The organism is Algoriphagus persicinus (assembly GCF_035156415.1).
GTDB classification, from domain to species: Bacteria; Bacteroidota; Bacteroidia; order Cytophagales; family Cyclobacteriaceae; genus Algoriphagus; species Algoriphagus persicinus.
In genome coordinates, this window is sequence record NZ_JAYEEY010000012.1 from 1 (window position 1) to 57,671 (window position 57,671).

The following is a 57,671-nucleotide window of genomic DNA, read 5'->3' on the forward strand; positions in this document are numbered from 1 at the left end:
AAGACTACATTTAAGTCTTGTTTTTCCACACCTCAAAGTACATATTTTGAGTAAAACAAGAAAGGCTAGCCGAGTAATCGACTAGCCTTTTAAACTATCTACTTTTGAGACAGCCTCATTTTTATAGATAAAGGGTTTGTTCTTAGTTTTACCTTCCTTACCTGATAGGCTCTATAGTCTGGATACTGCCATCTTCCAAATGTTTCAATGGGGCAACTTTGATATTTCTGAGATGTGTTTTCCCGGAAAGTTGTGTGTCGTGATAATAGATAAACCAACTTCCGTCCACTTCTACGATTGAATGATGATTGGTCCATCCTGCTACAGGATCCAGAACTACACCTTTATAAGTAAAAGGCCCATAGGGATTGTCAGCTGTTGCATACGCGATGAAATGCGTGTCGCCTGTAGAATAAGACAAGTAGTAGGTTCCCATATATTTGTGAATCCAGGCAGCTTCAAAAAATCTTCTATCATTATCTCCGTTCAGAAGTTCGTTGCCATTTTCGTCCAAAATCTTGATTTCTTGAGGAGTCTCAGCGAACTGTAACATATCCCCACTCATTTTAGCAATGATAGGGCCTAAAGCTGGTTCATCATCTACTGGAAGACCGTCTGTGGGTGCGCTTCCTTTATCATCGAACTGATTGTCTCTATACTTCTGCAATTGCCCTCCCCAAATGCCACCAAAATACATGTAATATGATCCGTCTGAATCTTCGAAAACTGAAGGGTCTATGCTGTAGCTTCCTTTGATAGGTTCAGGCTGAGCAGTGAATGGACCTGTAGGTGAATCGCCCACTGCCACACCGATTTTAAAGATATCCTTTCCATCCTTTGCGGGAAAATAGAGGTAGTATTTACCGTCTTTCTCTGCCGCATCTGGTGCCCACAGCTGCCTTTTTGCCCAAGGAATATCCTCCACGTCCAGTATTTTGCCATGATCTGTAATTGCTCCGCTAGGGGAATCCATGGAATAAACATGGTAATCCATCATATTGAAATGAGCTCCTAAATCATCTTCGGCAACATCAGATTCCACATCATGAGATGGGTATATGTAGATTTTGCCATCAAAAATATGAGCAGATGGATCTGCTGTATAATGATCCGTAATCAGGGGTTGAGAAAGAAAGGCAGAGGTACTGTCGGTAACATCGTCTTCGGTAGATTCATCAATCTGGCTTGATTTGCTGCACGATGCCATTGCAATAATGGCGAAATACGCCAGCAAATACGTTAGGTTTTTCATAAATAGGTTTGATTAGTTGACTGTTTTTGAATATAAGTATATAATGTATATCCGCTTTTCTACCAGAAGAGATTCAAAATCAACATAAGAGTTGGTGAACTCAATAATTGAGGCTACTTCGGTCACCCGTCTTCGGTCTTAAGTCCACCTAAGCAACGAAAATGACATCACTGGCAACAGTGCGGATAATCATTTAATTATAAAAGTGATTTTCAGTAAAAATGTACTTATGAATTGGGAATTACAATGAATTAATTTAGGAGAACTCCATTAGTGCTAGTGATATACCATTGGTGGATTTACCTGGTTGGATGTAATCTAAAACCTTATATTTAGGACATTAATAGTAACCCAATTAAACCTATGAATCGAAGAAAATCACTCAAAATCCTGGGCGGTTCAGCCGTGGGGATAGCCGGACTCGTGCTGGCAGACTGGAAGTGGCAGCTACTCGATGGTTTTAACCACGAAGGCTTTTTCACTGCAAAAGAAGAAAAACTCATCTCCAGCATAGCAGATACAATCATCCCATTAGGGATTCCAGCCAAAACTCCAACTCCTAATTCCAAGCCTATTGGTGCAATAAGCACAGGGACGGATGTTTATTTAATGAAGCTTTTTGAACATTGTTACGAAAAAGAAGATCAGGAGAAAATCAAACTACAACTAGCTGCCTTGAATGATAGAGGTTTTGTAAAAGCTTCTAAGGATGAGCGTGAAGCTATGCTCTTAGCACTGAATTCTTCAGAAAAAGAAGATGAGCGTGAGTTCTTTGACCTGATGAAATCGCAAACGATCACTGGATTTACGACTGTCAAAGAAGTTATGGTGGATTATAGAAATTATAAAGTAGCACCTGGCTATTACCACGGATGTGCCGATTTACCTGCCCAAACCTAAACTATTATGTTACAAGATTCAAAAGAGAAAAGAACCTATGACGCAATCGTAATAGGTTCAGGAGCTAGCGGAGGCTGGGCTGCTAAAGAACTTACCGAGAAAGGCCTAAAAACTCTCGTGCTAGAGCGGGGAAGAATGGTTAAACATATTGACGATTACCCAACCGCATCGAAAGCCCCTTGGGAATTTGAGTTTCGAGGAGCAGTGCCCTTGGATAAAAGATCAGGAGTGGGTGGAGGACGTTGGCTTAGAGAGGAGACTGCCCATTGGGCTTTGGCGGATGATGAGCAACCTATTATTCAGGAGAAGCCATTTAGGTGGTTCCGTGGATATCATGTAGGGGGAAAGTCGCTGCTGTGGGCAAGAGCTACACAGCGTTGGAGTGATTTTGATTACGAAGGTCCGGCACGTGATGGATTTGCAGTTGATTGGCCAATACGCTACAAGGACATGGAGCCTTGGTATGCACATGTGGAAAAATTTGCTGGGATCGCTGGGAATAAGGATGGACTCGCCGAGTTACCTGATTCGGATGTGATGCCGGGATTCGAGTTGAGTTGCATAGAGAACTATTACAAGGATCAGCTGGCTTCGAATTTTGACAATCGCTACTTGATCCAAGGTCGCTGTGCACATTTGACTGATCCACAGGAAATACATAAGCAACAAGGAAGAAATAAATGTCAGCATCAAGGGATGTGTAATCGAGGGTGCATGTATGGAGGTTATTTTTCCGCAAATGCTTCCACCTTGCCATGGGCAGAAAAGACAGGAAACCTGACCGTCCGACCAGATGCTGTGGTGGAGTCGATTATATATGATGATGCCAAAGGCAAAGCAACGGGTGTCAGAATCATCGATAGGAATACGAAAGAAGCGATAGAGTTTTACGCCAAAATAATCTTCGTCAATGCTTCTACTATAGCCTCTAATGCCATTTTGCTAAATTCAAAATCTTCTACTTTTTCCGGAGGAATAGGAAATGAAAATGGATTGATGGGGAAATTCCTGGCATGTCATAATTACCGGGGTAAAGGAAATGCAAGTTTTGAAGGCTTTGTGGATAAATTCAATGATGGAAGAAATCCAGGCCATGCCTATGTACCACGATTCAGAAATGTATTCAAACAAGACACCGATTTCCTACGGGGGTATTCCATTGGGATGTCCGGTGGAAGAGGGTTGGGTTCTGACACGAGCATGATTGGAGATCAGCTTCGTGATAACCTACTCAATCAGAAGTATGGAATTTGGCATATGGCAGCCTGGATGCAAGGCGAGACAGTTCCAGTAGAAGATAATCATATTCGACTAAGCACCGACCAAGTGGATAAATATGGTATTCCGCAAATCATCCTATCGGTGGAGTGGAAAGAAAACGATGATAGGATGGTGGCAGATTTTGTCGAACAACAAACGCTGATGTATGAAAAGGCAGGATTTACCAACATCAAAGTAGAGGATTCTCATTCTGATCCAGGTTCGGACATACACGAAATGGGAGGGGTACGAATGGGACGAGACCCGAAGACTTCGCTTCTGAATGAATGGAACCAACTCCATCACTGTAAGAATGTCTTTGTTACAGATGGCGCATGCATGACCAGCACAAGTACTCAAAACCCAACACTTACCTTTATGGCAATGACTGCGCGCGCTGCTAATTACGCAGTAGATGAGCTAAATCGACAGAACCTGTAAATAATCCGCTTTCGACAGTTGACAGTCCAAAGTGAAGTAGTAATTTTCCAATCTTAAAATTTTCTAATCCTTTCGAAATGAAAAAAATAAACATACTAATCCTTGCCGTTTTAATGATCGGCTTGTTTCCATCTTCAACTTTTGCACAGAAAAAAGGAGACCCACTAATGCAGGCACCACTAGGAGTGCAGGCCTACTCTTTCCGAAATCACTGGGGAAATGGCGTAGAATCTACACTGGATATCATTCAGAAAATGGGTTTTACCGAGCTGGAAGGTGGTGCGCCAAAAGGAATAACGACAGAAGAGTTTCTTAAACTTTGCGAAGCCAGAGGAATAAGTATCCCGTCCACCGGTACAGGATTTGAACAATTAGAATCCGATCCTCAGGCGGTCGCTGATCGGGTAAAAGAATTGGGAGCTAACTATGTGATGGTGGCTTGGCTGCCTCATAATGGAGACTTCACCAAGGAGAATGCAGATCGCGCTATCAAGGCTTTCAACGAGGGAGGGAAAGTGCTGGCGGAAAATGGGATCACATTTATGTACCATGTCCATGGCTATGAATTCCAGCCTTACGGTAATGGCACATTATTCGACTACATCGTCAAGAATACTGATCCAAAATATGTATCCTTTCAAATGGATGTCATGTGGACACACTTTGGTGGAGGAGATCCAGTGGCTTTGTTGAAGAAATATGGCAAAAGATGGGTTTCACTGCACCTGAAAGATTTCCGAAAGGGAGCTCCCAAAGATATGACTGGTTTGACTGGTCCTGAAAATGATGTGACCCTAGGAGCTGGCGAACTGGATATCCCAGGTATTCTTCGCGAATCTAACAAGCTTGGAATCAAGCATATGTTTATAGAAGATGAAAGCGATGAAGAGCTAGAGAATTTGCCCAAAAGTATCGCTTACCTTAAAAGCTTAACTTATTAAGAATCAGAACTATCCTATGCTTACACACTCCATTTTCTTCAAGTTGAAATTCCCGAAAGGGTCGGCTGAGGAACGTGAATTCTTACAAGGTGCAGCGAAATTGGCATCCATTCCGGGGGTTAAGAATTTTCGAGTCTTGCGTCAGCTCAGTGCTAAAAACAAGTTTGATTTTGGCTTGTCTATGGAGTTTGAAAATCAAGACCAGTATAATAATTACAATCAGCATCCTGACCATGTCCTTTTCGTAGAAACTTGCTGGGCAAAGTATGTAGTCGATTTTATGGAAATAGATTTCGAGGAGCTGGCTGGGGTTTAGAATACAGTGAGTTATTTCACAGTTTTTCTAGGAATGGCCGCAGGTAGTCGGCTGAGCATTTCATTATTGAGCAGCTGAGTCACTTGTGAAAATGAACTTATATTGATCGTATTGTTATTTTGCCGCCCCACCAGCACCACCTCATCACCTACTTTCACTCCAGAAAGGTGCGAGACATCTACCATGAAAAGATTCATATTGATCAGACCTACTATCTGTACTTTTTTTCCCTTAATAAGCACATGGCCAATGTTAGATTGTGCACGTGGATATCCATTAGAATAACCCAGCGGCATGACCGCTACCTTCATGTCCTGAGAAGCTTGATAGGATGTGCCATACCCGATAAATTCACCTGCATCTACATCCCGAACGTCCATCACATCAGTTTTCCAGGTAAATATCCTCTTGAGCGCCCCATCCGATTGCTTACCGATCTCTTGCAAATGCATGTAATAAATATCTGGGCTGGGCCAAAATCCATATTGTGCCACGCCAATTCTTACCATGTCATAAACGGTGTCTTTATAAGCCAAAGCAGCAGCAGAACTAGCAATGTGTCGAATCTCCGGCAGGATGTTCTTTTGCTTACATTGCTTTAGGAAATTTTTGTATCGCTCATGCTGCATGGTGATTTTAAACTGGTTCGAAAAGCTTTCCGCTCCACCAAAATGTGTGCAAAGACCTTTGAAAGCTATTTCTTCATCATTCTTCTTTAAAAAATTTAACGTTGCGGTGAATTCACTTTTGCTCAGTCCTGTCCGGTTTGCACCTGTTTCTACTTCAATGTGAACTTTAGCCTGCTTACCGAGCCTTTTAGCCGATTCAAGAACAAGCGGTAACCTTCCATAATTGAATACATAAAACTCAATATCGTGGCCAACAGCCCAATCAATATCTTCATCATAAAGAATACCCATGATCATGACATCACTACTGGCTGACTTTGCCTCCAGCACTTCCTCAGCTTCAAAGGCTGATGCTGTTGCAAAATGGTTCACGCCGGCTTTTTCTGCCATTTTCACAAATTCACGAATGCCATGACCATACGCATTGGCTTTTACAACAGAAGATATTTTCACCCCATCACCGATTTTTTTTTTAATGAAATTAATATTGTTCGTCAGCGAGGATTGACTCAGTTCTATTCTCGACGAATGTCTTACCATAGTTTAGTTTGTTGAATCCAGATATAAGATTTACCCCAGCTTTCTCTTGCCAACTTCTCTACTTTATTTAGCTCCTCAGCAGGGACTTCGTTAATCCTAGTTGTAACATCCAAGGGACTGTAATGAAAAGCATAAACTCTTGCCGCAAACTGGTAAAATGGTAGCGAGGATTCACCTTGTTTTTCACCATTTCCATGCACTGAGGGCATTATATCCTGACCCCAGTCCTGACGGCCTTCATTGTTGGGATTTAGAAAATAGGCACGCATTTCACCTGAAGGACTTTCTTCCACTCGCAGTAGCGAAACAGCATGAAAACCGATCATATCACCTTTGTTACTCGTGATGAAAATACCCACAGGATTAGGATACACCATGTGTTGGTTTCCGTTGAACTCCGGATGAAAAGCTGCATAAAAGATACGCTCATACCCCGCAAAGTCCAGAATGGAATTACTCAAATAATCATAGCATGAGGCAAAACCCACTTGAATCCAGTGGCCATACATGGCAGGATTGACCCACTTATGAGGATCATCCCATCGTCCGGAGGAAAGCCTCATCATCTCATTATAGATTTTGTCCAAATGAGGCACCAAAACCACTGATACCACATCTAGATTATAATCTAACTGATCGACTAGCCCCTTTATCAAATTATTGGAAGTAAGGTTTTGATTCTCAAAACGCATGATCAAATTATTCTGGGTTGATACAGTAATGATCATGTCGATTAATTTGGCAGGCGAATGCTGACTCCACATGCTTATTCCTCTTGCAGATTGGCAAGTTGGATTATTGCCCTGACCGACACCAAGTGGTTGACCCAAAACTTTGATTGTTCCCCCGATCAAATACTGCAAGGCGGTTATTTCAGCATCACGGCCAATCAAGGATTTTAAAATCCTTTTTTCCACCTGAGAATTAATCTTGATTTTGCGTAAGTTTTCTAAGCCCACACGTACCGGTCTTCTGGAAAACAAATTCTTGCCAAGCATACGAGCAAGCCCATAGATACATTGACAATTATCCCAGCTCACTGTATCCAAAATCAATAAGGAAATCAACTCATGAAATTTCTCCCATTCAGCAATCCCTCGATCATTAAGGTCAAGGCAGATGGGGACAAGATTTGGATTTTCGGTAACAATATGCTTCAATAGGATGGCATGATAACCACTGACTAAACCTGTCGCATTCATATACTCACCCATTTCATGCGACTCCGAAGCCAATGTGGTTTCATTAGCCTCCGCTACAAACTGACGATAAGGCTCCTTCCCTTCATTATCTTTCGCGCCTTTGGAAGGAGCATGTAATGCATTGATGTAAACACGAATAGCACGGTCTTTTTCCGAACCTCCAGTGGTATCAAATCTCCGCCTTACCAAACTAATCAGTTCTCTGGCCTTCTGCGTACGTATAGGGCGCTGTTCGCAGATCATCTGTACTTCTACTATAAGCTTTTCGTAAACCCCATCTAGGTCCATTTCAGACATGATAAAGCCAAAAAGGTTGAATGCCTTTTTTAACTCTCTTTCAGACATTTGAACTCTAGTTTCCTCATTTGGCTCTCGTAGGGCAAACTCCAAATTATGTACAATCACCTCTTCCATATAGCGCTGTGCATCCTCTGCAGAAAGTGCTGCATGAACATCCTCTCCTTTTGAATAGCGCAACATCCGGAGTTCTGAAAGTGTCTCAAAGCTGGAAGATGGGTGGCCATATTTTAGCGTTCCCTTGACCAAAAAGGGAATGAGCTTATCTGGTTCACTCCAAGAAGTGCCTTTGAAAAACTCGGCGCGATCAAGTTCTGCGCTTTTACTATAAAGATGAGCAAGACCACTTCTGGTCAAGCTCAAGATATCGATGTGACTTGCTAATTTATTCGCTTTTTCCTGCTTGGTAAGCGCTCCGGAGTCGATAAACTCCAGAAGATTTTGGTCAAAATTACTAAATACCTTATCGGTTGTTAACTCCATGTATTGCGTCTGCTATTTTTATACGTAAAACTCTTCCTCTTCATAATGCTTCAGCAACTCAGTCATACGATCCGGATCTTCTCCTCGAAAGTTGATAGTTCCAAAGTGATTTCCAAATCCATCTCGATCACCGCTGAGCTTCTGACCTTCGTATGGTGCAATAAGCGTATGCTCTACAAAGTAGGGCTCATTGTTAAGCGATTCGGGGATTTCAAGCTTTGAGAATTGACGCTTGCGAGGATAAATCATCACATTGCCATGATAATTTGTGGGCTTAAAGTCCTTTGCAGGAAAAATCTCATCAAGTTCCTCTTCTGTTACATTGGGATCATGGCAGATCACAAAAGCGGCCAGTGCATCGAATTCATAGGACTTAGAACAAAGTTCTAATATATGTCCACCGGGTATTCTGCATGCGGTTTCCCCGAAATTGAGCTCATCCTTTTCCGTAAGGAACCACTCAGGATGCACCATACCATACTCAATCCCAAAGATGTCCACCATCTTTTGTACTTCCTTGTGAATTAAATCACGTTTGCTTTCCAAGTATCTTCCCTCAGGAATAAAATTGGAATAGCCCAACTTGACATATTCTGTAATATTCAGGAATCGAATCTTGCCTTTATTGATAAATGCCTCGCAAGAAAACTCGCGTCCAGGCAAATGACTCTCTGCCAGACATGGGAAATCACTATCCTCACATTTTTCATCAACATCACTCGGAGAACGAAGCAATCTGTGGCCTACTGTACCGGCAGAAGCAAAAGGCTTGATATGCACCCAGCTATCTTCTTCTCCGTCCAATTGAAGGTTAGCTTGATTTAGTCTCTTCATAAAGGCTTTTACACCTTCCTTGTTGAAAACTTCCTCAAATAATCCGACACGTAAACCACCAATTAGCGCCTTACGCTTCATCATGGCTTTATTTCTGAACAAAAATGCTCTATTGAGCACACGTGGATCTCCACGATAGATAGAATTCAATGCGCCAGCCCACTCTACAGTTTCTTCATAAAGCGGTACAGCTACGTCTGCATCAAAGGACTTCAGCTTTTCGAATAAGTCAATCGAGTTTGATGTATCACTCCATTCGTCCAGTGGGTAGGAGATAAAAGGGATATTATTTTCAGTTGCGTAAGGTTCAAAATCTGCAAAGGAAACCACCACGAAAGGTCTTCCGGTTTTTTGCATACTTTCTATTACAGGCAGACTCCAGCCTATTAGTGCGAAACATTTAGCCATTATATTTTTATAGTTTAGGATTGAAAAAACTCATTAAACTTGCCTCCAGATCTACACAGGATGTGATGAAGAGAATTGGACAGATTTGTCGTTCAGACCAAGGCAGGTATCTAGACAATGCTTCTGGGCAGTGGATGGTTCCATAAAAAAAGAGTTCCTTAGGTGAGTGCAGCTGATTCTTAGAATAATGAAAAAAAGGATGGTGTATGGGCCAAGATTACTTTTTGGCTTGCCTAAATCCGGAAGTGGAGTTTATAAAAACAGCTTGCGATAGGGCTGAAACATCTCAATTTCGGAAAGTGGTGTATAGACTTAAGCGAACCTCCACTGAAGCAATTGGCTAGAATAGCTGATTAACTATGACGGTAAAAAAGACCTTCCGTACCAGATCATGCCTAGGCACCAAAGCTAGTTTTAGGCTGAAGGATGTCTTTGAAAGAATCCTGAGTCATAAGTAAAAACACGACTACCAATTTCTTCCCTCAAACAGGCAGCAGCACAGACTTAAACCGATTCTCAGAAAACCCTAAACTAAACCTTATGGGATGTTCGGATGGATTTGTATTTATCGTTCCTATACAAGCACAGATGCCATCAGATGAAGAGCCCCAAGTCAATATTAATTTCCCGAAATCCATTCAAAAATCTCCCAACGCCTCAGGAATGGGAAGCTATGGGAATTACGATGTGAACTTGTACCCCGAATGCATATCGAACATCTCAATTCCCCTTCACACAGTTGAGGAGGGCCGATCATACTTATATCACGCGTCAGATAATAAATATAGGGTTCAGGGAAGTTGGGCTGGTTTTGGGTGGACGGTGGCCTGTATTACGTGGCAGATCCAGAAAACAAGGGATGAGCAGTCTTTCTTTACAAGTGCAAATTTGCATATAGCGATCATATTGCCTCCCTTTCAGTGCGGAAAACTGCCCCTCAGAGTTAAGTGGTTTTTGTAACAAATCCAGTTAACTCTGCCTTAAAATTCTTTATTTTCGATTTATTCTCAGAGGTCACTTCTGTTTTTCAATGAATCGTGTGTTTGCATAATTTTGTTTAAATAATTTACGATAGAGCAAGACCTTGTTAGCGGAAAAGGGTCAGCATAAATCGTTAGCATGAGGTCAACATGATGTTGACCCCCTCTGTTTGTGCTACTCCCAATTCTGTTTCCATCTTGATCAGCAGGAGGCTGCAAAAGGAAAACCGTCCATTGTTCTTGACCACAAACCCGCAGAAAAGCTCTATATAGAATTTTGCGGGGAAGACCTTTATCTATATCGACAGGGAAACTGGAGAACACATGGTAGGCCAGCTTTTTGTTGGCTGACTGCCTTACTCAGATAATGCTTTTACCATGGCTGTGCCATCCCAGAGTACATCTGACTTTCTTTATGCTCTCATTCGGTGGCTGGAAGAATTGATCTGCGATCCATGCCCTTTGAAATAACGTTCTGCTTTGTTCTGCTCCATTTGATTTCAAAATACCGGCTAATTGGAATACGAAAAAGGACAAAAAATAATCCTGACGATAGGTGTCTGGTTTGTGAAAAAAAACTGTAATTGGTAATTTGTAGGTAGTTTTAGGTGGGAGGAAATCAATTGCAATTTGATATATGTAGAACGTTCTAATGATAGCATTACGTAACATCTGTATTTGTCGGGCTTGAGATTGCTTCAGGGCAAAATCGTCAGTGCATTGTTATTCATTTAGGGGGCCTTCTCAATGACGATGTTTACACATATTTTTTACATTGGACATGTTACTTTTTACAAATCCAATCAACATCTTCCCCGAAAAAATCAATAAATCCCCATAGATGTAAATAAAATTTTTAAGTAAGTCAATTAGCTGAAAATTGACATGAAAGGTTAAATTGCATTTCAATTTTAATTATTGGCTGCAATTAAGCAATTCTAAAAACTCCTATGTCCAAATCAAATTCTGTTTTCTTTCTGGCACTTTTTGCTTCTGCAATGACTTTAACTTCATGCACTTCGCAAAAAAGTAGCCCCGGTAATGGCTTCGTCAGACTATTCAATGGCGAAAACCTGGAGGGTTGGGTGGGGAATAAAAGTTCTTACCGAGCAGAAAATGGAATGATTGTGATTGATCCGAAGGGTACTGGTGGAGGAAATCTTTATACTGAGAAGGAGTATGGGGATTTTATCCTTCGATTTGAATTTCAACTCACTCCCGGAGCCAATAATGGACTTGGAATTCATGCACCATTAGACGGAGATGCGGCTTATGTGGGCAAGGAACTTCAGATCTTGGATAATACCGCAGAGAAGTATTCCGAACTTCAAGAATACCAATTTCATGGTTCTGTGTATGGGGTCATACCTGCCAAGCGCGGATTTCTTAATCCTGTAGGCGAATGGAATTCACAGGAAGTGATAGTAAATCATCCGCACATCAAAATCATTCTCAACGGGGAGACGATTTTAGAGGGGGATTATCTAGAAGCAAGTAAAAACGGTACATTGGATCACAAAGATCATCCGGGTTTGCAGCGAAATTCGGGGCATATCGGCTTTTTAGGTCATGGTGATGTAGTCCGTTTTAGAAATATCAGTATCAAAGAACAATAAAATAACCCAGTAATAAATTCACTGAAAACATGAGTAAGAACATTGAGAGTATTGACCGTAGAGATTTTGTCAAAAAGAGTGGTTTAGGGATCTTGGGAGCTGCATTAGCTCCTTCTCTTTTGGCCAGACTAAAAGCCGGCGAACGCCTAAGAACGGCACATATTGGCCTTGGCGGTATGGGTATGGCTGATTTGGACGCCATTTCATCGCATGATTTGGTGGATGTCACTGCGCTGTGTGACGTAGATAGTGTGAATCTTGCCAAAGCCAAAGCCCTTCATCCAAACGCTAAAATCTATACAGACTATCGAGAATTGCTGAAAGAGATGGGTGATCAAATCGATGCTGTGATAGTTTCTACACCAGATCATACGCATGCCCCTGCATCAATGATGGCAATGGACATGAACAAGCCCGTGTATTGTCAGAAGCCGTTGACCCACCATGTGAGTGAGGCTAGAGAAATGAGCAAAATGGCAGCTGAAAAGAATTTGGTGACTCAGATGGGTATCCAGGTTCATTCTTTCTATGATTATAAATTAGCAACCCTGCTTATACAGTCCGGAATCATCGGTAAAGTGCATACCGTCCGTGCTTGGTCACCAAAAGACTGGGGCTACGATGGACCTGAGCCAGAAGGATCTGATCCTGTTCCTGCTAGTCTAGACTGGAATCTGTGGCAAGGGACCGCACCAGAGCGTCCATACAAAGAAGGTTTTTACCATCCTGGAAACTGGAGAAAGATAATGGATTACGGTTGTGGTACACTTGGAGATATGGGAGTACATATTTTTGACACGCCATACAATGCGCTTGAGCTAGACGTTCCTCGTACGATTATCAATGAGTGTCGTGAACCTACCGGATTTGGCTTTCCTGCTAAAAATGTTGTGACCTATGAATTTCCTGGCACTAAGCACACTGCTGAGACATTGAAATGGGTTTGGTATGATGGAATCGGAGCTCCAGAGGCACATGAGGATTTGCTGCTTCCAAATGGAGATGAATTGCCTGATCAAGGAGCAATGTTTATGGGGGAAAAGGGCAGACTCCTATTGCCGCACTTCCAGCAGTTGCCTCGAAAAATCGTGGATGGAGAATATGTAGAAATGGATATAGAATCATTCAATTTGGGTAAGCCTGTAAAAGATTACGATTCTGAAAGCAAGAAGCACTACCACCAGTTTGTAGATGCCTGCCTGGGCAAAGGTGAAACTACTGCGCCATTCTCCTATGCATCTAGATTGACAGAAACTATTTTGCTGGGTGTGATTGCAGGCCGATTCCCTAACGAAACACTGCACTGGAATAGCAAAAAAGCGAAGTTTGCTGAGAGGAAAGCGAACAAATTCCTGAAAGGGAAGTACCGTAAGTTTTAAGAAAGTACTTAGTATTAAGTAGCATGTATCAAGATTACAGGGCCTAGTCTTAAGAGTCAAGAATCTGGAATTGACTATTGATTAATGAAAATTGGATAGTGTCTTTGTTCGCTGGCGAACAAAAACGTTCGAGATAGCAAACTTGATATATGTATAAAAATGCCTCTGGAGTTTATTCAGAGGCATTTTTTTGTGGCATAAAAGTGGAAATATACTTGATAAGAATGGAGAAAAGAGATTGAAAATAATTATGCTCAAATTTTCCACTTTTTCAACCCGCCTCGGCGGACTAGTAATTCAAATATTTCTATTAAAAATGATACAATTAAAGGACCTGGATAAATACATCGAATCTCGTTTCCAGCGGGTGTTTATTCTCAAAGGAATTAATCTTACTATCGACGAAGGGGAATTTATCACCCTGATGGGACCAAGTGGTGCAGGGAAATCCACTCTTCTTAATATCCTTGGCTTACTTGATGAAGAGTATGATGGAGATTACCTATTTGGTGATAGAAGCATCAAATCCATGAAGGATCGAGAGCGTGCCTCACTTCATAAAAGTGAGTTTGGATACATATTCCAAGCCTATCACTTGATTGATGAATTGACTGTGTATGAAAATATTGAGACGCCACTGTTGTATAGAAAAGTCTCTTCCAGTGAGCGCAAAAGTATTATTGCTAATCTGTTGGACAGATTTAATATGGTGGCCAAAAAGGATCTTTTTCCTGCCCAACTTTCGGGGGGGCAACAGCAGCTAGTGGGTATAGCAAGAGCAGTGGCTGGAAAACCCCGAGTACTTCTTGCAGATGAGCCTACGGGCAATCTACACTCCGGACAAGCCAAGGAAATCATGGAGGTGTTCCAGGAATTGCACCGAGAAGGAACTACAATTATTCAGGCTACTCACGCTAGAGAGAATGCGGATTACGGCTCGCGATTAATCGATATGCTGGATGGTAAAATAGAAAAAGATGAAGCGATTATCCATGTATAAAAAGTATATAACCCTTTTGATTGCAGTACTAATTGCGGGTACTATTCGGGCTCAGGATACGCTAAGGCTTAATTTTAGACAGGCTGTTGATTTGGCCCTGGCAGCAAATGTAGCCTACCAGACCCAGTCCAATAACATGGAAGTGCTAAAGCTGCAAAAGCAGTCGGCTCTTCTTTCCCATCTTCCCAATGCAAACATCAATAGCTCCTTTTCTCAGCAGTCAGGACAGCAGTTTCAGCAGATTGAGGGGGAGATAGTAGTGACCAATGTAAGAAATGAGGTAGTCAATGCGGGACTGAATGTGAACATGCCAATCTTCAATTCCGGAAGAAGGATACTGGATACACAATCCTCGAAGCTTGCTTATGAAGCTGGAGAAAAAGGTCTTGACAGAGCATCTCAACAAGTGATGTTCGAAGTGGCAAGACGGTATCTCCAAGTACTTCTAGATGAGGAATTGGTAAGGATTTCTATTCAAAATCTAGATAATCAAAAAGAGCAGTTAAGGCAAATTGAGGGATTTGTCGATGCAGGTTTACGCACCCTGTCAGATAAATACAATCAGCAGTCAGAAGTGGCTAGGCTGGAATCTGTAGCTGTAGATTCGGAATTGCAGCTACAAAATGATCTCTGGGACCTTTCGGAGTATCTGCAGCTTGAACCTGGCGTTATACCTGTATTGGAGTCAGTAGATCCGAGAATTGAAAGCTTGAGATTTGCAGAAATGGGTATGCCTGAGCTGTATGATATAGCTCAGATTAATAGAGCTGATCGTACACAGCAAGAGCTTTTGGTGATGTCTTTCAAAAAGGATATGCAGGCAATCAAGGCCATGTATTATCCAAGAATAGGTGCATTTTATAATTACAATACCTTCTTCACCTCTTTGGATGATCGGAATCTACAGGATCAACTTTGGAAAGTATATCCACAAAACACAGTTGGAATTAGTCTTTCTATACCGATTTTCAATAATTTCCAGACAAAGTTGGATGTAAGTAGGAGTAGGGTTGCCTATAAAAATCAGGTCTTGCAAAAGGAATCGGTTAACAGAAAAATATATCAAGATGTGAAGCTGGCACACCAAAATTATTTGGCAGCGGTAAAGAAAGAAGGGAATACTGAAATTCAGGTTTTGGCTGCTACAGAGGCTCAACTTGCGATTGGAGAGCGATTTCGGCTTGGTATTTCCAATTTCGTCGATTTGGCAACTGCTAATCAACAACTAGTAAGTGCACAAGCTGATCAGGCACAGGCAACATATACCTTGTATTTCCAAGAAGTATTGATGCAGCATGCGCTGGGTACCTTAGAGGTGCTGGAATGAGTGGTGTAAGATTGGCTACATAGCTACATAGATTTCATAGGAAATAAAAGCTATCTCATTTACCCAGAAATCGAGTATGACTCAAGCGTCACACACTGGGATGATTATAAGACTTGCGAGATTCTCCCGATCCGCCGCGGCGGACGGGACAGGGTATGACCTTTAAAAAACAATTATAAACAGATGAAATAAGTTATTAATTGGCTCAATGGAATATCAAGCTTACCAGCTTCCTCCTCCTCCGCCGCCAAATCCTCCTCCTGACGATCCACCACCACCTGAGCTTCCAGAGCTTGATGGAGAACTCACCATAGTTGATTGGGTTGATTTGATTGAATTAGTAAAGGATTTGGAGAAATGATTCATGGACAACATTCTGCCTGTTGAAGAATAATACCAAGTTGGTGGCTCTATATTCAGTGCATCAAATTTTTTCGCCCATTTGTCAAACATTCCAAATGCCAAGGCATAGCTCATCGTGGACTCGAAGTAAGTAGGATCTTCTTTCAAAAGCATTTTGAGCTTGTTTTCCTCAGCTACTTTAATGAATTGTTTGAAGCCTTTCAGTTCGGTTAAAATTGCAGTCCCCTCTTTGTTTTTTTTAATCAGAAATTGACTCATGATAATTAAGAAAATGACTGAAGCGCCAACGGCGATTGTGGCTATTATCCCCCAGTGGAGCAGAAAAGTTGGGACTAGAATGAATAAGGAAAGGATTAACCCAGCAATCGTGAAATTCTTAATTCTTCGTGATTTATTGACATAATAAATTTGTGATGAATCTTTGAGTGTACCTTTTGCCTTGCTCATTGTGGTATAAAACTTATCCTTTAAGCTGCTAACCAGAACTTCTGATCTATTGCCAAATAACCCATCGAAAAGTTGATGCTGATATAAAGGAGTATCTGAATCAAGTTCCTTTAGTTTGGCTAGTTTAGTATCATCCTTAGCAAACCATCCTTTTTTGTCAATTTCTTCTATAGTAATATGGCCTTGTGATGCCCAAAATGGAATTAATGAAATGAGATCATTGGTGTCTCCCGAATCGTCTATCAAGAAGCCCACCATCGCTGGATCCATTCCTTTGGGTGGGTAATAGCTGGTTGTGGTGGTGACATGATCGTCTTTGCCGTGCTTTTTCCAAATACCATAGAATCCAAAGAACACCAACGCTAGGATAATCGTCCAACCGTAATCAGTCCAAAATGGCCAAAACGGTTTGATTTCTTTGATACTTCCCAAAGGTAATTTCAACAGAACTGTTATCGCTTCTCCACCGGAAGAAACCACTTTGGGGTTGCTAGTCCCAGAAAAGACTCCGTTGGAATAGGTAGTTTGGAAATCTGATGTAGGGACATCTGAGCCAACAGTGCCTGAATAGAGAAAGTAATCTCCCTCATCTAGGGTGATTCCATCAGGCAAATGCACGTTGAAATCAATTTCATAAAATGGTGCATTCCAGTCACTAGGCTTGATATTCCAATAGAATTGTATCGCTTCCTTCTCATGCAGGAATGCATTCTCTACTCTATATCGGATTTCATACTCTTGAGGACCTTCAAGGGTCACATCTGCATCACCGATTTTGATTTGTAGGTTATCGGACATTTTTTGTCCCAAAGCTGACGGAGCATCAAACATATAACCGGGAACTTCAATGTCGCTTAGTTTGATTTTACGCGTTTCTTCCTCAGTATTTTCCGTGAGCAAATCGTAGGAAGTCTGAATATTCCTAAAAATCCCGTGCTTCGGTACTTCAAAATTGAGATTGTATTTCTCGACTACATCAAAGTAACCAGCTTCGTGAATCGTAATATCCACAGCATAGGAAGTGACGGTGAAATCTTGCGCAAAGAGTTCAAGCTGCGCAAAAAACAAGAAAAGAAGAAATGTGATTTTTTTCATAAAAGTGCTCATATCTGCAAAACACAGCTGATGTTTTGAGGCTTTTAGTCTGTAATCAGGAAAAACTCACTTTTACATTTTCTCTGCTTTCTGGCTCTGCCTCGAAATAGTCAAAATGCTGGTAATTGAACATTCCTGCGAAAAGTACTCCTGGAAAACTTTCACCATAGGTGTTATTTTCTCTGACAGTGCCATTGTAATAGCGTCTGGCTCGCTCTAGATTTTCTTCGATCTCGTTTAGTTTGTCCTGAAGTTGTAAGAAATTGGTGTTTGCCTTTAGATCAGGATAAGCCTCACTGAGTGCAAAAATGCTTCGGAGAGTTTTTTGAAGCTGATTTTCTGCTTGGATTTGCTTGTTGATATCGCCAGAAGGTACAGCCATCGCTGCGTTTCTGGCTTGGATTACGGCTTCCAATGTTTCTTTTTCATGGCTTGCATAGCCTTTTACAGTTTCTACCAAATTAGGAATGAGATCGTAACGCCTTTTGAGTGCGACATCTATATTGCTCCAACCATCTTTGACTGTGTTTTTATTTTTTACAAATCGATTGAAAATACCAACGAGAAAAGAGCCAATTATAAGACCTATAGCAAGAATAATGAGAAGTGTTACCATGTTGGGATAGTTTAGGTAGTATGTTGTAGGTAGGTAAGGAAAATACAGTTCATTGTTCCAAATAGCAATGATTTTTCACTATCAAAATACCACCTTTTATTGAAAACTCAAGAAAAGGAGCAACTTGTGGCTGAGGATAGTTCAGAAGGAAATCCTACACTGGACTGTTTCGGTATTATTTGATAAATTAAAAAATATCAAACCAAATTTATTGACAAACTCAATCGCAAGAGCAAAACAGTCATAGTTTTTATCAATGGGTTTTATAATTACATAAGAAGATCTTTTGGTAAATTAGCTTTTCGAAGGACTAAAATTAAAACACACCTAATATTATGGATAAACACAATAACCCTCATCATTCATCGAAAGACCCTGTTTGGGATGTGAATGATAGTGAAGCAAAATGCCCTTTCACCAGCGGTGCCGTACACAAGACGGCAGGCGGAGGAACTAAAAATAGTGATTGGTGGCCAAACCAATTGAACTTGAATATCCTGCGTCAGCATTCTTCGAAGTCTGATCCAATGGATAAGGATTTTAACTATGCTGAAGCATTCAAGTCTTTGGATTTAGCGGCTGTGAAGAAGGACCTAGCTGATCTGATGACAGATTCACAAGATTGGTGGCCTGCAGATTTTGGTCATTACGGCCCATTTTTTATCAGAATGGCTTGGCACAGTGCCGGTACTTACAGAATTGCCGATGGTCGTGGCGGTGGAGGATCAGGATCTCAGCGTTTTGCTCCGCTAAACAGCTGGCCTGATAATGCTAACCTAGACAAGGCTCGCCTGCTACTGTGGCCAATCAAACAAAAGTATGGAAGTAAGCTTTCTTGGGCAGATTTATTGATTCTTGCAGGTAATGTTTCTTTGGAAACTATGGGATTGGAAACTTTTGGTTTCGGTGGTGGACGTGAGGACATCTGGGAGCCGGAAGAGGATATTTACTGGGGTTCTGAAGGTGAATGGCTAGGAGATGAGGAAAGATACAGCGGGGATCGCGAATTGGAGAATCCATTGGGAGCATCTCATATGGGATTGATCTATGTGAACCCTGAAGGTCCAAAAGGACAGCCTGACCCGATCGGAGCAGCGCATGATATTCGTGAGACCTTTGGCCGAATGGCCATGAATGACGAGGAAACTGTAGCACTGATAGCTGGTGGTCACACCTTTGGTAAAACTCACGGAGCAGCAGATCCAGGCGAGTACGTAAGTCATGAACCTGCCGGTGCACCCATAGAAGAAATGAGCCTAGGCTGGAAGAATACCTATGGAACAGGGAATGCTGGACATACAATCACCAGTGGTATTGAGGTGACTTGGACTTCCACTCCTACAAAATGGAGCAATAGTTTTTTTGAGAATCTATTCAAATACGATTGGGAACTCACAAAAAGCCCAGCCGGAGCACATCAATGGACTCCAAAAGGCGGCGCAGGAGCGGGTACAGTACCTGATGCACATGATCCGTCCAAGAAGCATGCTCCATCCATGTTGACTACTGATTTGGCCTTGAAGGAAGATCCTGTCTATGCGAAGATTTCCAGACATTTCTTCGAAAATCCCGATGAGTTCGCAGATGCTTTCTCTAGAGCTTGGTTCAAATTGACTCATAGAGATATGGGGCCAGTCGATCGATATTTGGGTCCAGAAGTACCTACCGAAGAGCTGATCTGGCAAGATCCTATTCCTGCTGTCACACATGAATTGGTGAATGATACGGATATGGCTTCTTTGAAGGCTAAGGTCTTGGCATCAGGTCTATCTGTTTCTGAATTGGTATCTACTGCCTGGGCTTCTGCTTCTACTTTCCGTGGATCAGATATGCGCGGCGGTGCCAATGGAGCTAGAATTAAACTTTCTCCACAGAAATATTGGGAAGTCAACAACCCTTCTCAGCTTGGAAAAGTGATTGATAAACTGGAAGCTATTCAGAAGGAATTCAACGATAGTCAGGCTGGTGGAAAACAAATATCTTTAGCTGATCTAATTGTATTGGCGGGATGTACAGGAGTGGAGCAAGCTGCTAAAAATGCGGGTCATGAAATAAAGGTTCCTTTTACCCCTGGTCGAGCTGATGCTTCTCAAGCACAAACTGATGTGGCATCTTTCGCCGCTATGGAGCCAGCAGCTGACGGTTTCCGTAATTACTACCGACCTAAGCACAAAGCTTCAGCAGAAGAAATGTTAGTAGATCGAGCTCAGCTTCTCAAGCTCACTCCACCTGAAATGACGGTACTTGTTGGTGGGTTGAGAGTATTGGACACGAATTATGACAATTCTAAGCATGGAGTATTTACAGCAACTCCAGGAGCTTTAACCAATGACTTCTTTATTAATGTCTTGGATATGGGGACTACTTGGAAGGCTGCAGATAGTGGACAGCATGCTTTTATTGGTTCAGATCGCAAGACTGGTGCGGTGAAATGGACTGGAACGCGCGCTGATTTGATCTTCGGATCTAACTCAGAACTCCGTGCTTTATCAGAAGTTTATGGTTGCGCTGACTCTAAGGAGAAATTCCTGAAGGACTTTGTCGCAGCTTGGAATAAAGTAATGATGCTCGATCGCTTCGATCTGGCTTAATTATAATTTCTTGGATTATTAGGAAAGGTGATCTGGAAACGGATCACCTTTTTTTAATTGCTGAGCTTTCTAGAAAAATCGGGAATTATAGATTTTTTCGCGGCTTCCACATCAATATAATCTTCCAAATCTTTCATAGAAATGACTGTGAAATCATTTGCATCAAGGTACTGTAAGTATTCCTTGAAAAGCTGTGGAGGAGTATTGACCCAAGGATGTTCTATATCTGGAACGCCGTGAATAGTCAAGATGACAATCTTTCCGTCTTTGGCTTGACCAAAGGCTTTAATGATTTCCCTTTGATTAGTTTCTTCGGTGGCCCAACTTGGAATCAAATAGGGATGATCGCTGAAAGGATCGTAAGCTCTACTTCCGCCTGCACGTGCAAAGACGTATTCTTTTTCCTGTAAAAATTCTAAAGCTTGAGCATTCAATCCATAACCCGGATAGGCAAAATTGGTAGGTTTATCGATTCCTAAGGAGTCGCATTTTTCCTCTATATAGGATAGCTGTTTGTTAAATTCTTTCTGGGTTAATTTGCTTACGTTGGCATGGGTATGTGTATGGTTTGCAATTTCAAAGCCCATTCTGTCCAAGGCCTGGATTTGTCGCCAGTTCATATACAAACTACTGTCAGCGTAATTGGGCTGAAACTCACAGACAAAGAAAGTCCCTCCAAACCCGAATTCTTGAAGCAGTGGAGCTACTACAGCATACTGACTTGCCGGCGCATCATCGAAAGTCAAAACAACCAGTTTATCTGGGATTGGTTTTTTAAGGATTTGGGCTTGACTGGCGGAAATGGAAGAAAATATAAAAAGTAGGATTATGAGATTTTTCATGAAGGGTAAATTATTTAAATCAATCTCTTTACTCCGATACCATAGCTTTTCTTCTACTTCGATAGGTTAAAACAGAACCTATTATAATTAAAATAATAGAAGGATAGAAAGTTAACATTGCCAGAATTCCTGGCCCTACAGCGTTTCCAGCATCAATGGCTCCTAGCTCATCAAGCCCAATAATAATTAATAAAGGGCTGCTCCCTACAACTAATACGATTAGCCCAATTCTCAGGGTTTTGTGTAGCTTCCTCCATTTTGTTCTCATTACTTCGGTGTGGATTATTTTTGATAACACTCATACAACTGAAGAGTCAACCTATCGAATCATTGACCTTCAAGCTCTACCTTCCATTTTCTACCTCACCACCAGCGTAATTAAATATATCACACTAATCGCGGTCACGGACATAATCAGCGTACCCAGACTATGAGTTTGATTGCCTTGCTTGATGGATAAGCCAGAGAGCTGAGTTACAGCCCAGAAGAAACTGTCGTTGGCATGGGAAATAGCCATGGCTCCGGCGCCTGTAGCCAGGACAGCAAAGACACGCATGGTTTCAGAATCCAAGCCAAGACTGCCTAGTAAAGGAGCAATAATTGATGCCGTAGTAATCATCGCTACTGTTGACGAACCTTGTGCGGTTTTCAAAGCAAAAGCAATCAGGAAGGGAAGAAAAATTCCCCAGCTTGCGCCACTCATGCTGCTGCTGACAAGATCACCGATTCCAGAGTTTTGAAGCATTTTTCCAAACACTCCTCCGGCACCGGTAATCAAGATCACGGGTGCTGCGATCAAAATCGCCTCGCCGATCCAGCCAGAGGAAGAAAGTAATTTGGCATCAAATTTCTTTGGCAAGCTAAAGGCCAGGAAAGAGCCTAAAAGTAATGCGATTACAGGGCTTCCCGCAAATTGGATAAAGGTGTAAAAAACACCTTCGCCAAATGGTTTGGTGGGATATTTTGCGATAGATGCAATAATGATCAGAATCAAGGGAACGATAATCGGCAGAAAAGAGGCAAACGCCGATGGTCTTTGTTTCTTTTCAATCTCTACATTTTCAACAGCGAACTTTGGCTGAAGTGGGATTTTGTAGGCGACTTTTTTGACAAATATATAGCTGGGTATCAAGGCTATCAAACTCACGATAAGGCCATAGAAAATAATCATCCCAAGATCAGCTTCATAGATTCCAGCCGTAGCTATCGGCCCTGGAGTAGGAGGGACCAGCGAGTGCGAGGCGGTAGCTCCCAAAGCCAACGCGATAGTGGTGGCAGCATAGGGAACCTTACTTTTCAATGAAAGCGATTTACTGATCGGATTCATCATAATAAAGGTACTATCTCCAAAAACAGGAATAGAGAGGATATACCCCGAAATCATCATGGCGAGCGTTACCGACTTTTCTCCTATCCAAGACAGAATTTTCTCTGCGATCACGATGGCTCCACCTGTTTTTTCCAAAAAAGTACCCATCATCACACCGAGCAAAATAAGCAAACCTATACTACCCAGCACTCCACCAAACCCTTCGGAAATGGATTGTAAGATCAATTCTCCAGGCATACCTGATAATAGCCCATAGAGAATTGCACCGCAGAAAAGAGCAAGAAAGGGATGGATGTCAAATTTGACGATGGCCACAAGAATCAAGGCCAAGGCAAAAAGGATAATCAATAATGTGAGCATTTTGGGTTAGGTTGGGTTTTAAAAAAGAGGTAACAACAGATAGTATTACGAAACTTCAACCTAAAAATTAGGGAAAAAATGGGAATATTAAAGCCGGAAGCACTAATAGCTTTAGAATTGTTTGTTGAGTGGTTCTAACAGCTTTGAATATTTGGTATTTTAGCCAATTCATAATTATTTAAACTCTATAACCTCTTTACATGCGCTTGTTTTCAATCTTCAATCTGCTGCTAACCTTAGTGATACTTGCTTCTTGCAACTCCGCTCCCAAAAAGGAAGGAAGCTTCATGATTTTACCGAGTCCTTCATCAGTAGAGATTTCCGGTATTTCTGATTTGCTTGCTTCGGATATCGTGGATTTTGTGGAACAGGCTAAATCAGATTTTATCGATGGTATATCCCTTGCTGGTTCTAGTAAAGTTTCTCTCACTTTAGAAACTGCAACAGGTTTGAATCCTGAAGCCTACATTCTGGAGATTTCTAAGAAACATATTGATATCAAAGCTGCCAGCAAAGAAGGACTTTGGTATGGCTTGATTACACTGGGGCAATTGGTGCAGGATGCACTGGATCAGGATTCGGCTTTACCATTGATCTCTATAAAGGATGAACCAGCACTCAAGTATCGCGCAATTCAACTTGATGTCAAGCATCATCTGGAAAAGAAGGACTATTACTATCAGCTGATGGATCGCTTGGCTGAGATGAAAATCAATGGAATAATCTTGGAAATAGAAGATAAACTGGCTTTCGAAAAGCAACCAAAAGTTGGTTCTTCAGATGCTTGGACCATAGCAGAATGGAAAAAGCTGAGTGAATACGCTATGGCAAGAAATATTCGGATTTCGCCCTTGGTGCAAGGACTGGGGCATGCATCCTTTATTCTGAAGCATGAAGAATACAAGGATTTGCGTGATGATCCGGAAAGCGATTGGGCTTTCAATCCTCTTGATGAGCGTACCTACCAGGTTCAATTTGATCTTTATTCGGATGCGCTGGCCGCTTTTCCCCATGCTCAATACCTGCATGTGGGTGGTGATGAAGTGCATACTACAGGAAGAGGAAGTGGGAAATCCGCCTTGGAGTTGCAGTTGATTTGGCTGAACAGAGTGAGTAAATATGCCGAGGAGCATGGCGTTACACCTATTTTTTGGGATGATATGCCTTTGAAAAATGCAGGCGTTTATGGTTCTATTTTCAACAGAAATCTCTCTGAAGCGCAGGTAGATAGTATCTGGACAGTAAATGAACCCAATCTGAATAAGTATGTGGACATGTTCCCAAAGAATTGCGTTTATATGCGCTGGAACTACGAAATGCCAGAGACTATTGGGAATAATCGTGCGATGCAGTGGTTTACCGATCATGGGTTCAAAGTGATGGGTGCCACGGCGGGTCAGACGCGCTGGAACCTGATGCCACTCGAAGAGAGTAACACTGCAAATATTCGGGATTTCGCGTTGATCTCAATCGACAATAAGGCTGACGGATTGCTGTTGACGCTTTGGGATGATGATTCTCCGCATTTTGAATTGTATGGTAGAGGGATTTCGATTTTCGCGGAATATACATGGGCAGGCGAAAAACGAACTTCTGATGAGCTTCATGCAGCTTATAGACACCGTACTTTCGGCTCGGAATTGGCCTCAGAGGACTTTGCCTTTATCAATGATTTGGAAGCCCCTGTAGCGTTTTGGAAAAATGCCCTGTTGGAAAATAAAGACCGAAATCGATTGCGAAGAATGGATAATCCCATGCAGGATGCGGTTTTAACTTTGCCGGAGGCAAATGCTCCAGGAGATTGGACGGAACGAAATAAGGATAAACTGGCGAAAGCTAAGGAAAGTCAACTGATGGTTGATTCGGTATTATATAAAATCTCGGCGTCTAAAAAAGTGGCGAATAGAAATACTTATACACTTGAAGTCTATGAGCAAGTGGCCAAAGTCACTCAGTTCACCAATAAATCCCTGCTGCTTCTGGCAGACTGGGATCTGGCGAAAACGGCTGGGGAAAGAGAGATCGCCAAAGAGAAACTTCTGAATCTAGAAGGCGAATGGAAGACTCAGTTGGCGGAATTGGAAAAAGTCTATGGTAAAACCAGAGAGCTGAACAAGCCAAATGATTACTTTTTGGATCAGGATTATCATGTGCATTTGGCTAATCAGGCGATCAGGTTTTCAGATTGGCAATTCTATGTAGAGGATCTTTTTCTGCAAAAAATCAAGGAAGGAAATAACCTAGAGATGAAGAGAGATATTGATGCCAATTGAATCTGTTTTTAAGGGAAGGTAAAGTTAGATGCTTCTAAAGGAATAGCATTCATTTTATTCAGGCGAGGCTTGTTGCCAAAGCAACACTTAAAATTTTTTTCTCGCTACCTGTAGCGTATTGAGTAAGCTTTCCGTCAGGGTAGAAAAGCAGAATGAAGACTCTCCTACGAATCTATTTGGTTTTGATATTTGCGAGCAGCGCGCTTAATGCTGGCTCTGAGAATGACTCAGTCAATGCTGGATTTTTGATAGAAGCATCTAATTTTGCTGGTGATTCTGGCTATTCCCAGAATCTACTGGGAATCTCCGATTGTATGAACTCCTCAATACAGAAGGAGTATAAAACGATTAAAAGAGCTATAGAGGTGCATGACGCAAAGGAAAATCCCTATCATGGGACGAATGATAAAATAGCTAACGAGTAAAAATCCCGACTCCAACATGGATGTCGTAAAGCATAGATTAATAGGTTTGAATTGAAGTGGACTGATCAGGAGCTGATCGAAGGTTGCAAACGTAGATCGGCTAAGTACGAAGAGGTGTTTTATAAAAAATACTATGGCTATGTCATGGGGATCAGTCTGTCCTATTCTAAAGATAAAATGCTTGCCGATGAGATCACAAACGACTCATTTATCAAGTTTTTCGGAGCTATTAAGAAATTTGATGACTTCCAGTCTGTGAAAGCATTGCTTCGCCGTATCACCGTCAACACCGCGATAGACTATTTCCGCAAACAGAAGAAGTTTCAGAATCAAACAGATGTGTCTGAGGAAACTGCTGTGTTCCACGAGCTGAGTGCTCTTCAGGAGCTGGCATTTCAGGATATTATCAACCTGATCAATCTATTACAAGAGGATCATAAAATGGTGTTCAATCTCTATGAGATCGAAGGCTATAGTCATAAGGAAATTGGCGAAAAGCTGGGCTTGACCGAAAGCTCGTCAAGAGTCTATCTGGCCAGGGCAAAATCTCAGCTCCGCAAATTAGTCTCATTACACTTGAAAGAATATGAAGGAAGATAAGCTGGATAATGAAATCGCTGCTTCCCTTAAAAAGAAGTTAGTCGAAGCCTCCGTGCCCTACGAGTTGGGTGCTTGGGAAGGTTTTCAGAAAAAGCGCGCGCAGCACAAACGCAAAGCTATTGCCTATTGGGCAAGTGGCATTGCTGCGTCTTTACTATTGATAGCAATAGGACTGAATACGGTGGACCTTTCTGAAAATAGAAATGTATCTTCGCAAGAAGTTCAATTGGCAGAAAACACACAAAAAGCTCCTGAAAATCAGTTGGAGGAAATCCCTTTAACTGATTCTGAAGAGTTGGCAGAAAATTCACCTACTGTAGCACCGAAAGCTGTAGAGCCAAACACGAATCCTTCTGGTTCTAAGTCATTGCCAAAAGCACCAGAAAAACCAAAATCACCAATAATTTCTAATGATTCAAAAGCTTTGGCTTCAGTTTCTCAGCCGGTCCAAAAGACAGAAATACCAGAAACGATTGAGATCTCCCCTGAATTGCCACGAATCGTTAAGGAGAATCCAATTGCGCAAATAACCGAAAAGCCAAGGTCCGAACGGAAGCAGCCACTTATAACGAAATCAGAGGAAGATCAAGTAGCAGTGAAGTTACCTGAGGAGACACTGGTTTTGATAAAGCCTGAAGAACCTGTGAAACCTACGGAAAAGGAGGCCTTTGTCGCGGAAAATGATTTTCCAATTATAGAAAAAGATAAAACGACGGTAGGACTAGGCATGGGATTATCTCCGGGTTTTGGGGCAATCCAAAGCGATAATCAGGTAGCCACAGCTTCGACTATTGGGCTGGGTATGCTGGTGGATATTAAACTGCCTGGAAAGCTCACCTTGGGCTCTGGACTAGGCTTGAACTATCTAAACCAAAATGGTAAGCAGGAAAGTACCGTGATGTCTTTGGGCAATACTTACCCGCAGACCGAGAAACTGGAAGTTCGTCAGATGCAGGTAGAGGTGCCTGTGTTCGTGAAGTATCCAGTGACAAGAAACAATTCTATCTCAGTACAGGCCGGGTTTTCAAACTTCTATGCCTTAAATGAAACGGGCAGCCAAGAGAATACAGTAGCGCGACAGGTGGCGGTGTATAATAATGCATTTGGTTCTTCTTCATTATCTCTACGACAGCAGGATGTGACTGAGAGCATTCCGCTAGAATCAAAAAGCGGTAGATTTTATCCCTTTGCTACGCTGAATTTCGGGGTGAATCTTCGTGTCCTGGAGACTAAAGGAGCAAACTATGTGATCATGCCTTTCTACAATCATCAAGTAAGACAAGTTTCTGGGTACGGTGATACTTTTGGTTTGTTCGGAGCGAGTTTCAAAATGAATTTCGGAGGAGGAGAGAAGTAGGGGGAGTGATCAGTCTTCAGTCGCAGTGGCCAGTACCGATGCTGGGCTGCTGCTTCTCTCCTTAGCTACCGTACTTATCGTGTATTCCTACTCCGTTAAAAATCTGCTCTTTATATTTTTCAATTCTTCCGATTCGTGTCTGCGCCTGTTTGGGTTGCGAAAAAATAATGATGTAGCCCCTCTGTCTTCCAGGAGTCAAAGCGTAAAAAGCTTGTTTAAAAGCAGGATCATCTTCAAATACTTGCAACAGTTCCTCAGGTATGGGTTCAGGATTCTTTTTGAATTCTACTTTCTTTCCACTTTCCTCAATAGCAATGGCTTCCAATACATATGACTTCAACACATCTCCTGTTTTTTTGATTTCGTCTATATGAGTGAACCTGACTATCCGATCAGACTGTAAACTTTCTTGTTGTTGAAGAATATTATGCTTGTCTGTCAATAGCACTCCTTTGAAAAAACCAAGGGTAGCAGAATCTTTCAATGCACCAACCGAAACAATATTCTTCCCCTTATGGGTATAAACCGGTGCCCCCCATTTTAATTCCTCTATCAGTCCAGTTTCTAAAACAAGTTGCCTGAGCAATTCTAATTCTTCTCTCCAGTTATTGACTTTGCACAGTGGGGTGCCGCCATATTTACAGCGCATGCAGCCATCAACCAGGTATTTGTCAACTTGTGGATTCAGTTCTATTTTCACGTGTTTATTTTTTGTTTTTCAAAGGTCATCTGTCCCGTGAGGAAGGAAACGGGATAGCCTGTCCCGTCCGCCGCGGCGGATCGGGAGAATCTCGCATGATTTATAATCATACCTCTGTGTGTCGCTTCAGTCATGCTCGATTTCATAATCAGCTGCTTGTGATTTTACGGTTGGCTGGACTGAAAAACCAAGAAACGATTGTCAATACGAGCAATAGGGATGAGCCAAAATATTCAACAGCTTTATCTCCAACTGCAAGATGTGTGAAAATAGCTCCTGGCAGCAAAAAGAAAAAAACCGCATAATCCCATTCTTTATTCAAAGGGAATCTAGGAACTAGGGCTGTCATTTAAATTTGAAGTCGCTTAGCTTCAAATTTAAATGTAGTTATATGAATTTGGATAGATTTTTTATTCTATCTATACCAAAAATTACATTTTAGAGTTCCAGTCTGTTAGCATAGACCAAGGTGATGGAAATAGGAAGTTTCCTAAAATCTCTCGAAATTTTGATGAAATAATATTGATAAAAAACTTCTTAACTCTCTTTGCCATGCTTCAAAGCTCCCGTGCTTTCAGCGGCTTCTCAGTGGATAACCTCCCAAAAGCCAAATCTTTCTATCAGGATATTCTTGGTCTGTACGTGACAGAAGATGAAATGGGATTTCTCTCTCTACACTTTAGTAGTGGAGGTAATGTCATTATTTATCCCAAGCCCAATCATGCACCTGCTACCTTTACTGTGCTGAATTTTCCTGTGGATAATATTGATCAGGCAGTGGATGAATTGACTGCGAAAGGAGTTCAGTTTGAGCAGTACTCAGATCCGATCCAAACCGATGAAAAAGGAATTTGCCGTGAAGGAGGTGGCCCATTAGTTGCCTGGTTTAAGGATCCGGCTGGGAATATTTTGTCTGTGCTTGAGGAAGAGTAGTTAGTCAGTCCTCAGTGATCAGATGTAAATTCCTAAAAAACGTTGACCGGTTTACCTTACTGTTTAACATTTATTTTGGTCATATTCCATCGTGATATTTGATCAGGAGGATGTTTTCCTTAAATCAATATACTTCTATAGGAAAGTTAACGGGCTAACTCTTTTGTACCATTTATGTGGCTTTGCGGATAATCCTACCTTTAGATTGAGTTGTCCATTTCATTACGCAATGAGTCTCTACACTTTGGGTGTGAATATCGAGTGCAAAACGTTGCGAATTCCGCGATAAACTTGATAAGTGAGCTGGTCAAACTACTGTGCTTCCTGTTGTCGGAAAGCCTCACAAACCACGGTTGAATAAAAAAATCCCGACCTGATCAGACCGGGATTTTGCATTGTGATAGTAAGATTACTTAATCTACATAGTTGGTCAATAATTGCAAATCTAGCTTTTTGGAATTGTCCGTCGGAACAGCATAGCCTCTTACTACCAGTGTGTAAACCCTTTTTCCTTGGAGTTCCACATTTGTAGCAGTAGCAAGGGTTTCCCCTGTATTAGAAATTACTTTTAAGTCGTAAATTTTTGAGGCAAGACTTTCAAAGTTTGAATTGGACTTAAAAGCCACATCATCGAAAAATGGAGTCTCGCTATCATCCACTTTTAGTGATACAGCTCCAGCATCAGGAGAAAGGTTTACTATGCGTATTTGTGCTTTAGCAGCTGTTGGCTCCGACCAGTCATCATCTACCAAGACAGCATCCAATTCTCCTGCATCTTCCACTATAAACAGGGAGTACACCGAATCTATTTTGATCTCAAATTCCTTTTCCAAAAGAGAAGTCAGAGAACTCTGTTCAGTAAACTTGAAAAGTCTGTCTCCAGGGTAGAAGTTGCTATAAGGCAATACTTCAGCATACTTTAAAGAGAAATTATTCACCTGATTTTGGTCAGCATATACTATTACTCCAGTATTGCTAGGAGCTCCATTATAAATAGAAATATAGCCTGCAGGCGGGTAATCGTTCGGGATATTGTCGTTATCCAGACAACCAGTCATTCCCATAGTTCCGGCCAGTAATGCTACTGAAGCCAGAGATTTAAGATTCTTCATTGCAAATGAATTTACACTCATCATATGTACTTGTTGGGTTTAGTTTTTAATCAACATCAAGACGTATGATTAGTTTTGTTCGCTACAAAAAGAATAAAATTTCTTAACAGTGGAATGAAAGTGGTCTGTGCGGACACAGACCACGGCATAAGTCTGTGCTGACACAGACCACTGCTGTACAATTAAAATTGCTCCCAGAAATTTGGTGGAGTGATCCCCAACGCACGGAGATACACATATCCCTGACCACGGTGGTGAATTTCATTATCAATGATGTAAAACAGGGTACTGTAGCCGGTTCCTTCATACTGCCCGAAGGCAACTACCTGCTGCTGAAATCTCTCTAAAGGAATAGCTTTCCAATAGTGCTCGATCTTGTCGGTAGATTCATCCCAGCTAGCTAAAAGTGCGGATTTTGTAGTCAGTTCTGCTTTTTCCTCATCAAAAGCCTCCCATTCTTCTGTGGCCAATCCTTGGGCTGTAGGCGCAGCCATTGCCAGCATTTCTTTGATCAACTTCGCAAAAGTACGCATACCACCAATACTGAATTCAAAAAGTTCTTTCTCCGGAAAAGCTTCCAGTACTTTTCGGGTGAGTATGCGATGTCCTAGCCAGTGAGTCAAAAGCTGATCCTTATTAATGATTTGAGCTGTCGTCGCTGATGTTGTTGTTTCCATAGTGCTTGTGTTTTGTTTTAGAATACCCAAATAAACAACCGCCTAGTGTCAGCCCTATGTCAGTAGGATTTCGGAATTTGAAAGTTTTTCTGATTTTTTTCAAGTTTCTTTGCTTTTAGACTTTTTCCCCTAGTTGGATGAACAGAATAGACAGACTTACGGCGATTCTCACGCATTTACAATCCAAGCGAACCGTGCGAGCAGCTGAACTTGCGGAGCGCTTCAGTGTGAGTTTGCGTACCATATACCGTGATGTGAGATCTCTGGAAGAATCTGGAGTACCGATTATCGGTGAGGCAGGGCAGGGGTATTCCCTGGTGGAAGGGTACAGACTTCCGCCGATCATGTTTAGCAGGGAGGAGGCATTGGCACTTTTGGTTGCTGATAAGGTGGTGGAAAAGCTGTTGGATGAGCAAAGCAGTAAGTTTTTCAAAGAAGCGCTGATCAAAATCAAGGCTGTATTGAAATCTACCGAGAAAGATCTATTGGTGGAGGTGCAGGATACCATCCAGGTGTTGAAGTCAGGCTCTTCTCAGGCAATGAATAAATCCAGCACGGCTTTTCAGTTAATCCTTCAAGCAATTGCCGAGAGAAAAGTATTGGTGACTAGTTATATGACTTTTGACCCAGAACGTAAATCTGACCGAGAGTTGGAGCCCATAGGATTGTTTCATTCTTATGAGCAATGGTATTTATTGGCATTTTGCCGTCTGAGAAATGATTATCGTACGTTTCGGCTAGATCGATTCAGCAAATTGCAGGTGGCGGAAAATTTCTATTTTACGGGAAAACATCCTTCCTTACAGGCATATTTAGACAAAATAGCCAGTGAACAAAAACTGCATCAAATCATACTGGAGGTACCGGATGGTTCTTTGAAATACCTGGCCAACTCAAAGTATAATAATGGATTTGTGTCCGAGGAAAAAGTGGGAGAATTGACAGAGATGACCTTTATGAATTCCTCCATTGAGGGATTTGTGCGCTGGGTGATCGCTCTGGGTGATTTGGTAGTGATCAAACAGCCCCAGGCTCTGATTAATCGGTTAGATGAATTGCTTGGTGAAATTAAAGAAAGGCAAAGTTCAGAACAGTCATTAGAAAAGCTGAATAGTAAAGGTCTATGTCCTTAGCATTTACTTTTTTACCATCGAAAGTGGCTAAGGTTTTAGAACTTCTTCAAGAACTATAAATTGATTATGTCGTTCCGCGTTTTTTTCCTGTTTTGTGCGATGGGACACCCAGGCTAATTTTTCCTGATTGCTTCGATTAATTCCAACTGCTCTGGCGTGGGTTTGAGAGGAATAGTAGTGTAGATTTTTGAGTCTGGAAGGAGTACTCTTATTTGGTATATACTTTTGGCCAATTCAATGGCTCTGTTTGCTGAGAATGACACTTTTGCCTTTTTGAGTAGTCTTTCGAGTTCCTTAAATACAGCATAAGACACAAAGCAGATGCAGATATGTGTGTTTATTCTTTGGGGAATTCGGTGATAGATTGGCCGTATTCTGATATCTGTCTTACTAATACGAAAAGCCTTTTCAATGTGCCATAAATTTCCGTATGCAGCGATGACATCTTTGGCTTTCATATCTGTATTTGTTAGATATCCTTTCAATCCATCCCATCTGGCATCATGGTCATATTTTTTGTAATCAATAGCTACTTTAACCTCTGATTCCAGCTTGAGGTACTTGTTGTATCCCCTATTATTAATACTGTTTTTGTCTATTTTTCCATTTTTGACCTTCTTCTCAAGCTTTTCAAGCCCCTTTTTCCTGTTGTGGCCATATCTTTTCTGCCTCTTTTGAGAAAAGCTGACCACCAGCGTATACCCGTCTTTTTTTACCTCCCTGGGTTTGTCCTCGGTTAGTTCCAGTACCAGGATTTTTTCTTTGATCTGATTATTTTCATTTCTGACTTTTCCGCCCAATACAAACTTGTAACCGTTACCGATCAGTGCATTAATGTTGGCGTTGGACAGTAAACCGGCATCAGCAATCACGATGGGCTTGCCGATGGAAAACTTCTTTTGAATACTTTCCAAAACAGGGATTAGGGTATACCCTTCATAGATATTGCCTTCAAAAATATCGTAGCCCAACGGGTAGCCTTCTGAACCGACCAACAGTCCAAGTTTTATCTGAGGGTGCTGATGCTTGCCATCTTTTGAATACCCGATTTTTCGAAGGTCATCTTCATCAGGAGTCTCAAAATACAAGGTGGTCATGTCATAGAAAACAAGACCGATCTGTCCTCCCAAAATCTTGGCAAAGTGACTGAAGGTTGTTTTCTCGATCTTCTCTTTAAACTCTTTATGGAGTTTGTCCATATATCGGTAGATGGAGTAAACACTGACTTCTTGATTTTTGAATCTGGAAAGGTAATCAACGGTTTTTAGTTTGGAGCCCGGGTAAACAAGTCTGGACATGACCAATTCCCGGAATAAGTTATCCACTCCAATTTCATGGTAACCTATTGATTCATAAACATTACCAAGAACACTATCCGGACCCACTAATTCAATTTCGTTATTGCCTACATTGGAAAGAATGGATTTCAGACTCCTGTCCCGGTCGTTGGAAAATAGAAAAGCTTGACCTTGTATTTTCTCGATTTCAAGTTTGGCTTGGCGCTCTAAAATATCTAATTCCACTTCATCACAAGAACTCCCCATCGATTTGACTACTTTATTAATCCTGCCAACTTTCTGGATAATTTGGACACTGAAACTCCCACTTGAATTCTTCTTTCGTCTCACAAACATGAACTAGAAATAATCCGAGACACCCAAAATCACAAAATTAGCATAGTTAATTCGCTATAATTCAACTAGTTAATTTTAAACTAGAGTAAATCCGCATAAAACAAGAGGCATATCGATCTAGGTAACTGGTTTGATTAAATTCTGGGCGGACTTAGAAATATGGTTCATTTACTGCGACAGGTGTGCTGGACTTAACATTTTTTTCAACGATTAACCCATAACCTAGACAAGGTTGCTGGCTTTGCTGAAATCCATTTTCTTTGAATTCCGTCCATAAATCCACTGCACTCCCTTAGTGCTTCTTCTACTCTATTGTTGAAGTTATTTCCAAATAAACTTACCTGAGACTTAAATTATACAAATGCAATCAGTTGATTTTTAGGCGATATGATTAGTAAATCCCAGTTTTTTGAAGGTCTAAAAAATTCTGGTAGATTATTCCTCTTGGTGTAAATACAGGTTTCAGGAATACCTAAATCCTTTGCACCAACAACTAGCAATTATATAAATCCATCTAATTGTTTGCCTCCTGCAACTGCTCCACGAGTTCCTTGGTCTTTTTTCTTTTGCCCAAGTGATTGAGAATTTCTTATCTTCCAAAACATTGAAATGGAAGCTTTGATTAAATTTTGGTACTGGTCTGTAGTTAATTTATTCATCAAGGATGCAGTAGGATCTAAGACACTTAAAGATAAGCCATAGTGTTTGGCTATCATTTATTGATTTTAAAAAATGTCGGGAATTGACTGAGATCTAGTACATAATCACAGCCCCAATACACATTGCTCTCTCAACAATCGAAAACTCTTTCTATGCCAGATGCAGTCTCCATGATTCTCGATTCCTGACCTATGCGCTTTGGTAGGATATCCGACATTTCGCTCCCAAGCATAATGAGGGAACTCTTCAGCGAGTTTTTCCATAAATTTATCTCTATGAACTTTGGCTAGGATGGAGGCAGCTGCGATGCTGGCATATTTGCCATCGCCTTTGACCACGCAAGTATGTGGGATGGTTAAATTGGATTTCCAGCGATTGCCATCGATCAGTAGATGCTCAGGTAGTATTTTCAGACCTAGAACCGCTCGGGTCATTGCCAGAAAGGAAGCATTCAGGATATTGATTTTGTCGATTTCAACTACGCTGGCTTCGGCTACCTGCCAATCCAAAGCTTTGTCTTTGATCTCCTCTAGAAGGTCTTCCCGCTGTTTTTTGCCCAGCTTCTTGGAGTCATTGATCCACGGATTAGTATAGTCTGCCGGAAGTATTACTGCCGCTGCTACCACTGGCCCCGCCAGACAGCCCCGCCCGACTTCATCACATCCTGCCTCTAATCTATTAGCTTCTAAAAAGGGTTTTAGAATCATGGTGCTGATCTTCTCTGATTTTGTAATATTTATGAATCATCTCTGCTACCAAGCCTGTCCAGCCTGTCTGATGAGATGCGCCTAAGCCTGCACCACTGTCTCCATGGAAATACTCATAGAAGAGAATATAATCTTTGAAATGTGGGTCCTCCTGATATTTTTTATTGCTGGCTCCATACATTGGCCTATTTCCATTTTCATCCTTCATGAATATGCGCATGCAGCGCAGAGAAAGCTCTTTTGCAATAATGTCCATAGTCATATACTTACCAGAACCAGTAGGGTATTCTATAGAGAAATCTCCTCCATAGTAGAAGTCAAATTTCTTCAGTGACTCGATCAGCAGGAAATTGATTGGGAACCAAATCGGGCCTCGCCAGTTGGAATTGCCACCAAACATTTCTGTTTCTGATTCTCCGGGAGTGTATTTCACAGTAAGTGTTTCTCCTCCTATTTTCATGGAGTAAGGATTTTTCTCATGGTACTTAGAAAGCGATCTGATCCCATACTCACCTAGGAATTCGTCAGAATCCAACATTTTTTGCAGCACGCTTTTCATTCTGTGTCCTCTCAGAAGTGAAAATAGCCTTCGCTTGTCATAACCCGGCTGGATCCAGCTGGAGACCAATGCTGCCAGTTTTGGCTTTTCACGAAGGAAGAAATCCAATCGCTTTTTGAACTCAGGAAGTTTTGCGAAAAGATCTTCGCGTATAGGCTCCACTGCGAATAGCGGTATCAAGCCTACGATAGAGCGCACTTTCATTTTACGTGGCTCTTTGCCAGGTATGTGAAATACGTCGTAGAAGAAATTATCATCATCATCCCAAAGTGAAATATGCTCCTCGGAGATGTTGCTCATGGCACCCGCGATGTAAAGAAAGTGCTCAAGAAACTTGGTTGCCGTAAACTGATAGACTGTATTGAACTCGCAGAGATCAAGTGATATACGGAGTAGATTCAAAGAGAACATAGCCATCCAGGAGGTGGCATCTGCTTGTTCTAGTTTGCCGTGGTATTTCTGTGCGTGGCTTCTGTCGAAGACAGATATATTATCCAAGCCTAAGAATCCACCTTCAAAGATGTTTTTGCCATCACTATCTTTTTGATTGACCCACCAGGTGAAATTGATCATCAATTTGTGCAGGGCTCTTTCTAGGAACTCATGATCGCCTACACCATTATTTGCCTTTTTATCAATCTGATAGACCCGCTGGACGGCATAGGCATGCACAGGTGGATTCACATCCGAGAAATTCCACTCGTAAGCAGGTATCTGTCCATTAGGGTGCATATACCATTCGTTCAGCAGGAGCAGTAGCTGATCTTTCGCAAATTCCGGATCGATCCGCGCTATTGGGATACAGTGAAATGCCAGATCCCAAGCGGCATACCATGGGTATTCCCATTTATCCGGCATGGATATGATATCATAATTCTGCACATGTCGCCAGTTGCTATTTCTGCCTTTCTTGCGCACCACAGGCGGTACATACCTACCGGGATCTCCTTCCAGCCATCGCTCTACGTCATAGTAATAGAATTGTTTGGACCACATCATCCCTGCGTAGGCCTGACGTTGGATATTTACTAAATCATCGTCCGTTATTCGTTCTTGGAGAGGTGCGTAGAATTCGTCTGCTTCTTTTTTGCGCTGCTCGAGGCATTTATCACAGATTTCAAGAGGGTTTTCTTCTACTTGATGCTGAAGCCTTAGCTTTACCTGTCTGCTTTCACCAGCCGGAATGGTGATCTCATAGATGGCGGCTGCCTTAGTGCCTTTGTTGGCAGGATTGATGTGGCTGGAATCTCCCTGAACCACAAAGTCGTTGATCGCATCTTTTAGATATTTTTTCTCATTGCCGATGTTATAGATCCGTTCGCGATTGGTTTCGTTATCACAAAATTTCAAGTCGGGATTCCCCTCAAACGTGATGGAATAATTGCCTGACTTTGGATTGTAGGCTTTGATGGTATTGTCACCGGTTTTGGTGAGCTTGGGCATAAATGGCTCGTGCCCTGTAAACCAAGTCTTGCGAAACCACAGGGTAGGCATCACCCAGATTTTAGCTTCTTCAGGACCTCTATTGTGAATAGTAGCTACTGCAATGATGTCTTCTATATCTTGCTTTGCGTACTCAATAAAGATGTCAAAGTATTTGTCCTCATCAAAAATCCCTGTGTCTATGAGCTCATATTCAGGGTCTAATTTACCTCTCTTGCTATTTTCTTCAAGGAGGTTTTGATAAGGGTATTCGGCCTGAGGGTACTTATAAAGCATCTTCATGTAGCTGTGCGTGGGGGTGGAGTCCAGGTAGTAATAGATCTCCTTTACATCCTCTCCATGGTTGCCTTGATTTCCTGTCAAGCCGTATAGGCGTTCTTTTAGGAACGGATCTTTGCCATTCCAAAAGGCCCATGCCAGACAAAATTTCTGTTTATAGTCGGAAATGCCCCCAATACCTTCCTCTCCCCATCTGTAGGCTTTACTTCTGGCATCATCATGGGTGACATTTTCCCATGCCGAACCATCCGGACTATAGTCCTCCCGTACGGTTCCCCATTGTCTTTCGGTGAGGTATGGCCCCCATTTCTTCCAATGCTTGGTGTGGTTCCTATCTTCTTGTAATCGTATATTTTCAGCAGACATGTAAATTCTCTCTAGGGCAATCTTCGAAATTATTAATTTCTGTTAAGTATAGCTTGATAAACCGAGTTCCGTTTAGGGATATTGCGGTAATTTTTTTGAATTGGTAATTAAACCTACTTTTTGTTCAATTGTTGAATATTCTGAACATTAAAAGTTTTGGCTTGATGTGATCATTTCTTCAGGCTTGACTATTTCCTAAAAAGTATTCAAGTAAAAGATGCTTTCACAGAAATTTACGCAGGATTTTACATCTACACTTGTAGATCTAAAATAATACTCTACATTTGTAGATGTAATTTAATCCAAAGGTAATGAAACTATCAAGAGCAGAAGAAGAACTGATGAACCATTTGTGGAAGTTGAAGCGGGCTTTCATGAAAGATTTATTGGACGCATATGAAGAGCCTAAGCCAGCTACAACCACTATTTCTACGCTGCTGAAGCGGATGCAGGACAAGGAATTTGTGGGATATGAAGCCAATGGGAAGTTGCGCGAATACTATCCAATGGTTACAAAAGAAAATTATTTTTCAAAGCACCTAAAAGGTTTGATCAAGAACTTTTTTAATGATTCGCCAGCACAGTTTGCCTCTTTTTTCACCAAAAAGGCAGAGCTCTCCGAGGAGGAGTTATTAGATCTTAAAAGCATTATCGAAGACCAGCTAAATCAGAAAAAATGATGGCTTACCTACTCAAATCCGTAGCCTGCCTGCTTCTGCTACTCCTTGTTCATCGGGTGCTTTTGCAGCGAGAAGTATTGCACCGATTCAACCGGTTTTTTCTGCTGTTTTCGGTAGTGGCATCCTTTATAATTCCACTTTACACGATTGAAGTTCCTGTGGAAATAGCAACCGCTCCAGTCGAAGTAAATTCTGAGCCTGTTTACTTTGAAGCTGGCCCATCCGAGGTGATTTCTGAGCCTGTTTACTTTGAAGCGGCAAGTCAGGATTCTAATCTGGAGCAGGTATTTACGGCAGTTCCGGAATCTCAATTTAATTGGGAATACCTGTTAATTGGCATCTATGGTTTGATTGCACTTATCTTTTTGTATCGTTTTGTACGGAACATCAAGATCCTGTTCAATCAAATTCAGAGAAATATTAAGATCAATTACCGTGGTCAGACCTTGGTTTTATTGAAAGAAGATTCCCTTACATTTTCATTTCTCAAGTACATTTTCGTGGCAGAATCAGATCTGGAAAATGGAAAATTCACAGATGCTGTATTCGCTCATGAATCCACGCATATTCAGGAAAAGCATAGCTGGGATAACCTTTTTATTGAGGCATTGCTTGTGCCGCTTTGGTTTCATCCGGGATTACACTGGGCAAAAGCAAGTATCAAGCTTAATCATGAATTTATAGCTGACGAAATAGCTTTGCGTAGCACTCCTATAGAGAAGTATGAAAGTCAACTACTCGCAATGATGCTTTCTGAGCAGAAATATGGCTTGGCCAGCAGTTTGAATTTTTCATTAACCAAAAAACGATTTGAAATGATGAAGAGAAAGTCAATAAGTTCGAATACCTGGATTAAGGTTTTTGCATTGGTTCCTATTTTGGGAGCGGTAGTTTACTTTTTCTCTGAAAGAGTTGCGGCAAAACAAGAAAGTGGAAATACCGAGAGTGAAGTGTATGTGAACTCTGCAAATCAAAAATATCTCGAGCCTATGGATTTTGATTTGACTTTCACGCTGAAGCCAGATGGAGTAATTCAATATGAAAATGAGAATTATGACTTGGACGCTGTAAAGGCGTTGATAAGCGAGACTAAAAAATCCCTAAATGCAGTAAAGATTAATTTGATCACTGGATCAGAACTTTCTATGGGAGACTTGAGTGATTTTCAGGCAGTCCTCAGAGACTTGGATATTCGGCGAGTTCATTACGTTGACTCCGGGAGAAAAGCAGTCGAGGCTCAGGAGGAACAGAAAGCTAGACTTTACAGCGAGGTTAGATTTCTAGTAGAAGATGTTCAAATGGTTTATATATTTAAAAATTACTCGGAGCTCACAGATAATGAGCGGTCTATGTTATTATCACCACCTTTGCCACTTTCAGGAATAAAAGAAGATGGTACAGTTGCACCTTCTTTTGAGAATGAAAGCGAAAATGATGTTTTTAAAATTCCCCACATCTTTTTCACTCCTGATGGCGATCCTTTTTTAACCTACAATTTATTCACTGAGTCATATGTAGAAGAAGTATCAAAACTGAAAAATGGAAAAGGATCGATTACTATTACTCCTGCTGCAATTTATTTGGTGGATATTTCAAATTATGCTAATCCAGCAGACTACTTTTTTCAAAAATTTGCGGAATATGAAAGCCTGAGAAGTGGCAAACCTCATTATATCAATAAATCCCGAAAAGATCAGGCAATAATGGAAGCGTTGTTTTTTGAATTAACAGCGTTGTCATATCAGTTTAGTGAAGAAATAAGATCAGAATTAGGGTCACTTTTTAGTAATCAATATAGTCCTTTGAAAACACCAATTTTACCTTATGTCAAGCTAGTTAAGGATGGGGAAATACAGTATAAAAAAAGGGATGAACTGAATGAAGTTGAGCGACAGTTATTACCTCCACCACACCCGCCACTGCCATCAGTTTGGGAAACAACTAAACCATCAAAATATGTTCCTGCTGACAAAAAAAGTAGTGATCCTGTGGCAAATCAGAAAGAAGAAACTGCAGGTAAATGGCCTCCGGGAGTAAGAGCAGATCAGATAAAGAATGATCTTCAATCATACATAGATGCCCATGCGGCCTACGAAAAACTTCGAAACCAAGCCCCACATTTCGTCAAGAGAAGTAAAGCCGAACAGGACAAGTTAACAGAAATGTTTTCTAAACTTGGAAGCATGTACTTCCAGGTTGCATTCCATGACAAGCCAAAGGTAAAGCGTCCTGTTCGTCCTTTTGCACCATACATGAAATTGGAATCGGATGGCGAAGTTTATTACAAATTTGGAAGGGATCTAACTGCTGAAGAGCATAAAAAATATCCTCCTCTTCCTCCTCCGCCAGCTACTCATGAAGAACAAGTAGAGGATTACAAAAAAGTCTTTTACCAGTATGAGTTGATGCGCAACAAAGGGCGAAATGATGCTTCCTTATCCATGGAGGAGCGAAATACTTTGTTTCTAATGTACAATGAGCTTCAACTTAAATTCCTGAGATTGGGTGCTCCTGCGCGGAGACAAGTCAAAATGGTCAATTTTCCTTATTATCGAGTAGAAGAAAATGGCAAAACAGTGTTCAAAGCCATATCCGAACTCACTCCAGAGCAAAAAGCTTTAAATAATTGCTAGAATAATTTATTGCATCATGAAAATGACTGAGTCAGAATAAAGTCTGGTTCAGTCTTTTTTGTTTCAGGTAAAATTTGTTGGAAGGTATTTGGCCAGGTGCTTACCCAATCTTGGAAAGTATTCTCGGATATTTCTCGTGATTGAATGGCATGCTCAAGTTTGGCGAAATCAAAGCTGTCTGCAGCAATACCTGCCCCAGAGTAAACCGCATCCAACGCATTACAAGCTTGCTCATATTGACCAGCTACTGGAATCACCATTACGGGTTTTCCGAGGTACATCGCTTCGCAAATGGATTCAAATCCTGCTGTGCTGACCAACCCTTTGCATGCCGCCATGTCCTGAAGAAAGTTCTTGTCATGAACACGGTGAAAACTCAGGTTTGGCAAGGGATACTCATTCTCGGCAGCATCTTTTTGATCCCAGTAGGCTCGTATGTTCAGATGAGGATTTGCTTTCGCAAAGGATAAAACCTCCCCACTATATCCGCTATTGACTATGTAGGTAAGGAAAAAGTCTCCTGAAGTCGGGGAGAGTCTCTTCACGTCCTCTCTGAGCAATGGAGGTACTACCGTGATTTTATCCGTTGATTCTAATTTGTAAAATGAAAGCGCGAGCTTTTCCGAGGCTCCTAAGGCTGTCAGTCGGGTGTTGAACTTGAAAAAAAACTTGTTAAAGCCTTTTGATGGAGCAAATTTGAAGCTGGGATGATAAACCAAATATTGGTGTCCAATCACCCAATATTGAGCTTTGGGTTTGAAAATCCCATTGTAAATGCCACCCAGTAAATCGTAAAAATTCAGGATAATGTCTGGCTGTTCAGCTTTAACTACCTCATGTATTTCCAATAGACTTTGCCAAAAAATAGCTGATTTAGCGAGATTTTGACGGATAGTTTTCCCTATCAAAATTTTCTTTTCCTCTTTGTCACAAGCAAAGTTTGGACTTGAAACCAGATGGATGGGTGCTGATATTTCTCTGGAGAAAAACTCAGGAATTGTCCTGCGCTTACTTTTACCTAAAATAACTCCTGCTAATTCATGGCCTTGCTTTTTGAGCATGTGGGAAAAAGCAATGGCTTGAGTCATATGTCCACGACCTTCAGCTTGGACAATAAATAGAAATTTCATCTGTTTATTTTTTGTTTTTCAAAGGTCAGATGGAATCTCGCACGGGGAATAATCATACCTCTGAGTGACGTTTTTAGTCATGCTCGATTTCATTGGATGGAAGTAAATGCAGGAGGTTCCAAATCATCCTTGGGAGCTTCAAAAGAAACCTCCCTCATTGGGATTATAGTAGTTTCTGGTTTGCCTATGAAAAATTGCTGCAGGCTGTCATCATGAGCTTCTTTGAAGTTGATTTCATTGTAATAGATCAACTGCCAATTTCCATCATGATCTTCTGCCAAAGCGCTCATCGTCTCTACCCAGTCACCAGAATTCATGTATTCTATGCCGTCGATAATTCTGTTTTCAGGTTTGTGGATATGGCCACAAATGATACCATCACATCCTTTTGCCTTAGCCATTTTTGCCAATTCTTCCTCGTATTGATCGATGTAGGAAACGGCTGATTTTACTTTGCCTTTTACATACTGAGAGAGAGAAAAATAAGGGAGTCCTCGCTTAATTCGGTAATGATTGACCACGCTATTCAGCCAAAGTAAAAAAGTATAGCCAATATCCCCCAAATAGGCGATCCAGCGAAGATTGGTAGTGATACTGTCAAATACATCGCCGTGAGTGATGAAGTACTTTTTACCATGACTTTCGTAGATCATGTCTTTTTGGATAGACAGATTTCCCATCTGAAATGGAAGAATCTGATCCAGAAAGTCATCATGGTTTCCTCGCAGATAATACACCTTGGTACTATGATTCTCGATCATTTTCATGATTCGATTGAAGAATCGGGTGTGTTTCCTTTTCCAGGATCCGGATTTTTTTAGTTGCCAGCCGTCAATGATATCCCCATTGAGAATGAGGTTGTGGCAGTTATACTGCTTGAGGAATCGGGCGATTTCCTTGGCTTTCGAACCTTTAGTGCCCAGATGTACGTCAGAAATGACGATAGTTTTGAATTGGGTTTTCACTCTATTGGTTTTGGTTGAAAGGTAGAACCTCCAATTGAACTCAGTGTCAGCACATTATTAAAAAAATAGTAAGATTACTTAGGTTTTGTGTTCTAATGTAATCTTAGTGTTAAAAAGATGTGAAAAAGCCCGTTCTAAGCTGCAAAACCGATAATGTATCTTTGAATTTGGAATAGCTGAGAGCAGAAAGATGATTGATCAAGAAGCAGCTCTGAATATATATCTTGAAGTTCAGCCCGCAGTTTTTATCTTGTAGAATCAAGCAGGTATTTGTTTGAAAAGGAAATCAAAACCACATGGAAACTTCAAATTCACTTTTTTGGGAGCGTTATCAAAAAGCACCAATTGTAGGGATAATTCGAGGACAATCGCTTGAGACTATTTTGAAAATAGCGCAAGCCTATGAAGATTCAGGACTTACCACGCTTGAAATCACGATGAACACCGAGGGTGCAGCCAAGATGATTTCTGCTTTGCGCGGTAAATTTCCATCACTAAATATAGGTGCAGGAACGGTGTGTAATTTGACTGAACTTCGGGAAGCACTTGATGCTGGAGCTCAGTTTATAGTGACCCCGATAATAGATGAGACAGTCATTGAGCATGCTGTGAATGAGCATATCCCCATTTTCCCGGGTGCCTTTTCACCTACAGAGATCTATAGAGCTTGGTCTCTGGGAGCTTCCGCGGTCAAGCTTTTCCCCGCGACCCAATTGGGTGTTCAGTTTATCAAAGACGTACTGGGGCCTCTGGATCAAATTAAACTGCTTCCCACGGGCGGTGTTTCTAAGGCAAATATCAAATCGTTCTTTGAAGCGGGAGCCTGCGGTGTAGGAATGGGAAGTTCTCTGATTGATAAAAAGCTAGTGGAAGCAAGAGACTTTAAAGGTTTGCAAAAGCACTTTGAGAGTGTGAAAGCAGAGGTTACTGATTTTATAAACACATAATTTTTTGGTAGCAAAATTTCAGATCTTTTACTTCAGTTTCAATTTTCATAAAAACCTCCAGATGAATATCAAAATCGCCTTCTTGTTACTAGTGTTTATTTTCCTGATTTTTCCTTCATATAGCCAAAATCTAAAACCGATAAAAGTCATTTTCGATACAGACATGGGGCCAGACTATGACGATGTAGGTGCGATAGCCTTATTGCATGCTTTTGCTGACGAGGGGAAAGTTGATATTCTTGCCACTATTGCGAGCACCAAATATGAAGGTGTAGGAGGAGTACTGGATGTGCTAAACACTTATTTTGGAAGGCCCGATTTACCGATAGGTATTCCCACAGGGAACGCGATAGCCCAAAAAGACTGGCAACATTGGACTGATACCTTATTGGTAAAATATTCCCATAGCCTTCGCCGAAATGCGGAAGCTCCAGATGCGGTAGCTTTGTATAGGAAAATTCTTGCTGCCCAACCGGATGAAAGCGTAGCGTTAATTACTGTTGGTTTTTTGACCAACATTTCCAATTTGCTGCAATCGACGGCAGATGAGTTTTCACCGCTTTCTGGAATTGATCTGGTTCGAAAAAAAGTAGTGAGACTAATTAGCATGGCTGGGAAGTTTCCGGAAGGTTCAGAATTCAATGTGAATCAAGATCCTAAATCTTCCCAAGTGGTAGTATCAAAATGGCCTAAAGAGGTTATTTACAGTGGTTTTGAAATAGGAGAGAAGATACATTCTGGAATTCCCCTCATCCATAATGAGCAGATTAATGACAGTCCGGTCAAGGATGTGTTTGCGCTATCGATCCCCATGGCAAAGGAGGATGAAAATGGGCGTATGAGCTGGGATCAGACAGCTGTATGGGTAGCCGCACTAGGCCATGAGAAATACTTCGGCCTGGAAGAAGGTGAGATGAAGGTGGCAGACGATGGGTCCAATACTTGGGATTTGGCAGGACAGGGGCAATTTAGGCTCGTAGTAAAGGACAATCTGAGGGGACTTGAAATGAAAATTAACGACTTGATGATGTATCAGCCGAAGAATAGACGATAGGGACAGTTGAAAAAATGACAAAAAAAGTGGCCTTTTTGAAAGGCCACCTTTATTAAACTACAAACCAATTTATACCTAATTATTTACTACCTCATTTTCCAATTCTACCAAAGCTACAGCTCCGTGAATAGCGGTTTCATCCATTTCTGAAAGTAAAATCTCAAATCTCTCAATGACTGTAGGATAATTGAATGTGGAAAGTGACTGGTAAAGTGCCTTTTTGAAAAGTGGATATGTCTTCCTGATCGAGCCTCCCAAAATAATAGCTTCCGGAGCCAGCGCATAAAGTATATGCTTGATGAGTTCTCCTAAATGATGACCAAATTCGTCAAATGCTCTTATGGCAGTGGGGTCTCCTGCGAGCGCCTGCTTGGCTAGCGCCTTTGGTTTACTTTGATAGTATCTTTCAAAAAACTTACCGCTGCAATAATGCTCAAAGTCATGATCCAAATAGGCAGCACTGCACCATTCTCCAGCTGCTGAGTTTACCCCGCTGTAAAGGTGTCCATTGATTACAATTCCCCCACCAATTCCTGTGCCTAAGGTTAGTCCTACCAAATGATTGAATTCTCGGCCTACACCGAATTTATGTACGCCAGAGGCAAAACAATTTGCGTCATTATTGATAAAAACGGGTTTCATAAACCGCTCGGTTAGAAACTTCTTGAGCTCGACATGCTGAAATGCGGGGATATTTGAAAGTCCTAAAACTATGCCTTCCCGAACATCGACCAGACCAGGTATGCCGACACCAATCCCTATTAAGTCGTACGCCAAATAGGTTTCAATAAATTCGGCAATAGCCTCTAAGATGAATTCTTTGCTTTCTGTGGCAGGCGTAGCAATGGATCGGATATCCTCTAAATGTCCATTAATTAGCACACCACCTTTAATTCCGGTGCCTCCAATGTCTAATCCCAAAATGGCTTTTTCCATTCGCTACAAATAATAAGGTTGTTTGGTTTATTACAAAAGTTGCGACTGACAGGTTTATCAATCAGTCTCAGCTCAGGTTGATCATTTTCTTAAAGCATTCCTTCTATTGACTTCTCTAGCTCTCTCGCGGTAGCTAGGAATTCTTCTACATTCATATCCCGGAAGAAAATCAGCCCATGGCTAGATCTTACTTTAGCACGATCATGCTGGTAGAAATAATTCTTACCTAACAAAAGCTGAATTGTATCCAGCTGATCCACCCAAATTCTTTTGGCAACGGTGCTGAATTTTCCATTGTGTGAGTAGCTCGGGAAAGAAGCATTCACCTGACTCATGTAGCAATTGGCAAAGGAATCTTCCATTACTGACATATCACCCAGTGAAACAGGCACTATAACGTTTGCTTCATGTGGCTCGAATTTGAACCATACGTTTCTATAACCAATAATTCTTAGTTCGCTTATATCTTTTTCTTCACCCCACTTTTTCACAGCGGCGGCAGTGGCCTGCAGCACTTTATAATGAGTGTCTGGACCGGATCCTTCAGGATCAAGTGTTAAACTGATCTTTGTAGGGTTTACTTTTCTAAACATCTCCACGATCGGTTCTACATCGCGATCTTTGTCTGGCTGCTCGGTAAAAATATCTCCAGTATAGAAGCCTAGCCTCAGGTGATGGACATTTTTCACCTGTACTCCGAAGTGTGCCCACACCAGCTCTTCTTCAAACTCACGAATCATCCCTTTTAGCTTCTGGACTTTCGCTGAGTTTTTCTCGCCATCATAGCTATTCTTTAGAATACTAATTACATCGTTAATTGTTTCTCTGAGTTGGGTTTTATTCTTGATCTCATAGACGATCACCAAAGCTCTCACTACTCGATGGCAAAGTCCTCTCAATCGCTGATCAGCATTCTCCGAGGCTACATTGGTGAGGTAGTGATAGACATCTTTGTCGGTTTTCAATCCATATCCTACCTCAAAGAAGTCTTCAAAGTGCACCATTTGAATCTTACCATTATCTAGGAGCTTCTTGGTATGCTGGAGTGTATCGATCACAAATGTATTCGTGACTGCCGTAAAGCCCGAAGTCAACACGGAGAAGTGCGCCTCATTACTTGGCTCATGAAGCTGATTGGTGATGTGCGGTAAAATACCCAATGAGATGTCATCGTGGTGGGGACCAGTATGAAGAAGTACTTCGTTGCTTTCTTGTTCCAGACCTTTGGAAAGCTTGTTTTCAATGCTTTTCATCACCTGATTTACCGTATCCTCAGACAAATCAGGTATTAACTTGGTGTATTTATCTGCTTTTAAATCAGATAATTTAATTCTGTGACCATATTTTTCAAGTTTTTTACAAAGATCGATCACAGATCGCTCTGTTTTTTCCCAAGTCCATTCGCCTTTTTGATAATAGGAATCTACGGAATCGGTAAGTTTTACACCTGCACCTTTGGTGACATAAAACCTGCCGTTTTTCAGCTTCTGAAGTACTGTGCCCGGGAAGACATTATTCAAGGGAGTTTCAAGAGAATCTTTTACAATTCCAGCTTTTGCCTCTCCAGCTGCAATGATAATTGCAACTGCCTCTGGATTGTACACAATTGTATCTAATCCAATGGTAATGACGAGTCGGTTGGAAGAAACTTCGATGCCTCCAAGATCGCCTGCAGCTACAGCTTGCGTTTCAAAATTGGTTTCGGTCAATCGAGTGACGGAGAATAAATGTGAGCCTCTGGTATTAAATGCGATGTGTCCATCTGGGCCTATTCCACCCAAGAAAAACCCAATTCCACCAGCGTCTCTGATCTTTTGCTCGTATTCGCCACACCATTGATCAATCATGTAGATCGATTGCTGCTGTAGTTTTTCTAGATCAGTCTGAGGATCACGGAATCTTAAGGAAAGATCAACTTTCAGGTCAGGAAAAATCTCCTTAAAATGAAGTCCATTTACCAAGGGGATCTCATCTGAATTGATCAGGATGGCTTTTTCTTTCGAAAGGCCAAATCCCTGGATATAAAACTTGTTGACGTAGTCGTAGAAGCTATTATTCTGCTGAGAAGAAATTGGGTAAAACTCATCGATCTGTACAAATGTCAGATCTTTCAAAATAGGCTTTTTAGTATTCCCTAGGCCATATTTTTCCCTTACTTCCTTTCCTTTTTTATTATCCCAGTGTTCCAATAGGAATTGAGTCCATTTGATGAAAAATTCAGGAGTTTTGCCTGTTGGTAAACTAATGACACCTTCAGGATTTGCTGCAGCCCATTCCAAAAATCGGCAAGCAGTGAGCAAGCCAAGTTTAGGAAAATTGTCAACTTGAAGGTAAGGAATCAGGGTGCTGATTTTCTCTATACCAGATTCCTTAAGAAAACTTTTTTCGACTTCTGAAAGCGGATACTTACTTAGCATACTGTTTGGACAGGTTTGTTTATTGGGACTATATTAGACAAGTTATATTTAAGTGTTGATCAATTAATGGATTACTCTTTTCGATCCCAAGGAAATTCTAAAGGAATCTTCTTGTAATACTTACTGACTGATTTTTTTTTACCCAGCTAACTTACTTAAACAAACTTAAAAAATGTTTTTTAATAAAACGATCTTTTGTAAAAATTTTATAAAAGTTTTATTTGAACAGTGCTATCAGAAGAGTTTGGTTAGTTTTGATCCTTAGGTGTAAATGAGGATTTACAAGAAAATGTCTTTTTACTGATACCTTAATCTCCATTTTATGTGGTGTTGGGACACTTCGTTTGAGTTGCCTTAATTCAATGCCTAATGATTCTTGAGGTCTAATATATATTTTTCTTAACTTTCAGCTATGCTTATTATAGTCACAGGTGTTTCAGGAACAGGAAAAACAACTATTGGCTCTGGCTTAGCCGATGCGTTGGAGTTGCCGTTTTTTGATGCAGATAATTTTCATCCCAAAAAGAATATCGAAAAAATGAGCCAGGGATTTCCTCTGAATGATGAGGATAGGATGCCTTGGCTTCAATCCTTAGCAGATCTATTGGTCAAACATGAGAAAACTGGGGGAGCTGTGTTGGCTTGTTCAGCCCTTAAAGAAAGCTATCGGGAAATATTAAAAGTACAGGAAAAAGTGCATTGGATTCATCTCAAAGGAGATCGGGATTTAATTTGGAGACGGATGCTGGCTCGCAAAAACCACTACATGAAAGCGGCAATGTTGGATTCGCAATTTGCGACATGGGAGGAACCTCGCTATGGGTTGAAGCTGAATATTTTGCAAACGCCGGAGGAAATGCATGCTGAAGCGATGAGATATTTGGGTGTACCTGTCAGTAATGGCAACTAGAAATCAAGAAATTATTTAGGAGAGTCAATTAAGTAGTTCAAGGGGAGCATTTTTTTTCCAAAGGATTGTTTTAGGTCGCTTTATAGACGAAATTGAAACTTCCATGTCACTCGCTATTTTATGAAAAAGTCTCTTTTCACCTATTTCCTGCTGATGTTATTTTCAGTTTTCACTGGATTTTCGCAGACTTACCTTATTTCAAATGTGAACATCGTTTCGATGGAGAACGAGCAGGTGCTGAATAATCAGTCCATTCTGGTCGGCGATGGTAAAATTCTCCAAATCAACCCCATGACCGCTCCATTAGACATGGGTAGTAATCAAGTGATTGATGGCAGTGGAGCCTACGTCTATCCAGGTTTAGCGGAGTTTCATTCCCATATTCCAGTAGCTCAAAATGGAGATACCCAACTGCAAGAGGAGGCAATGTGGCTTTATTTAGCCAATGGCATTTTGCGGGTGAGAGGAATGATCGGTCATGCTTCACATTTGCCATTGAAAGCTAGGATAGATGCGGGTGAATTGGATGGTCCTAGATTGTATCTTTCTGGGCCATCTTTTAGTGGATCATCAGTTTCTTCCCCTGAGCAGGCTGAGCAACTAGTCAGAGATGAAAAAGCTGCCGGTTATGATCATCTAAAGTTGCATCCGGGATTGGCGATGGAAGAGTTTATAGCGATTTCCAACACTGCCAAAGAGCTAGGTATTCCTTTTGGAGGTCATGTGTCCTTGGATGTAGGATTGGAAGCCAGTTTGAAAGGTGGCTACAAATCCATAGAGCACATGGATGGTTACATTGAAGCTATGATACCTGTTTATTCCCGCGTTTTGAATTCAAAGATAGCCGGGCCATTCACTATGCTTTTGGTCGATGAAGTTGATCTAAGTAAGTTACCGGAGTTAGTGGATTTGACGCTTGAAACCAACGCTTGGATCGCACCTACACTGACGCTTTTTGATCGATATTTTGGATCAAAGCCCGCCGAGGAATATCGTAACATTCCAGAAATGAAATACATGTCCGCTGAGCAAGTTCAAAGTTGGATCAATGCAAAGATACCTTATGAGCAATCAGGTGTTTTGACAAAGGAGCATGTGGAGCCTTACCTAGAATTTAGGAACGAGCTATTTATGACACTCCATGAAGCCGGAGTTCCCATGCTGATGTCTTCTGATTCACCCCAGGTTTTTAATGTTCCCGGATTTTCCATCCATCATGAGATAGAGTTGATGTCTAAAGCGGGGATGTCAAACTATGAGATTTTGAAATCTGGATCTGTCAACCCAGCGAGATATTTTGATCAAGAGGGAGAATGGGGAGTAATCAAAAAGGGAGCTTCTGCTGATTTCGTATTGGTGCGAAATAATCCTTTGGAAGATCTTGCTACTCTGAAAGAGCCATTGATGGTGGTTATGAAAGGAAAGATATATGATAGAAATGAGCTTAAAAAAGAACTGGATAAGATAGCTGAAAATCATAAAAGGGATTAGTTTTCCAGCGATTGGAGTAATGGATATTTGGATTACAGAGGGACTGATATTCAAATATTTCAGACATTTAAGTTAAGTTTAACACCCTACGTACTTTTTAAATCTTAAAATTTTATAATAATCAACTACCCAATAATGAACCTAAAAACGGAAGTCGTAATATTAGCTATACTTATTTCAGGCTTCGCCTGTGTAGCTCAAACCAAATCAACTGTGATTCAAGAAGAACTTAGCCTGTCAATCAAAGAAGAAAAAGTTGCCACTTGGGATGGCAAAGATGTTTTTAAATATACCCTTGAGAATGGGAAGATGCAGGTTGAGTTGACCAATTATGGAGGTATAATTTCTAGAATAATAACTCCTGATAAAGAGGGGAATCTTGAGAATATCGTGTTGGCCCTAGAAAATGTGGAGGATTACTTTACTAAGAATGGCCCTTATTTAGGTGCTGCAGTTGGTAGATATGCGAATAGAATTGGGAAAGCTTCTTTCACTTTGGATGAGGAAACTTTTCACATTACAAAAAATAATGGTGAAAATACCCTACATGGCGGGACAAAAGGTTTTGGGGTGAAAGTCTGGAGCCCTGAAGTATATAAAAATAACAATGCTGTAGGTGTGAAAATGACTTATTTGAGTGTGGATGGGGAAGAAGGTTTTCCTGGTAATCTAATGACTACACTTTGGATGGAGCTGACTAGTGCCAATGAACTTAAGCTTCGTTTTGAATCTACCACCGACAAGAAAACTGTCGTCAATCTGACTAATCATTCCTATTTCAACCTGAGCGGAATTGAAGGAGATGTGCGGAATCACGAATTGCAGATTTTTGCGGAAGCTATTACACCAACGGGTCCTGGCCAAATTCCTACCGGAGAAGTGAAGAGAGTAGCTGGGACAGCGTTTGATTTCCAAACACCAAAAAATCTGGGAGAGCAATTGGATGCATTGGGAGAAGGCTTTGACCATAATTATGTCACCAAGAGCGCAAATTCCTCAGAGCTCAAGAAAATCGCAATTGTAAAACATCCTGCCACTGGCCGTACAATGGAGGTTTTTTCTACTGCACCAGGAGTTCAGCTTTATACTGCTAATCATGTAAGCGATTTCGCCGGAGCTGATGGCAAGACTTACCAACCGCATTGGGCGCTTTGTTTGGAGCCAGAGGCTTGGCCTGACAGCCCAAATAAGCCTGATTTTCCATCAGCTAGCTTAGCTCCCGGTGAAAAGTACGTTCATGAAATTGTGTATGAGTTTGGTGTAGAGAAATAAACGTAGGATTAAGTTTTCGTTTAGGGTCTTTTTAATTAGATTGTTTGTCAATCGACAAAACCCATGAGAAACAAACTAGCCAAAACTGTACTAGCGTTAAGCACCACTTTTTTATCATTCGCCTTATCTGCGCAGGAATACACTTTTAAAAAAGTGAGAGAATTCCATGTAGAAAGCCTTGCAGAAGTGGGGATTAGGGACTATGACCCAAAGAGAAATGTTTTTGTCGGCTTTATCGATAAGCGATCTGAGGGCATAGAGCTAGCAGTTTTCGATGCAGATGGCAAGATAGTCAGCAGTCAAAAAAGGCAGGGAGAGGGGCCAGAAGATTACCAATCATCTGCGTTGGCTATGGGTTTTTCCCCTGAGGGTGACGTGTTTGTTCAGACTTCACTAGAGCTTGTGAAGTATGACACCCAGTTCAATAGGATAAGCAAAGTCAAATTTGAGCCGAAGACAACTACGGTTGTTTATTCTGGGCCACGGTCTAAGTTTGTTCCTTTGACAAGAGGGCATGATGTTTCATTTATCGTAAATGGATCTAACCTAAGTAATAGGGGTTTTAATGATGCCCCAAAGAAAATGGACATGATTGATTATTATGATGCGGGTAGTCAAATAATCAAATCGGAAATTCCTTTATCTAGCAGAAAAGTATTTGAAGGAATAGAAGATAAGGTGTTTCCTACTACGATTAACCCAATATTCACAATTGATCCACAGAATAGCAATTTGTATTTCACGACTACTATAGACTCTGAAATCACTGTTTACAATCCTATCAACTGGAACGTAATTCAAAGAATCCCAGTCAAACATGAGTTTTTTAAAGCTTTAGATGATATCCCGCTCAGAGAGTCAAATTTGGGTCTTTCAGATAAATCACCGCTTTATTCTAGGAATCAAGAACTTTTAAAGTTCGACTTCGATTTATTGGGACTTATCTATGTGAAGGAGATTTCAGAAGCAGCGAATGAGTTGAGGAAAAGTGAGGAGAAGACTTTTTGGATGTTCGATCCTGAATTTCATAGAATAATACTTTTCAAAAATGGAGTTCAGCTACCGGGAGAGTTGACAATTCCTTCAGGCTTGATTCAAATGACTCTGCCAAATAACCGCGTGTTGGTAAAAGTGAAAAATCAGGAATTAGAGCTGGACTATTATCCATTTGAGATCTGGGAGATCGTAGAAAAGTGAGAACTTTTTATTTGCTATAAGAGCAAAACTTTCAACACACTGAGTAAGCAATACACAGGCGAAATCATTAAAATGGCTTTAACTCGCAGGAAACGTCGTGGGAATGGTACTTGTATGAATACTGGCAGAATACTAAACCAACTAATTCTTATGAGAACAAGTAATGTAAACCAAACTACGGCAAAAACCTTCAGTAGAGGAGCAAGAAATACTGGAGCTGTTATGCTATCAACATTTTTGCTTGTAGGCATGACTTCCTGCGAAAACGATGATGATGATCCGATTCTGACTACTTATAATCAGCAAGACAGAAATTTCGCAATTTCTTCCTCTGAAAATCTGAACGCACAAATTAATTTTGGGCAGCTGGCACTAGACAACGGTGAGGATGATTCTGTATTAGAATATGGCACTATGCTCGTTTCTGAAAACACAGAAAGTAAGACGGAGCTAAAGGGAATTGTAAATGGAACTGACGTAGAGATATCTGATGACATATCGGATGCTATGCAAACCAAATATGATGAATTGGCAGCTTTGAGCGGAGAGGAATTCGATATGGCTTTTATCGATTTTCAACTAGAAGCGCTGGATAATTCGATGTCTGTCTATGAAAACCAGAATGACAATGGAGAGAATAATACCATGAAAGCTTTTTCTGACAAGACTCTAGGTAAAGTTAGAGATCACAGAGAAGATGCTAGACTTGTGAAGGCTGAACTAGAACTTGAAAACATTTAAGAAGTCAGAATATAATTGAAGCTGATTAACCCAGTAGCAAATATGTGATGATTTCTTTTAGAGCCGGTTTTCCTTTCGAGGAGACCGGCTTTTTCGTTTTCCTGCTGTGCGGAACTCAAAATGACTTTTCGGAAAACGTGTTTGATCTAAGTAAGTGCTATTTGTCATGCCGCTACTCCAGAAGCTGCTTTTTTTATTTAAATAGCTTTACAACAGCTTCTTGACTTTCTTCAAAACTTTGATATCCACAAATCACCGCTTCAAATTCATCCAAATTACCCAGATGCCTTATCGCTAGGGGATTTCCGAAATGGACTAGAATACAAGATTTAGCTTGTTTTAATTGTTTGATTTCTGCCAATGTCACCTCATTCATACCAAACTGATTCAGCGGTTTATGAGATGGGACAAAGACTGAAATGATCACTTTATCGGCTTGATTGATATCTACTTCTTCTAAGTTATGGGTGAATATTGCTTCCAATTTATGGGCAAATGAGTTCAGCTCACAAGGGAAGAAAGTGCGATAAGCTAGCTTTCCTTCCCTCGCCAATTGCTGCAACTCCACAGTATTGAGCTGCCCAGAAATTACAGATACATATTCCTTGGCTAGTTGGAACTGAAAGTTTGCATGACTTACCCAATCAAATTCAGGAACATCTAAATGTGTAAAATCAAATACACCCAGCTTTTCTTTCAATGCCCAAATTTTTGCGAAAACTGCTTCAATTTCCTCTTCGGAGGCATTCTCATTGATAGCTTCTATTCCTTCATTGACATGATCCGAAAAGCAAAGAATATCATTTCCGGCATGAAAAGCCTCCCACTCCAGTTGGCCAGGAATTGGAAATAAGTCGGCAACCGCCTTCATGTTTAACGCATCAGAGATCACCAGCCCTTTAAAGCCCATTTCAATTTTCAGTAAATCAGTACTAACCTCCCGAGAGATGCTGGAGGCAATTTCCTTTCCTCCAGACAATGCCGGAGCCGCTAAGTGCCCAACCATAATCATTTCTACTCCATTATCTATTCCATACTGAAATGGTAAAAGCTCTTCTTTTTTCAGTTCTTCCTTGGTTTTTTGAATGACGGGAAGTCCCAAATGTGAATCAGTCTGCGTATCACCATGACCCGGAAAATGCTTGAAACATGCTCCGATTCCGGCTTTCTTCATCCCTTTATACATCGCCAATGATAGCTCAGCTACTTTATCCGGATTTGTCCCAAAAGATCTATAGCCAATCACCGGATTGTTTGGGTTGGTATTTACATCTGAGCATGGGGCTAGGTTTAGATGAATACCAGCCTTTCTCATATCCAAACCCATGCTGTAACCTACCTCCTCAATCAATTCCGCTGCATTTTTTTTGATCGCTCCGAGCGTAATTGCAAAAGGATATTGAGGTGTCTTTTCTATCCGCATCGCCAAGCCATATTCCCCATCTATGCTGATCAGCAAAGGGATTTTTGAAATAGCCTGATAGCGATTGATCAGTGTAATCATTTTCTCCAATGTCCCACTTACATCCAAGATTTCAGCCCGCTTTTCGAAGTTGGCAGCGGCAGAATGGCGGCTATGAAAAAGGGTCAATCCGCCTATTTCTTGCTCTTGAATTAGCTTTTCTATTGCGAGGTAATTTTCTTCCGAATCGTGGATAAATGCGGCAGGAGAAAAGCACTGAGCAATTTTTTGATTGGAGTTCATGCTCTTTGAATTTGTTTAGTGTTGATTAAACTTCATTATTCAACATTCGATGTTCATCATTCATAATTACATCTCGAATAACGAATGATGAATTTCGAATAATGAACTTTAGTGAGTGCGAGGTCTATAATTCATTCCATTTTCTTCCCAAACTCCCTAGGATACTTCACGCTTGCGGCAATTGCCAGTGCAGGAATCATGGCTACTCCCACCCAGATGAAGAATCCGGTATAGCCAAGCCATTCTTGGATATAGCCGGAAAGCATTCCAGGGAGCATCATACCCATTGCCATAAAGCCGGTGGCCAAGGCGTAATGTGAGGTTTTGAAAAGACCTTCGGCTAAATAAATCAAGAAGATCATGTAGGCGGCGAAACCGAATCCATACCCGAATTGCTCGATGACTACGACCGCACCTGCGAAGAAGATATTCTCTGGCTTGAAGTGCGCCAGACCTATGTAAAGTAAATTGGGAAGGTTGAGGGATAGGGCCATTGGGATCATCCATTTGCCAAGTCCATGACGGGAAATGGCGATTCCACCCAATATTCCACCCACTAGCAAGGCTATCACTCCGATGGTTCCATACAGAAAACCAACTTCAGAGGTGCTTAATCCCAGTCCGCCGGTCTGTCTTTCCTCTAATAAAAATGGAGAGGCCATCTTTACCAACTGAGATTCTCCTAATCGGTAGAGCAGTACAAAAGCAAGCGATATTCCAATGTTTTTCTTCGTGAAAAAGGTACTGAAGACTTTCCCGAAACTAGCTTCTCGGGTAATGTTTTCAGTTGATTCTCGCTCTACTTTTGGAGTTGATAAATAATTAATGGCAGTAAGTAAAAGCATCAGCGCTCCTACAATAATCATAGTCCACGACCAGGCTTTATTATTATCACTCAGACTCGTTTCCAGATAACCCGCCACCATTACGATTAAGCCTTGTCCTGTGATCATGCCGATCCGGTAAAAGGTTCCCCGCAATCCTACAAAAAAGGATTGTTGCTCAGGTTTCAGAGCGATCAGGTATATGCCATCCGAAGCGATATCATTGGTAGCAGAAGCAAATGCTCCCATCCAGAAAAAGGCAAGAGTCATAAAGAAAAAGTTATTGCCGGCAGTAGTCAATCCAACCCCTAAAAAGACCAGAGATAGAATCAACTGCATACTTAGGAACCATTTTCTTTTGGTACCGAAAAGGTCGATAATTGGGCTCCAGATAGGTTTGATCACCCAAGGCAGGTATAATAAACTTGTGTACAAGCCTATGTCAGAATTGGAGACACCGAG

The 57,671-nt window shown here is 41.2% G+C and carries 51 protein-coding genes (1 of these 51 running past the window's edge); 25 read left to right on the top strand and 26 right to left on the bottom strand.

Going from position 1 to position 57,671, the window contains the following annotated elements; translation table 11 throughout:
• Positions 1-157 precede the first annotated feature (157 nt).
• A complete protein-coding gene (locus U3A58_RS10765) occupies positions 158-1,252 on the bottom strand; it encodes a glycoside hydrolase family 43 protein (RefSeq protein ID WP_323823430.1) in 1,095 nt (364 codons plus the stop codon).
• A gap of 363 nt (positions 1,253-1,615) precedes the next feature.
• On the opposite strand from U3A58_RS10765, the gene U3A58_RS10770 reads away from it, so the two are divergent.
• The 4 genes from U3A58_RS10770 (at position 1,616) to U3A58_RS10785 (ending at position 5,110) form a co-directional block, all read left to right on the top strand.
• Positions 1,616-2,152, top strand: coding sequence for a gluconate 2-dehydrogenase subunit 3 family protein (locus U3A58_RS10770; RefSeq protein WP_323823431.1), 537 nt, complete (start codon positions 1,616-1,618; stop codon positions 2,150-2,152).
• Between the two features lie 6 nt (positions 2,153-2,158).
• A complete protein-coding gene (locus tag U3A58_RS10775; RefSeq protein ID WP_323823432.1) occupies positions 2,159-3,853 on the top strand; it encodes a GMC family oxidoreductase in 1,695 nt (564 codons plus the stop codon).
• Between the two features lie 77 nt (positions 3,854-3,930).
• Entirely contained in the window at positions 3,931-4,794 is an 864-nt protein-coding gene (locus U3A58_RS10780; protein WP_323823433.1) for a sugar phosphate isomerase/epimerase family protein, read from the top strand.
• Between the two features lie 16 nt (positions 4,795-4,810).
• Positions 4,811-5,110, top strand: coding sequence for a Dabb family protein (locus U3A58_RS10785; protein WP_323823434.1), 300 nt, complete (start codon positions 4,811-4,813; stop codon positions 5,108-5,110).
• A gap of 11 nt (positions 5,111-5,121) precedes the next feature.
• On the opposite strand, the gene alr is transcribed toward U3A58_RS10785, so the two are convergent.
• Genes alr through U3A58_RS10800 form a run of 3 tightly spaced genes read right to left on the bottom strand, consistent with a single transcriptional unit; the run spans position 5,122 to position 9,503 of the window.
• Positions 5,122-6,279, bottom strand: coding sequence for an alanine racemase (gene alr, locus U3A58_RS10790; protein WP_323823435.1), 1,158 nt, complete (start codon positions 6,277-6,279; stop codon positions 5,122-5,124).
• Entirely contained in the window at positions 6,273-8,261 is a 1,989-nt protein-coding gene (locus U3A58_RS10795) for a hypothetical protein (protein WP_323823436.1), read from the bottom strand. The genes alr and U3A58_RS10795 overlap by 7 nt, the downstream gene beginning before the upstream one ends.
• Positions 8,262-8,279: 18 nt before the next feature.
• Positions 8,280-9,503, bottom strand: coding sequence for an ATP-grasp domain-containing protein (locus U3A58_RS10800; protein ID WP_323823437.1), 1,224 nt, complete (start codon positions 9,501-9,503; stop codon positions 8,280-8,282).
• A 20-nt stretch (positions 9,504-9,523) separates the two neighbouring features.
• Here U3A58_RS10800 and U3A58_RS10805 point away from each other — a divergent pair, with 20 nt between their 5' ends.
• The 5 genes from U3A58_RS10805 (at position 9,524) to U3A58_RS10825 (ending at position 15,805) form a co-directional block, all read left to right on the top strand.
• Positions 9,524-9,649, top strand: a complete 126-nt coding sequence (locus U3A58_RS10805; protein WP_323823438.1) for a hypothetical protein — start codon at positions 9,524-9,526, stop codon at positions 9,647-9,649.
• 1,784 nt (positions 9,650-11,433) lie between these two features.
• Positions 11,434-12,099, top strand: a complete 666-nt coding sequence (locus U3A58_RS10810; protein ID WP_323823439.1) for a 3-keto-disaccharide hydrolase — start codon at positions 11,434-11,436, stop codon at positions 12,097-12,099.
• A 29-nt stretch (positions 12,100-12,128) separates the two neighbouring features.
• Entirely contained in the window at positions 12,129-13,478 is a 1,350-nt protein-coding gene (locus U3A58_RS10815) for a Gfo/Idh/MocA family protein (RefSeq protein WP_323823440.1), read from the top strand.
• A 316-nt stretch (positions 13,479-13,794) separates the two neighbouring features.
• Positions 13,795-14,478, top strand: a complete 684-nt coding sequence (locus tag U3A58_RS10820) for an ABC transporter ATP-binding protein (RefSeq protein ID WP_323823441.1) — start codon at positions 13,795-13,797, stop codon at positions 14,476-14,478.
• Positions 14,456-15,805 carry a TolC family protein gene (locus U3A58_RS10825; protein ID WP_323823442.1) on the top strand — a complete coding sequence of 450 codons (1,350 nt, stop codon included), beginning with the start codon at positions 14,456-14,458 and terminating at the stop codon, positions 15,803-15,805. Before U3A58_RS10820 ends, U3A58_RS10825 begins: the two co-directional genes overlap by 23 nt.
• Positions 15,806-16,027: 222 nt before the next feature.
• Here U3A58_RS10825 and U3A58_RS10830 read toward each other — a convergent pair whose 3' ends face one another.
• Together U3A58_RS10830 and U3A58_RS10835 are read right to left on the bottom strand one after the other, a co-directional pair.
• Entirely contained in the window at positions 16,028-17,710 is a 1,683-nt protein-coding gene (locus U3A58_RS10830; RefSeq protein ID WP_323823443.1) for a DUF2207 domain-containing protein, read from the bottom strand.
• A 55-nt stretch (positions 17,711-17,765) separates the two neighbouring features.
• Complete coding sequence (locus U3A58_RS10835; RefSeq protein WP_323823444.1) at positions 17,766-18,326, bottom strand: LemA family protein; 561 nt, start codon at positions 18,324-18,326, stop codon at positions 17,766-17,768.
• Between the two features lie 335 nt (positions 18,327-18,661).
• Between U3A58_RS10835 and katG the strand changes: the two genes are divergently transcribed.
• Positions 18,662-20,917 carry a catalase/peroxidase HPI gene (katG, locus tag U3A58_RS10840; RefSeq protein WP_323823445.1) on the top strand — a complete coding sequence of 752 codons (2,256 nt, stop codon included), beginning with the start codon at positions 18,662-18,664 and terminating at the stop codon, positions 20,915-20,917.
• 53 nt (positions 20,918-20,970) lie between these two features.
• On the opposite strand, the gene U3A58_RS10845 is transcribed toward katG, so the two are convergent.
• From U3A58_RS10845 to U3A58_RS10855, 3 genes are all read right to left on the bottom strand, one after another.
• Complete coding sequence (locus U3A58_RS10845; RefSeq protein ID WP_323823446.1) at positions 20,971-21,759, bottom strand: polysaccharide deacetylase family protein; 789 nt, start codon at positions 21,757-21,759, stop codon at positions 20,971-20,973.
• Positions 21,760-21,787: 28 nt separating this feature from the next.
• Positions 21,788-22,027 carry a hypothetical protein gene (locus U3A58_RS10850; protein ID WP_323823447.1) on the bottom strand — a complete coding sequence of 80 codons (240 nt, stop codon included), beginning with the start codon at positions 22,025-22,027 and terminating at the stop codon, positions 21,788-21,790.
• A gap of 90 nt (positions 22,028-22,117) precedes the next feature.
• The gene (locus U3A58_RS10855; protein ID WP_323823448.1) at positions 22,118-23,449 is read right to left on the bottom strand and encodes a GntP family permease; all 1,332 of its coding nucleotides are present in this window, start codon (positions 23,447-23,449) and stop codon (positions 22,118-22,120) included.
• A gap of 200 nt (positions 23,450-23,649) precedes the next feature.
• Here U3A58_RS10855 and U3A58_RS10860 point away from each other — a divergent pair, with 200 nt between their 5' ends.
• The 4 genes from U3A58_RS10860 (at position 23,650) to U3A58_RS10875 (ending at position 28,104) form a co-directional block, all read left to right on the top strand.
• A complete protein-coding gene (locus U3A58_RS10860) occupies positions 23,650-25,722 on the top strand; it encodes a family 20 glycosylhydrolase (RefSeq protein ID WP_323823449.1) in 2,073 nt (690 codons plus the stop codon).
• A gap of 152 nt (positions 25,723-25,874) precedes the next feature.
• Positions 25,875-26,147, top strand: a complete 273-nt coding sequence (locus U3A58_RS10865) for a hypothetical protein (protein ID WP_323823450.1) — start codon at positions 25,875-25,877, stop codon at positions 26,145-26,147.
• Between the two features lie 51 nt (positions 26,148-26,198).
• The gene (locus U3A58_RS10870; protein ID WP_323823451.1) at positions 26,199-26,747 is read left to right on the top strand and encodes an RNA polymerase sigma factor; all 549 of its coding nucleotides are present in this window, start codon (positions 26,199-26,201) and stop codon (positions 26,745-26,747) included.
• Positions 26,734-28,104, top strand: coding sequence for a hypothetical protein (locus U3A58_RS10875; RefSeq protein ID WP_323823452.1), 1,371 nt, complete (start codon positions 26,734-26,736; stop codon positions 28,102-28,104). Before U3A58_RS10870 ends, U3A58_RS10875 begins: the two co-directional genes overlap by 14 nt.
• Before the next feature lie 61 nt (positions 28,105-28,165).
• On the opposite strand, the gene U3A58_RS10880 is transcribed toward U3A58_RS10875, so the two are convergent.
• The 3 genes from U3A58_RS10880 to U3A58_RS10890 are packed head-to-tail and all read right to left on the bottom strand — an operon-like array spanning position 28,166 to position 29,153.
• Positions 28,166-28,804, bottom strand: coding sequence for a YdeI/OmpD-associated family protein (locus tag U3A58_RS10880; protein ID WP_323823453.1), 639 nt, complete (start codon positions 28,802-28,804; stop codon positions 28,166-28,168).
• Entirely contained in the window at positions 28,801-28,950 is a 150-nt protein-coding gene (locus U3A58_RS10885; protein WP_323823454.1) for a hypothetical protein, read from the bottom strand. The genes U3A58_RS10880 and U3A58_RS10885 overlap by 4 nt, the downstream gene beginning before the upstream one ends.
• A gap of 2 nt (positions 28,951-28,952) precedes the next feature.
• Positions 28,953-29,153: a hypothetical protein gene (locus U3A58_RS10890; RefSeq protein WP_323823455.1), complete on the bottom strand. Its 201-nt coding sequence runs from the start codon at positions 29,151-29,153 to the stop codon at positions 28,953-28,955.
• A 203-nt stretch (positions 29,154-29,356) separates the two neighbouring features.
• On the opposite strand from U3A58_RS10890, the gene U3A58_RS10895 reads away from it, so the two are divergent.
• Positions 29,357-29,737: a VOC family protein gene (locus U3A58_RS10895; RefSeq protein WP_323823456.1), complete on the top strand. Its 381-nt coding sequence runs from the start codon at positions 29,357-29,359 to the stop codon at positions 29,735-29,737.
• Positions 29,738-30,150: 413 nt separating this feature from the next.
• Here U3A58_RS10895 and U3A58_RS10900 read toward each other — a convergent pair whose 3' ends face one another.
• The gene (locus U3A58_RS10900; protein ID WP_323823457.1) at positions 30,151-30,849 is read right to left on the bottom strand and encodes a DUF4397 domain-containing protein; all 699 of its coding nucleotides are present in this window, start codon (positions 30,847-30,849) and stop codon (positions 30,151-30,153) included.
• A 182-nt stretch (positions 30,850-31,031) separates the two neighbouring features.
• On the bottom strand, positions 31,032-31,526 hold the full coding sequence (locus tag U3A58_RS10905) for a DinB family protein (RefSeq protein ID WP_323823458.1): 495 nt from the start codon (positions 31,524-31,526) through the stop codon (positions 31,032-31,034).
• Between the two features lie 137 nt (positions 31,527-31,663).
• Between U3A58_RS10905 and U3A58_RS10910 the strand changes: the two genes are divergently transcribed.
• The gene (locus tag U3A58_RS10910; RefSeq protein ID WP_323823459.1) at positions 31,664-32,659 is read left to right on the top strand and encodes a helix-turn-helix transcriptional regulator; all 996 of its coding nucleotides are present in this window, start codon (positions 31,664-31,666) and stop codon (positions 32,657-32,659) included.
• A 113-nt stretch (positions 32,660-32,772) separates the two neighbouring features.
• On the opposite strand, the gene U3A58_RS10915 is transcribed toward U3A58_RS10910, so the two are convergent.
• From U3A58_RS10915 to U3A58_RS10930, 6 genes are all read right to left on the bottom strand, one after another.
• Positions 32,773-34,293 carry an IS1634 family transposase gene (locus U3A58_RS10915; protein ID WP_323823460.1) on the bottom strand — a complete coding sequence of 507 codons (1,521 nt, stop codon included), beginning with the start codon at positions 34,291-34,293 and terminating at the stop codon, positions 32,773-32,775.
• A 151-nt stretch (positions 34,294-34,444) separates the two neighbouring features.
• Positions 34,445-34,576 carry a PaeR7I family type II restriction endonuclease gene (locus tag U3A58_RS21835; protein WP_416377298.1) on the bottom strand — a complete coding sequence of 44 codons (132 nt, stop codon included), beginning with the start codon at positions 34,574-34,576 and terminating at the stop codon, positions 34,445-34,447.
• A gap of 70 nt (positions 34,577-34,646) precedes the next feature.
• Positions 34,647-34,793 (bottom strand): PaeR7I family type II restriction endonuclease, encoded by a 147-nt coding sequence (locus U3A58_RS21840; RefSeq protein ID WP_416377299.1) that lies wholly within the window; start codon positions 34,791-34,793, stop codon positions 34,647-34,649.
• Positions 34,794-35,009, bottom strand: coding sequence for a hypothetical protein (locus tag U3A58_RS10920; protein ID WP_323823461.1), 216 nt, complete (start codon positions 35,007-35,009; stop codon positions 34,794-34,796). It abuts the gene before it with no gap.
• A gap of 48 nt (positions 35,010-35,057) precedes the next feature.
• Positions 35,058-35,660, bottom strand: a complete 603-nt coding sequence (locus U3A58_RS10925) for a ribonuclease HII (protein ID WP_323823462.1) — start codon at positions 35,658-35,660, stop codon at positions 35,058-35,060.
• A complete protein-coding gene (locus tag U3A58_RS10930) occupies positions 35,632-38,307 on the bottom strand; it encodes an MGH1-like glycoside hydrolase domain-containing protein (protein ID WP_323823463.1) in 2,676 nt (891 codons plus the stop codon). The genes U3A58_RS10925 and U3A58_RS10930 overlap by 29 nt, the downstream gene beginning before the upstream one ends.
• Before the next feature lie 311 nt (positions 38,308-38,618).
• Here U3A58_RS10930 and U3A58_RS10935 point away from each other — a divergent pair, with 311 nt between their 5' ends.
• Positions 38,619-38,987 (top strand): BlaI/MecI/CopY family transcriptional regulator, encoded by a 369-nt coding sequence (locus tag U3A58_RS10935; protein ID WP_323823464.1) that lies wholly within the window; start codon positions 38,619-38,621, stop codon positions 38,985-38,987.
• Complete coding sequence (locus U3A58_RS10940) at positions 38,984-41,620, top strand: M56 family metallopeptidase (protein ID WP_323823465.1); 2,637 nt, start codon at positions 38,984-38,986, stop codon at positions 41,618-41,620. The genes U3A58_RS10935 and U3A58_RS10940 overlap by 4 nt, the downstream gene beginning before the upstream one ends.
• Before the next feature lie 14 nt (positions 41,621-41,634).
• Here U3A58_RS10940 and U3A58_RS10945 read toward each other — a convergent pair whose 3' ends face one another.
• Together U3A58_RS10945 and U3A58_RS10950 are read right to left on the bottom strand one after the other, a co-directional pair.
• Entirely contained in the window at positions 41,635-42,750 is a 1,116-nt protein-coding gene (locus tag U3A58_RS10945; protein ID WP_323823466.1) for a glycosyltransferase family protein, read from the bottom strand.
• 89 nt (positions 42,751-42,839) lie between these two features.
• The gene (locus U3A58_RS10950; protein ID WP_323823467.1) at positions 42,840-43,715 is read right to left on the bottom strand and encodes a UDP-2,3-diacylglucosamine diphosphatase; all 876 of its coding nucleotides are present in this window, start codon (positions 43,713-43,715) and stop codon (positions 42,840-42,842) included.
• A 296-nt stretch (positions 43,716-44,011) separates the two neighbouring features.
• On the opposite strand from U3A58_RS10950, the gene U3A58_RS10955 reads away from it, so the two are divergent.
• Together U3A58_RS10955 and U3A58_RS10960 are read left to right on the top strand one after the other, a co-directional pair.
• Positions 44,012-44,662 (top strand): bifunctional 4-hydroxy-2-oxoglutarate aldolase/2-dehydro-3-deoxy-phosphogluconate aldolase, encoded by a 651-nt coding sequence (locus U3A58_RS10955; RefSeq protein WP_323823468.1) that lies wholly within the window; start codon positions 44,012-44,014, stop codon positions 44,660-44,662.
• A 61-nt stretch (positions 44,663-44,723) separates the two neighbouring features.
• Positions 44,724-45,716 (top strand): nucleoside hydrolase, encoded by a 993-nt coding sequence (locus U3A58_RS10960; RefSeq protein ID WP_323823469.1) that lies wholly within the window; start codon positions 44,724-44,726, stop codon positions 45,714-45,716.
• 75 nt (positions 45,717-45,791) lie between these two features.
• Here U3A58_RS10960 and U3A58_RS10965 read toward each other — a convergent pair whose 3' ends face one another.
• Both U3A58_RS10965 and U3A58_RS10970 read right to left on the bottom strand, forming a co-directional pair.
• Entirely contained in the window at positions 45,792-46,652 is an 861-nt protein-coding gene (locus U3A58_RS10965; RefSeq protein WP_323823470.1) for an ROK family protein, read from the bottom strand.
• A gap of 89 nt (positions 46,653-46,741) precedes the next feature.
• Entirely contained in the window at positions 46,742-49,069 is a 2,328-nt protein-coding gene (locus U3A58_RS10970; RefSeq protein WP_323823471.1) for a glucosamine-6-phosphate isomerase, read from the bottom strand.
• A 412-nt stretch (positions 49,070-49,481) separates the two neighbouring features.
• Between U3A58_RS10970 and U3A58_RS10975 the strand changes: the two genes are divergently transcribed.
• From U3A58_RS10975 to U3A58_RS10995, 5 genes are all read left to right on the top strand, one after another.
• The gene (locus U3A58_RS10975) at positions 49,482-49,979 is read left to right on the top strand and encodes a gluconokinase (RefSeq protein WP_323823472.1); all 498 of its coding nucleotides are present in this window, start codon (positions 49,482-49,484) and stop codon (positions 49,977-49,979) included.
• A gap of 120 nt (positions 49,980-50,099) precedes the next feature.
• Positions 50,100-51,470 (top strand): amidohydrolase family protein, encoded by a 1,371-nt coding sequence (locus U3A58_RS10980; protein ID WP_323823473.1) that lies wholly within the window; start codon positions 50,100-50,102, stop codon positions 51,468-51,470.
• A gap of 135 nt (positions 51,471-51,605) precedes the next feature.
• Entirely contained in the window at positions 51,606-52,742 is a 1,137-nt protein-coding gene (locus tag U3A58_RS10985; RefSeq protein WP_323823474.1) for an aldose epimerase family protein, read from the top strand.
• Positions 52,743-52,805: 63 nt separating this feature from the next.
• The gene (locus U3A58_RS10990) at positions 52,806-53,939 is read left to right on the top strand and encodes a hypothetical protein (protein WP_323823475.1); all 1,134 of its coding nucleotides are present in this window, start codon (positions 52,806-52,808) and stop codon (positions 53,937-53,939) included.
• Between the two features lie 150 nt (positions 53,940-54,089).
• Complete coding sequence (locus U3A58_RS10995) at positions 54,090-54,680, top strand: DUF4142 domain-containing protein (protein ID WP_323823476.1); 591 nt, start codon at positions 54,090-54,092, stop codon at positions 54,678-54,680.
• A gap of 193 nt (positions 54,681-54,873) precedes the next feature.
• On the opposite strand, the gene U3A58_RS11000 is transcribed toward U3A58_RS10995, so the two are convergent.
• Together U3A58_RS11000 and U3A58_RS11005 are read right to left on the bottom strand one after the other, a co-directional pair.
• Positions 54,874-56,385 carry a glycoside hydrolase family 3 protein gene (locus U3A58_RS11000; RefSeq protein WP_323823477.1) on the bottom strand — a complete coding sequence of 504 codons (1,512 nt, stop codon included), beginning with the start codon at positions 56,383-56,385 and terminating at the stop codon, positions 54,874-54,876.
• 131 nt (positions 56,386-56,516) lie between these two features.
• A protein-coding gene (locus U3A58_RS11005; RefSeq protein WP_323823478.1) for an MFS transporter crosses the window boundary here: on the bottom strand, positions 56,517-57,671 show its 3' portion. Its footprint extends 111 nt past the window's final position; the window shows 1,155 of its 1,266 coding nt (coding positions 112-1,266); its start codon lies beyond the right edge, outside the window — the gene reads right to left on this strand; the stop codon is at positions 56,517-56,519.

Excerpts from the sequence above, each read along its gene's own strand:
- U3A58_RS10765 (WP_323823430.1), bottom strand. The coding sequence starts at position 1,252 with ATGAAAAACCTAACGTATTTGCTGGCGTATTTCGCCATTATTGCAATG.
- U3A58_RS10770 (WP_323823431.1), top strand. The coding sequence starts at position 1,616 with ATGAATCGAAGAAAATCACTCAAAATCCTGGGCGGTTCAGCCGTGGGG.
- U3A58_RS10775 (WP_323823432.1), top strand. The coding sequence starts at position 2,159 with ATGTTACAAGATTCAAAAGAGAAAAGAACCTATGACGCAATCGTAATA.
- U3A58_RS10780 (WP_323823433.1), top strand. The coding sequence starts at position 3,931 with ATGAAAAAAATAAACATACTAATCCTTGCCGTTTTAATGATCGGCTTG.
- U3A58_RS10785 (WP_323823434.1), top strand. The coding sequence starts at position 4,811 with ATGCTTACACACTCCATTTTCTTCAAGTTGAAATTCCCGAAAGGGTCG.
- alr (WP_323823435.1), bottom strand. The coding sequence starts at position 6,279 with ATGGTAAGACATTCGTCGAGAATAGAACTGAGTCAATCCTCGCTGACG.
- U3A58_RS10795 (WP_323823436.1), bottom strand. The coding sequence starts at position 8,261 with ATGGAGTTAACAACCGATAAGGTATTTAGTAATTTTGACCAAAATCTT.
- U3A58_RS10800 (WP_323823437.1), bottom strand. The coding sequence starts at position 9,503 with ATGGCTAAATGTTTCGCACTAATAGGCTGGAGTCTGCCTGTAATAGAA.
- U3A58_RS10810 (WP_323823439.1), top strand. The coding sequence starts at position 11,434 with ATGTCCAAATCAAATTCTGTTTTCTTTCTGGCACTTTTTGCTTCTGCA.
- U3A58_RS10815 (WP_323823440.1), top strand. The coding sequence starts at position 12,129 with ATGAGTAAGAACATTGAGAGTATTGACCGTAGAGATTTTGTCAAAAAG.
- U3A58_RS10820 (WP_323823441.1), top strand. The coding sequence starts at position 13,795 with ATGATACAATTAAAGGACCTGGATAAATACATCGAATCTCGTTTCCAG.
- U3A58_RS10825 (WP_323823442.1), top strand. The coding sequence starts at position 14,456 with ATGAAGCGATTATCCATGTATAAAAAGTATATAACCCTTTTGATTGCA.
- U3A58_RS10830 (WP_323823443.1), bottom strand. The coding sequence starts at position 17,710 with ATGAAAAAAATCACATTTCTTCTTTTCTTGTTTTTTGCGCAGCTTGAA.
- U3A58_RS10835 (WP_323823444.1), bottom strand. The coding sequence starts at position 18,326 with ATGGTAACACTTCTCATTATTCTTGCTATAGGTCTTATAATTGGCTCT.
- katG (WP_323823445.1), top strand. The coding sequence starts at position 18,662 with ATGGATAAACACAATAACCCTCATCATTCATCGAAAGACCCTGTTTGG.
- U3A58_RS10845 (WP_323823446.1), bottom strand. The coding sequence starts at position 21,759 with ATGAAAAATCTCATAATCCTACTTTTTATATTTTCTTCCATTTCCGCC.
- U3A58_RS10850 (WP_323823447.1), bottom strand. The coding sequence starts at position 22,027 with ATGAGAACAAAATGGAGGAAGCTACACAAAACCCTGAGAATTGGGCTA.
- U3A58_RS10855 (WP_323823448.1), bottom strand. The coding sequence starts at position 23,449 with ATGCTCACATTATTGATTATCCTTTTTGCCTTGGCCTTGATTCTTGTG.
- U3A58_RS10860 (WP_323823449.1), top strand. The coding sequence starts at position 23,650 with ATGCGCTTGTTTTCAATCTTCAATCTGCTGCTAACCTTAGTGATACTT.
- U3A58_RS10865 (WP_323823450.1), top strand. The coding sequence starts at position 25,875 with ATGAAGACTCTCCTACGAATCTATTTGGTTTTGATATTTGCGAGCAGC.
- U3A58_RS10875 (WP_323823452.1), top strand. The coding sequence starts at position 26,734 with ATGAAGGAAGATAAGCTGGATAATGAAATCGCTGCTTCCCTTAAAAAG.
- U3A58_RS10885 (WP_323823454.1), bottom strand. The coding sequence starts at position 28,950 with ATGAAATCGAGCATGACTGAAGCGACACACAGAGGTATGATTATAAAT.
- U3A58_RS10890 (WP_323823455.1), bottom strand. The coding sequence starts at position 29,153 with ATGACAGCCCTAGTTCCTAGATTCCCTTTGAATAAAGAATGGGATTAT.
- U3A58_RS10895 (WP_323823456.1), top strand. The coding sequence starts at position 29,357 with ATGCTTCAAAGCTCCCGTGCTTTCAGCGGCTTCTCAGTGGATAACCTC.
- U3A58_RS10900 (WP_323823457.1), bottom strand. The coding sequence starts at position 30,849 with ATGAAGAATCTTAAATCTCTGGCTTCAGTAGCATTACTGGCCGGAACT.
- U3A58_RS10905 (WP_323823458.1), bottom strand. The coding sequence starts at position 31,526 with ATGGAAACAACAACATCAGCGACGACAGCTCAAATCATTAATAAGGAT.
- U3A58_RS10910 (WP_323823459.1), top strand. The coding sequence starts at position 31,664 with ATGAACAGAATAGACAGACTTACGGCGATTCTCACGCATTTACAATCC.
- U3A58_RS10915 (WP_323823460.1), bottom strand. The coding sequence starts at position 34,293 with ATGTTTGTGAGACGAAAGAAGAATTCAAGTGGGAGTTTCAGTGTCCAA.
- U3A58_RS10920 (WP_323823461.1), bottom strand. The coding sequence starts at position 35,009 with ATGATAGCCAAACACTATGGCTTATCTTTAAGTGTCTTAGATCCTACT.
- U3A58_RS10925 (WP_323823462.1), bottom strand. The coding sequence starts at position 35,660 with ATGATTCTAAAACCCTTTTTAGAAGCTAATAGATTAGAGGCAGGATGT.
- U3A58_RS10930 (WP_323823463.1), bottom strand. The coding sequence starts at position 38,307 with ATGTCTGCTGAAAATATACGATTACAAGAAGATAGGAACCACACCAAG.
- U3A58_RS10935 (WP_323823464.1), top strand. The coding sequence starts at position 38,619 with ATGAAACTATCAAGAGCAGAAGAAGAACTGATGAACCATTTGTGGAAG.
- U3A58_RS10940 (WP_323823465.1), top strand. The coding sequence starts at position 38,984 with ATGATGGCTTACCTACTCAAATCCGTAGCCTGCCTGCTTCTGCTACTC.
- U3A58_RS10945 (WP_323823466.1), bottom strand. The coding sequence starts at position 42,750 with ATGAAATTTCTATTTATTGTCCAAGCTGAAGGTCGTGGACATATGACT.
- U3A58_RS10955 (WP_323823468.1), top strand. The coding sequence starts at position 44,012 with ATGGAAACTTCAAATTCACTTTTTTGGGAGCGTTATCAAAAAGCACCA.
- U3A58_RS10960 (WP_323823469.1), top strand. The coding sequence starts at position 44,724 with ATGAATATCAAAATCGCCTTCTTGTTACTAGTGTTTATTTTCCTGATT.
- U3A58_RS10965 (WP_323823470.1), bottom strand. The coding sequence starts at position 46,652 with ATGGAAAAAGCCATTTTGGGATTAGACATTGGAGGCACCGGAATTAAA.
- U3A58_RS10970 (WP_323823471.1), bottom strand. The coding sequence starts at position 49,069 with ATGCTAAGTAAGTATCCGCTTTCAGAAGTCGAAAAAAGTTTTCTTAAG.
- U3A58_RS10975 (WP_323823472.1), top strand. The coding sequence starts at position 49,482 with ATGCTTATTATAGTCACAGGTGTTTCAGGAACAGGAAAAACAACTATT.
- U3A58_RS10980 (WP_323823473.1), top strand. The coding sequence starts at position 50,100 with ATGAAAAAGTCTCTTTTCACCTATTTCCTGCTGATGTTATTTTCAGTT.
- U3A58_RS10985 (WP_323823474.1), top strand. The coding sequence starts at position 51,606 with ATGAACCTAAAAACGGAAGTCGTAATATTAGCTATACTTATTTCAGGC.
- U3A58_RS10990 (WP_323823475.1), top strand. The coding sequence starts at position 52,806 with ATGAGAAACAAACTAGCCAAAACTGTACTAGCGTTAAGCACCACTTTT.
- U3A58_RS10995 (WP_323823476.1), top strand. The coding sequence starts at position 54,090 with ATGAGAACAAGTAATGTAAACCAAACTACGGCAAAAACCTTCAGTAGA.
- U3A58_RS11000 (WP_323823477.1), bottom strand. The coding sequence starts at position 56,385 with ATGAACTCCAATCAAAAAATTGCTCAGTGCTTTTCTCCTGCCGCATTT.